Source organism: Mesorhizobium sp. M7A.F.Ca.US.008.03.1.1 (assembly GCF_003997495.1).
Lineage (GTDB): Bacteria > Pseudomonadota > Alphaproteobacteria > Rhizobiales > Rhizobiaceae > Mesorhizobium.
In genome coordinates, this window is record NZ_RZRU01000016.1 from 1 (window position 1) to 57671 (window position 57671).

Below are 57671 nucleotides of genomic sequence, written 5' to 3' on the forward strand. Positions count from 1 at the left end.
TTGATGTCGTCTTCCATGAAGATGACGCCCGCACCCGAAAGGACAACGCCCCACAAAACCTGGCTATCATCCGAAGGCTTGCGCAAAACATCTTGGCTGCCCATCCGCTCGACAAACCAATCGCAAGCAAAATGCGAAGGGCAAACTGGAGCAAAGACTTCTTCCATGACCTCTTTACTCATATGCGATAGCCCTGCCCTTGAGGGGGAGATGTCCGGCAGGACAGAGGGGGGCCTCGTAGAGCGCAGCCTCAACACGCGAAGGGGACCATCCGCATGACCTCCTCCGCCCCGCATCTCCACCACGCTTCGACCCGCACCGACCTCGTCGACTGGGGCGTCCAGCCCGATGCGCTGGACGGCGCTTCGCACTCGACCGGCAAACTCGTGCACAAAGGCCCGAACAACCAGCCGGAATCCGGCATCTGGGTCTGCACGCCGGGCCGCTGGCGCCTCAGCATCCCGCGCGACGAATTGTGCCATTTCGTCGCCGGCCGCGCGACCTACCGGTCGGATGTCGGCGAGGTGATAGAAGCCTCCGCCGGGACCGTGGTCATGTTCCCCGCCGGCTGGACAGGCGAATGCACCGTGGATGAGACCATGCGCAACGTCTACATGCTGGCGTGACCACGGAGCTTGATGACATGCAGACACCGCACTGGCCAAGGGGCTCGGCCGTGGAACTGGAGGACTGGGGTGCGGGCAGCAACACGCTCGCCGGTTCGCCGCGCGCCTCGGGCAAGATCCTGTCGCAGAACCCGGACGGATCGAGCGAATGCGGCCTGTGGTCGTGCACGCCGGGCACGCGCAAGGTCACCTTTGCCGCCGACGAATTCTGCCACTTCCTGTCGGGACGCGGCAGCTATGTCCATGACGACGGCGAAGAGATTCCGGTCGAGGCCGGCACGCTGGTATTCTTCCCCGCGGCTGGGCCGGCATCTCCATCATCGTCGAAACGCTGACCAAGGCCTTCATGTGCCGCTGAGCACTCTTTTCAAGGAAATCGATATGACAACGCCGATCATGAAATCCCCGCTCGCCATTACCGACCTCGTCGACTGGGGCGTCATCCCGATCATGATCGAGGGCGTGTCCCACACCTCGGGCAAGCTGCTGCACAAGGGGCCGGAAGGCCGCTCCGAATGCGGCCTGTGGGTCTGCACCCCAGGCAAATGGCACTGCCATGTCACCCGCGACGAGTTCTGCCACTTCCTCGAAGGGCGCTGCACCTATGTGCATGAATCCGGCGAGGTCATCGAGATCGAACCGGATACGGCTGCCTTCTTCCCGCAGGACTGGAAGGGCGTCTGCACCGTCCATGAGACGATCAAGAAGGTCTACATGATCCGCTGAGCGGATCCGAGAGGATGACCATGGATTTCTCCCCTGACCGGACGGCTTTCTTCATCAATCCGGACTACCGGCCGATGACTGGCGTCAACAAACCGGTGATCGATCCGGCGACGCTCGAAACCGTCGGCACGATCGCATCTGCCAGCGATGGCGAGATCGACGCCGCGCTCACCGCGGCGACCAGGGCGCAGGCCGCCTGGAAAAAGCTCGACGCCAAGAGCCGGGCCAAGCATCTGCATGCCGTCGCCAACGCCATCGAGGCGGCCGACTTCACCCGCTGTGCCGAGCTGATGGTGCGCGAGATGGGCAAGCCCTACCCCGAAGCCATCGGCGAGATCGCCAATTGCGCGCCGATCTTCCGCTACTATGCCGAGATGGCGCGCGACGATGCCGGCAAGATCGCCGGCACGACGCAGGCCGGTTCGTTCCAGTACGCCCGCTACGAACCCTACGGCGTCTCCGTCCACATCATGCCCTACAATTTTCCGATCCTGCTGATGTGCTGGACGGTCGCCGCATCACTCGCCGCCGGCAATGCCTGCATCATCAAGCCGGCCGAGGCGACGACGCTGTCGACGCTGGACTACATGACCGTGTTCCGCTCGCTGCCGGAAGGCCTGGTCTCCTGCCTGCCCGGCGCGGCCGCCACCGCACAGGCGTTGATCGCGTCCGAGCGCACCCATGCGGTTGCCTTCACCGGCTCGGTCACAGCAGGCAAGGCCGTGGCCGTGGCCTGCGCCGAACGCATGAAACCGTGCGTCATCGAGGCCGGCGGCAGCGATCCGCTGATCATCAGTGAGCACGCGCCGCTCGACATCGCGGCGGCCGGCAGCGTCACCGCCGCCTTCCACCTCACCGGCCAGGTCTGCACCTCGGCCGAGCGCTTCTTCGTCGTCGACGCCGTGCACGACCGCTTCGTCGCGCTTTTCGCCGAAAGGACACGCGCGTTGCGCATCGGCAATGGCATGGACAAGACCGAGATCGGCCCGCTGGTCAGCGAAGCGGCACGGGCCAAGGTCATGCGCCTGGTCGACGATGCGATCGCGCACGGCGCCAAGGTGGTGACTGGCGGACGCATCCCGCCGGCACACAACACCGGCTGGTTCTACGAACCGACGATCCTGACCGGGGTCACCCCAGACATGGCGATCGTGCGCGAAGAGTGCTTTGGGCCCGTCGCCGCCATCTGCCGGGTCAGGGATTTCGACGAGGCGATCCGGCTTGCCAATGACAGCCCGTTCGGGCTCGGCGCTTCGGTCTTCACATCAGATCTGGCCGAAGCCCACGAGGCGGCTGAACGGCTCGAGGCTGGCATGGTCTGGGTCAACAACCCGCTGATCGACAATGACGCCCTGCCCTTCGGCGGCTGGAAGGCGTCAGGCCTCGGCCGCGAACTCGGTCGCCAGGGGCTCGACGCCTTCCGCCGCTCCAAGATGGTGATCATCGACCACAAGCCGGCCATCCAGGACTGGTGGTACCCCTATCCCGACAGCTGGTTTCGCGAGACCGGCGGCCGCAAGCACGTCTGAGTGCCTCGCTATCTGTGATAGCCAGCCCGATCATGGCCAGGAAACGGCAATGCCGCCAGGCGAGACCGGCGGCATTTGTTGGCTACCGCCGTTTCGGCGACGGTTTCGCTACGGGGTCGGTTGCATCGCGGCAGCTGTCTGGTCGATTTTGCCGGCAAGGACGCCCTGGGCCCAGGCCGTGACCTCGGCGTCGACGGGTTTGTTGGCCATATCCGTCAGCGCCGCGTCGAGCGATGCATCATCGGTGCCAACCTCTGCCGCGGCAGCCGCCTCATTGGCGGCGGTGACTGCGGTCTGCTGGGCAGCGACCTCGGCCTGCAGAGCCGATATCTGCCCAGGCAAGGCCGCCTGCTGTTCGGGCGTCATGGCCGCAATCTGATCGGGCGTCAGCGACGTCAGCGCGCTCAACTGCGAATTCAGCGCATCCAGTTGAGCCTGAGCGGCGTCAGCCGCGGCCTGGGCGACCTTGGCTTTGGCGGACTGCGTCACGAAAGCCTGGATGGCAGCGAACTTCTTGCTCTTGGAGTTCATGTAAGCGTTGATGTTGCGCTGCAGCGAGTTCAGCCGGCCAAGCTTGGCGTGGATGTTCTTCTCCTTGGGCACGGACGAGACTTTTGTGGTCTTGTCGACCGTTGTCTCCGTTTCCGCCTTGGCTACCTGCCCATGGGCCGATGACGATTTGCCGTGCGAAGCGCCGCTTTTGCCGTTGCCGCCACCGTGGCCATTGCCGCCACCGTTCCCGCCAGCATTGCCACCGCCGTTGCCATTACCACCGCCATTGCCGTGCCCGTTGCCGCCGGCTTCGGCAAGCGCCGGAGAGGCCAGAAGGGCCAATGCGGCAAGCGCAGCGAACAGAGTTTTTCGGTTTGCCATGGTAATCTCCTCGAGGAATTGCCACCCATCGCCCGACCGCTAGGGGAGCGTCGTATGAGAAATCGCTAATTGTACAGGACAAACTTTAGATAAATGCCGTATCATTACGTGATCTGGCAAGTTGATATTCCATAACTATTTGATATGTTTTACAAATCGACGCTCTTGGACCACCGTGGTACTGAAGTCCCATGCTGGCCGGACGATGGTCCTACCTGCCGACCTGCGGCAGCCCCAACGGCAAGCGTTACGCCCGCAAGGGCAGAGGAGGGGAGATCGAGGAAGCATTTGGCTTCTCCCTGGCCCGCTGCTGGCCCGGGCTACAATTCAAGGCGGCGGCCGAGCGTGTTCACGCCGACAACAAGGCGCTCAGGCTTATGCGCGAGCGGATTACCTTGGACCGCCTGACATCCAAGCTGATAGAGGCGGCCCTTGACGAGGATGTCCTGGGTAACTGGGAGGCCTATGGGAGCGTTTCCGCGGCGTTGTGGAGGCAATTCCGCGGCGAGCCTGCATTGCCGAGCTCGAACTAATCATAGCCGATCTTGCCGCACTGCATGACGAAGTGGATAAGCTGCTGGAACTCCGTATGAAATCCACTAATCCGAGCGGCAATGACGCTCAAAGCGAGCGGCAGCAATCTAATTCAAACACCGACTCTATTGGATTGGAATCAAGAGGGATGATTTCTGCCGATTTTTCTGCCATCGCTTTCCTCCTCGATCCATCCACAATACAACAGGAAGTCTCTGCTCACACCCGCGCGGCGATATTCGCCACCCATCTAGTTCCGGAATCGCGATCAGAACGCATGAACAGCATCCATAGAAGCAATATAAATTGAAAATTGCGGCCAAACCCAGGATGGTTCGAAGCCGGCGGGCCCCTCACGGTCACAAGGCGAGAATTTTAAGAGACGTTCAAGAATGACCCAGCACGCAGAAAACGCTCGAATTCTCATGTACAGCCACGACACGTTCGGGCTCGGCCACTTGCAGCGCTGCCGGACTATCGCGCATTCGCTAGTCGAGGATTTCCGTGGGCTTCAGGTGCTTATCATTTCGGGTGCGACTATCGCTGGCGCCTTCGACTACCGCGCCCGTGTCGACTTCGTGAAGATCCCCAGCGTCATCAAGTTGCGCAACGGCGAATACACCTCGTTGGAAAAGGACATCGATCTGCATGAGACGCTAAGGATGCGTCAGTCTATCATCCGCCACACAGCCGAGACCTTCCGGCCGGATATCTTCATCGTCGACAAGGAACCGCTCGGCCTGCGCGGTGAGATTGAGGACACGCTGTCCTACCTCAAGACGCGGGGCACCACGCTGGTGCTTGGCCTGCGCGAGGTGATGGATGCACCGCATCTGCTCGAAGCAGAGTGGGCGCGCAGGGATGTGATGCGCAAGATAGGCCTGTTCTACGACAAGGTCTGGGCCTATGGCCCGCCGGATTTCTACGATCCGTTGACCGGCTTGGATGTGCCGCCCGCTGTCAGGGCAAAAATGAGATTCGTCGGTTTCCTGCAGCGGAGCCTGCAGCGGAACGAGTTGCCCGGCCACCGGCCAGAGGGCGACTATATCCTGGTTACCACCGGTGGCGGCGGCGACGGCGCCGAATTGATTCACGACGTCATCGATGCTTATCAGCAGGATCCGAAATTGCAGCACAAGGCGCTGATCGTGCTTGGGCCTTACATGCCGGCGCGCAAGCGCAACAAATTGCTGAAGAAGGAGGCCACGATCCCCTACATCAAGATTATCGAGTTCGACAACCGCATGGAAGACTTGATTGCCGGCGCCAAGGCGGTAGTGGCGATGGGCGGTTACAATACTTATTGCGAGATACTATCTTTCGACAAGCCGGCGCTCATCGTGCCGCGCATCGAACCCCGCCAGGAACAACTGATCCGCGCCCGGCGCGCGGCCGAACTGGGCCTCGTCGAAATGCTTTTGCCGGAGGAAGCCAAGGACTCCCAGCGGTTTGCCGATGCACTGGTGGCGCTGCCGAACCGGCCTCGTCCATCCCAGAGTAATCCGCATCTGACCCTGGAAGGTCTCCCTCACATTTCAGAAATCGTCGCGGAACTGCTCGACCGGCGGGCCCGTCCTCACCTTTCGGTCATTGAAGGCATGAACTGAGTTGCAACATCGCAAGATCGTCGTGGTTCTGAAGGGTTATCCGCGGCTGTCGGAAACCTTCATCGCGCAGGAACTGCTCGGACTGGAGCGTGCGGGGTTCGATCTGATACTCGTCGCGCTCAGGCGGCCGACCGACGCAAAACGCCACCCCGTGCATGTCGAGATCAAGGCGCCCGTCCATTATCTGCCGGAATATCTGCATGAAGAACCGCTGCGCGTAGTTCGCTCGCTTTTTGCTTGTTTGCTGCGGCCGGGCTTCTGGCGTGCACTGGGATCGCTGGCCCTCGATATCCCGCGCGACTTTACGCGCAATCGCGCGCGCCGTTTCGGGCAAGCGCTCGTGCTAGCGGCCGAATGGCCCGAAGACGCGGTATGGTTGCATGCGCATTTCGCGCACACGCCGGCATCGGTGACGCGCTATGCCAGCCAGCTTCTTGGTCTACCCTGGAGCTGCTCGGCCCATGCCAAAGACATCTGGACTTCGGCGGACTGGGATCTGGCCAGCAAGCTTTCCTCGGCGCGCTGGACGGTAACTTGCACGAAAACCGGCTTCGACCGTCTGAAGAAACTCGCCGACGACAACTCGTCCGTGCATTTGAGCTATCATGGGCTCGATCTTGATCGGTTCGGCATTTTCGGCGAGGCGCGAAAACAGCATGACGGCTCGGAGCCGGGCGGACCGGTCATCGTTCTGAGTGTCGGGCGCGCCGTCGAAAAGAAAGGCTACGATATCTTGCTGAAAGCCCTTGCCATCTTGCCTGGCGACTTGGCATGGCGTTTCGAGCATATCGGCAGCGGCGAGGAACTGGAACCGCTGAAGGCGCTGGCGCAAAAGCTCGGACTGGATGGTCGCATCTCTTGGAAAGGCGCGCTTGCACAGGAGGAGGTGCTTGAGCACTACCGCCGTGCCGATATCTTCGCCCTGGCCTGCAGGATCACTGCAAATGGCGACCGGGACGGTCTTCCGAATGTTCTGGTGGAGGCGGCCAGCCAGCGGCTTGCCTGCGTGTCGACCGATATTTCCGGCGTGCCGGAGCTTTTATCGCCGGATGAAACCGGGCTGCTGGTTCCGACGGAAAACCCAATTGCCCTGGCACAAGCGCTGGAGCGCCTGATCCGTGATCCCGTGCTGCGTGCCCGCCTCGGCGACACCGCAGAGGCGCGCGTGCGCGGCAATTTCGATCATTTGGCAAGCATTGGACATCTCAAGGAGCTGTTCGAACGGGAGTGGCGGGCCGCCGAATGAAGCGGCTGCGCGCTTTCTTCTATGTCCAGCACCTGCTCGGCATCGGCCATCTCGCGCGCTCCAGCCGCGTCGCGACGGCTCTGGTCGATGACGGGTTTGACGTAACCGTCGTCACTGGCGGAGCGCCGGTCGCGGGGTTTCCGGGATTGGGGGCAATATCTGTAACCCTGCCACCTGTCACCTCCGGTGATGAAGGATTTTCGGGACTTGTCGAGTTGCAGGGCAAGCCCATCGACGATGATTTCAAGAAACGACGTTCAGAGATGCTGCTGCAGGCATTCCGGGATTGCAGGCCTGATATCGTCATTGTCGAGGCGTTTCCATTTGGACGCCGGCAGATGCGTTTCGAACTCTTGCCGCTGATCGAGGCCGTCGACGCGGCGTCGCCCAGACCGCTGCTGGTGACGTCCGTCCGTGATATCCTTCAGGAGCGCGTCAAGCCGGGCCGAAACGAGGAGACGGTCGATCTCGTTAACAGGCATTTTGACCTTGTCATGGTCCACGGCGATCCAGCTTTCGCAACCATCGACAAGACATTTCCACTGGCGGGGGCGATCAGGGCCGAGGTTGCGTACACGGGACTCGTTGCCGCGCCACCAGCGCCCGCGGCATCCGAGCGTTTCGACGTTGTGGTGTCGGTTGGCGGCGGGGCCGCCGGAAAGAGCCTTGTCCGGTCCACCATCGCATCTGCGTGGAATGCCGACAACGCCTGGAAATGGTGTCTGATCACCGGCCCAAACTTGCCGAAGGGCGAGTTTGACGCGATTTCACGCGATGCCACGCCGGGCCTGTCCATCTTCCGGTTTCGCGAGGATTTCGCCAGCTTGCTTACCGGAGCCCGCCTGTCGGTCTCGCAGGCGGGTTACAACACGGTCTGCGATGTCCTGCGCGCGGGTTGCCGCTCCCTGCTCGTCCCCTTTGCAGCCGGCGGGGAAACAGAACAAACGGTTCGCGCCCTGATGCTCGAGGAACTGGGTTTGGCGACGGTTCTGAGGGAAAACGACCTGACGCCTGGAGGTCTAGCACAAGCGATCGAACAGGCGCTTGCGGGACCGACGCCAGCCGCGCATCGTCTCGATCTGGATGGCGCGCGTCGCTCGGCGCAAGTCCTGCGCGAGCGGTATCGAACCTGGTCCTCAAAATCCTAGCGCAGGTCGCATCTCGGTTGGATTCGCGCAATGCGTCAAACAGTTCCAATCAGCATGAAGCGCGTATATTTTTTTGTCGGCAGTTCGCCGGAAAACCTGATCTCCCGTAGTGCCGCCATTGCTTCGAAGGCTGCCAGTGAAACCACGCAATTGATGTGCGTAGGCTCGCTGAAATAATCGTTCGATTGCAGCAGAACATTCGCGCCCCGTGGAACCAGAGCAAGCCAGGCGCGCAGGTCGGCTATGTGTTCGCAGCTCGTATTGATCACCAGGTCGGGCCGCCCGGCCGCATAGTCGAGTGCGTACATATCTTCCGTCAGCGCCTGGAAGCGGTCGCCGGCTTCCCGGTTGAGGGTCCGGGCGACCGGCCCGACTTCCGGATCGACATCGATGCTGTCGATCGCCGCAATGTCGAAACGGGCGTCGTTGAAAAGCATTGCCGGCAATACGCCGTACCATCCACCCAACACCCATATACGCCCGAACCGGCCGCCGCAGCTTTCAAACAGCTCGTCGAGCGCCCACATCTTGCAAGCGACCTGCTTGTGGTTGAAAGCGTTGGCGATATCGGCCGTCGGATGCTTGGCGATGACGCGCGCGAGCCCGGCGACGAGAGGGTGGTCGATATAGGCGGCAATTCCCCGGGCGAGGTCCAAGGCTTGTTCGTGCCCGCCGGCATTGCGTGCTTGTGTGACATCCATCATATTCCTCTTCTATGTTGGGATTTCGGGCCACACAACGCAATATTGCCTCACGCGAGCCTGTTCGGCTTGCGGATGAGACGATGCCGCCAGCCGTTTCGCCGTTGCACGGTGGCGAAGGGGGCCAATTGCGTCTGTCCCGGCCAGCGGCGTCCATCCGCGAAGATATTGCCGATACATCGTTTGCCAGCAGGTGCTTTCACCGCCTGCATCCTCCAAACTGACAGTCGCATATGGAACCCAGCCTAGCCCGCTATATCTGGACGCACACCCGGAAGCAGCAGATCTGGATATTGATGATCGTCCTGCTTTCGATGATCCCATATTTCATGTCCTTCGACCTGCCGAAGCTGATCGTCAACGGCCCGATCCAGGGCAAGGGGTTCGAGCAACCCGGCGCGACCCTGCCCTTCATGAGATTGCACTATAACCTGCCGTTCATTGGCGAGGTCCAGTTCTTCTCCGGTTTTCAACTTGACCGCAAGGAGACGCTGCTTGCCCTGAGCTTCGTGTTCCTGCTGCTGGTCGTCATCAACGGCCTGTTCAAACTCTACATCAACACCTACAAGGGCCGCCTCGGCGAACGCATGCTGCGGCGTATCCGCTTCGATCTGATCGATCGTGTGCTGCGTTTTCCGCCGATTTACTTCAAGCGGGTGAAATCCGCCGAAGTGGCGACCATGGTGAAGGACGAGGTGGAGCCGCTGGGCGGCTTCATCGGCGATGCATTTCTGCAGCCGGTGCTGCTCGGCGGCCAGGCGCTGACAGCTATGCTGTTCATCATGGTCCAGAACGTCTGGCTCGGAATGATAGCGGTCGTGATCGTGGTGATCCAGATCGTGCTCATCCCGCGAATGCGGCGGCGGCTGCTCGTGCTCGGGCGCCAACGGCAATTGACGGCGCGCGCGCTTTCGGGCCGGGTTGGCGAAATCGTCGACGGCATCGGCGCGGTTCACGTCCACGACACGTCAAACTACGAGCGCGCCGACATAGCTGCCCGGCTCGGGCTCATCTTCAAGATCCGCTTCGATCTTTACCAATGGAAATTCATGGTAAAGTTCCTCAATAATTTTCTCGCGCAGCTCACACCCTTTCTGTTCTACATGATCGGCGGGTATCTCGTCATCGGGGGCCGGCTGGACGTCGGCCAGCTCGTGGCCGTGATCGGCGCCTACAAGGACCTGCCCGGACCGATGAAGGAACTGATCGACTGGGATCAGGATCGGCAGGATGTCCAGGTCAAATATCAGCAGGTCGTTGAACAGTTCACCGTCGAGGATATCATTGCGCCGGGGATTGCGGCACTGACGATCAACGATCCCGGTCCGATGACAAACCCGCTGTCGGCGGTCGGTCTGTCCATCGCAGACGATGGCGGTGCAATGCTCCTCAACCGTATCTCCATGCAGGTCAAGCCGACTGAGACGGTGGCGCTGGTCAGCACCCCAACAGGTGGAGCGGAGGCGCTAGCAGAAGCCTTCGCGCGGCTGAACTGGCCGGAAAGCGGAAAGGTCGCTTCGGGCGCCGATGACCTGCTTGAACTCCCCGAAGCAGTGACCGGCCGGCGCATGTCCTACGCCTCGTCGGATGTTTTCCTCTTCCACGCAAGCCTGCGCGATAACTTGCTCTACGGGTTGAAGCATGCACCGCTGACACCGGTGACTTATGACGGCGCCGCGGCAGAGCAGCAGCGCTGGAACATCGACGAGGCGCGCCGGTCGGGCAATCCGGATTTCGATATCCACAGCGACTGGATCGACTATGCTTCCGCCGGTGCTACCGGCCCGCACGACCTCTTTGAAGCGGTGCGCCGGGTGCTCGACGCGGTTCTTCTGTCGCGCGACATTCTGGATCTTGGCTTGCGCTCTTCGGCCGACCTCACGCGTCACACGAAGCTTGCCGGGCGGATCGTCGAACTGCGTGCAGCGCTGCGAACCCGGCTGGAACAGGAAGGGCTGCGCGAACTGGTGGTTCCTTTCGAGCCGGGCGCTTACAACACGGAAGCGACGATCGGTCAGAACCTGCTTTTCGGTGCTGCCGCCGGCCCCGAACTGGCCGACAAGGCTCTGGCGGCCAATCCCTTTTTTGCTTCCGTGCTGAAGCAAGCCGGCCTTGACCGCACGCTCTACGAAATGGGCATGGAGATCGCCGAACAGGCGATCGAGCTGTTTGCCGACCTGCCGCCCGATCACCAGTTCTTCCAGCAGCTCGCCTTCATGAGCGCCGAGGAGATCCCCGCCTACGAGACCTTGCTGCAGCGGCTCAAGAACCGTCCCTTCGAGGCGGTTTCGGAGGCCGACCGCGCCATGATCATCACCTTGAGCTTTGCCTATATCGAGCCCCGGCACCGCTTCGGCCTGCTGACCGACGAGTTGATGAGCAAGATCGTCGCCGCACGCAACCAGTTCTATGAAAAGCTGCCGCCCGAGCTGCAAAACGCGATCGAACGGTATGATCCTGCCAAATACATCGCCGCGGCCACCGTCATGGACAATGTCCTGTTCGGGCGTGTTGGCAACAACCATCCCGACGCGCCGGACCGCATACGCTCCATCGTCTATGAAATTCTTGACGAACTGGGGCTTTATGCCGAGCTTCTGGATGTCGGCCTGGACTTCAACGTCGGCGCCAGCGGCAGGCGGCTCACCGGTGGACAGCGACAGAAGCTCGATGTTGCCCGGGCCCTGCTCAAGCGTCCCGATTTTCTCATTCTCAACCGGCCGCTGTCGGCGCTCGACCAGCGCATTCAGGACAAGGTGCTGCGAAACGTGCTCGAGGAAGCCAGACGCGACGGCCATTCGCCGGCGATTGTGTGGGTCGTGACGAGTCCGGCAATGGCGATGATGTTCGATCGCGTTATCGTCTTTGACTCGGGTCAACTGGTGGAAGACGGTACACACGAGACACTTTTGGCAGAGAACGGTATCTTCAAGGAACTTCTGTCATAGTCTGGCAGACGCGAATTTAGGAAGGTTTGCGACAATGCTGCTCAAGGATGAAGTTGGAATGCTGCAACGCGTTCCCTTGTTCTCTGGCATCGAGCCGGCAAAGCTCAAGCTGCTTGCGTTCACATCCGATCGCGTGAACTACAGCGCCGGCCAGATTCTTTTCCGGCAGGGCGACGAGGCAGACGCCGCCTATGTCATCCTTTCAGGCAGGGCGGATATTTTGGTCGATTCCGACAGCGGGCAGATAAAAGTTGCCGAACTGCTGCCAAATTCGATCGTCGGCGAGATCGCCATATTGTGCAACAGCTCCCGCACTGCCACCGTCAGAGCGGCAAGCGATCTGGAGGTCTTGAGAATCCGCAAGGATCATTTCCTAAGGCTTATGAAGGAGTTCCCGGAAATGACCATCGAGATATTGCGGGTTCTTGCCGATCGGCTAAGCCATACGACCGCGGATCTGATCGACGCACGAACCGCCTAGAGCTACGATGGGCGAAAAGTAGCATGGACGACGGTTTTTTCCTGGTCAGATTTTGGGGCGTGCGCGGCAGCATCGCGGTATCCGGGCCAGAATTCGCTCGCTATGGCGGCAACACAACCTGCATCGAGATGCGATGCGGCAAGCATACGCTTCTGTTCGACGCGGGTTCTGGCCTGCGGCCTGCCGGCAGGGCGCTTCAGGCGTCGGATGTGACCGATTTCGACCTGCTTTTCACCCATTGTCATTACGATCACATCATCGGGCTGCCGGCTTTTGCGCCGATCTTTGACCCAAGCGTCAAGTTTACGCTTTGGTCCGGGCATCTTGCAGGACGCATGACGACCCGGCAGATGATCGATGAGTTCATACGGCCGCCCTGGTTTCCGGTGAAAATGGACGTCTGCAAGGCAAAGCTCGACTGCCGCGATTTCGTGTCCGGAGACGTGCTTCGGCCGCGCGAGGGGGTGGTGGTTCGGACCGGAAGTCTCACCCATCCGGGTGGTTGCATAGGCTATCGGGTCGAATGGGGCGGCCGCGTCGTGGCGGTGATCACCGACACCGAGCACGAGCCGGACAAACTCGATCAGTCGGTGCTCGGCCTGATCGAAGATGCCGACCTCGTCATCTACGATTGCACCTACACCGAGAAGGAAATGGAACGGCGCCGCGGTAATGGCCACTCGACATGGCAACAGGGCGTCAAGCTCTGTGAGGCGGCCGGTGCGCGGGGGCTCGCGCTGTTTCACCACGATCCGACACGCACCGACGAGCAACTGGACGAGATGGAGAAACTGGCCAAGGACAGGTTTGCCGGCGCTTTTGCCGCGTGGGATGGCCAGACGCTCAAATTTCCGGTCTCATTGCACAAAAAGCGCTGAGCTATTTTTCCATTCCCCCGGGAAAGCGCTACGTGTGTCCTGGAATTGCTCTAGCGGCGCTGCGCACGATCAATGAATGTCCTGATCGGAAGCCATGCGCAGGCTTCAGTCTGTGCGGTGACTGTGAACAGCCGTTCGAGGAAAAGCCAGGCCGATTCATCGTGTAGGAGATGGTGGGTGAGCAGGCCGACCGGCTCGCCCCCGTCGAATGCGTGCTGCAATTGCGCAATGATAGCCTGAACCAACAGGCCATGATCGTGGCAACCGCGGCTGCTACGCCAATCCATGATGTCGACATTGCTGTTGATGACGGCCAATGGAGCCGGCTTCGGCGGACCATAGACGGACAATGCCGCAAATCCTATCGACCCAAGGTCGGATACAACGCCGGCGTCGATCCTGTTCCAGGGCGGCACCAGCATCGGAACGGCACGTGCGCCGTGCAGGCCGGTAACGTGCGACAGCCCGCGAGCCAGATCATCGAGCACCGCCTCGCGTGGCCGATGCGCGCCGAGCTCCTGCCTTTTCTGGTCCGCGGGCGCATGATTTCGGTGCGCCCAGCCATGGACAGCGACCGTGGCCTGCGGGGCCTCGTCAAGCCGTGCGACAAGCTTCCCGTCGGTACGGGCCGGAATGACGGCCAGAGTGACCGGCACCGCGAATTCACCGGTGAGGTCGAGCAGCCGATCAAGTGCCTGCGTCGGATCCACGGCGTCATCGTCACGCAGCCAGAACTCTGCCTTGCGGCCCGCCCGTTGGCGGCGCGCCAGTTCTTCCACCAAGGGCTGCCAGATGAGATCGGATGTCATGAGACTCGAATCTTCGCAAAAAGTGTGGCCAGACGCGCAGCTGCGCCACCGAGGGAACGTTCGTCGAGGACGAAACGTCTGGCTTCCACGGCCATGATGGTTCTTTCGTCGTTACGGGCCAGAAGCCTTTCAATGGCGGAAGCAAACGCCGCCACATCGCCCGGCGGGGTGAGAAACCCGGTCTGGCCATCGCGCACGACCTCCGGCACGCCGGCGATGCCCTGAGCCACCACCGGAAGGCCGGCGGCCTGTGCTTCAAGATAGGCAACGCCATAGGCCTCGCCGTAGCCCGGCCAGACGTAAATTCCGCCAGTGTAGAGGATGTCCGGCACGGCGGCTGGTTCAATCGCGCCGAGCCATTCGATACGGTGGGCGGGCAAGCCGGCGAATTGCGCTTCGACCTCGTCATGGGCAGGCCCGTCGCCGACGACCGACATGGTCCAGGGCAGATGGCAGATCGAACCGAGCGCTTGCGCCAGCATGCGATAGCTTTCGACTTTGTCGCCCGGGCGCATCATGGCGACGGTAACGAGGCGCGTCGGACAACCTCGTGCCGGCATTTCCTTGAATGCCGATGTGTCGATGAAGGGCGAAAGCATACCGAAAGCTGCGTCGGGAGCAGCGTCCGTCAGTCCCTGGCGATCCCTTTGCGTGAAGCAGATGTTCAGCGCTGCCTCTTCGATGGCTCGCACCACCAACGCTTGGCTATCGGCCCACAGGCCGGCATTGCGCCGCCTGGAATAGGAGGCTTCCGCTGTCACATAGGGAACAGCAAAGGCCGACGCCAGCTCCGGCCCGATCAAGTCGGGCGCCTTGTAATAGGGATGGTAGGTGAACCAGAGATCGGGTTTGCCGTCACGATCCCAAAGCTTGGCAAGCCGCGCGGCTTCCTCTGCGGCCTCGATCTTTAGTGCCGCGAAACTTTTCGACTCCGGCTGGCGTAGATAGAAGCGCAACTCAGATGCCAGCTCGACGCTATGCCCTCCGTGCTCCAGCGCTTTCACAAGCATCCGTGCCATCTGGCGGTCGCCGGAGACAACGGGATGATTGGGTGACTTCAGCGGCGCGTAGAAGGCAATTCGCATCGCGCGACCTATCATCGGAAAGCCTGCGCAAGTCAATTTCGAAGCGCGATCGACTTCACCTTCAAGCCGTGGAATGTGCTATCTGATGGTCATGGAAACAGCTACCGCGCCCGACCCGTTTGTCGCTTCTTTGCCGGTCTTCGCAAAGTTCGAAAGCGTTGCCGACATCGATAACTATCGGCCCCTCCCCGATGGCTGGGCTCTGGCCACCGCCGACATCGTCGGCTCGACCAAGGCGATCGAGGCAGGGCGCTATAAAACCGTCAACATGGCCGGCGCCAGCGTTATTTCGGCTCTGCTCAACGCGCTGGGTCGGCAAGATTTTCCCTTTGTCTTCGGCGGCGACGGCGCGCTCGTGGCGTTTCCCGGCTCGGCGCTGGAGATCGCCCGCAACGCGCTGGCGGCCGTCCAAAGATGGGTGGCGGACGAACTGGACCTGACCTTGCGTGCCGCGATCGTGCCGATAAAGGACATAAGAGCGCATGGCCTCGACGTTCGCGTGGCGAGGTTCCGGGCTTCCGAAGCGGCGTTCTATGCCATGTTCGCCGGCGGTGGCGGCAGTTGGGCGGAAGCTGAGATGAAAGCGGGGCGCTACCGCATCGATCCTGCGCCGGCCGGCGCGCGGCCGGATCTGACCGGCCTTTCCTGCCGTTGGAACCCGATCGAGGCCCGGCATGGCGAAATCGTCTCGATCATAGCCATACCGGGGGCGTCGCGCGACTTGCGCGGGTTTCAGTTTCTGGCTTCCGACATCATCGCCCTCGCCGGCAGGCAGGAGCGCGATGGCCACCCGGTGCCGGTGGACGGGCCGGACTACAGTTTTCTGCCCGCCGGCCTCGATGTCGAGGCGCGGGCGTTGGCCCCGGCAGGATGGCGGTGGCGGTCGAAGCTGTGGATCGTGTTCCTGATGACGCTTACGGCTGTAACCGATCGATTTGGATGGACGATTGGCCGTTTCGATCCGAAGGTCTACAAACGCGAGGTGGCCAGCAATTCGGATTTCCGAAAGTTCGACGACGGCTTGAAGATGACCATCGACGTTGACGCGGATGTGCTGCATCGGATCGAAGACCGGCTGAAGCAGGCGGAAGCGGCGTCCATCTGCAAGTATGGCCTCCACCGCCAGAAGTCGGCCTTGATGACATGCCTCGTCATCTCGCCGCTACAGCGTGATCACGTTCATTTCATCGATGGCGCCGCCGGCGGCTATGCGATGGCTGCGGCAAGCCTGAAGGCGAAGGCGCCGGTCTGATGACGGCTTGCGGGAAGAAATTTTCCGCAATATGCGCTTGCCCATGGTTCTTGGCACCCGGTGAGCCTCGGCATGGGAGCGGATGGCCTGTCCGAATTCACGGGTAGATTTTTAGACGCCTCACGATCGACATATGACCGTCTTCTGAACCGGATTTCGACGCGCGCCGCGCAAGTCGGCGTGATCGGACCGAGCTATGTCGGGTTGCCGCTGTCGGTCGCGATCGCACGCGCCGGCTTCCCGGTTTCCGGCTTCGACATCGAAGCCCGGAAGGTCGAGAGGCTGAACAACGGCCAATCCTACTTGAGGCAGCGACGTCGACAGCCTTGCCGGCCGGGCAGTTCCGCACCAGCGCGGATCTGCCGAACTAGCCGTCTGCGATGCCATCATAATCTGCGTTCCGACACCGCTAAGGAAACACCGGGAGCCGGAGAGGATCCCCGAAGGATTCGATGCTGTCGTCGTGGCCTACCACGACGTGATCGACTATCAGGCGATCGCTTATCACGCTCCTCTGATCGTAGACACACGCAATGTTTTTGGCCGCCTCGGGCTGGCCCCGAGATACGGTGGTGAAGGCCTGACGGTAACTGAGACGGCGAATTCTTTGCCCGATGTCAGGATCGGGATTGCACTCCGCCGGCAGCCTCGCCACATGATGCTGCAGGTGATAGATGCAGTTTACGCCTGCTTCATTCCTGCAAGGACAGTCATTCGGGAAATTCTTCGCCGGCTTTTGTCGCCGAAGCCGGCTTCACTGACTTCGATTGTGTGGCGGATCAAAGGAGATGGCTCGTCTTCGACGGGTTCGAGATAGCATGAGCACAGCGCAAGCAGAAATTTCCACCACTCTCATGGATAAGGTTGCCGACTGGCTGACGCAATCGGCGCTGGCGGGCAACGACCTGGAAACATTGGTAAAGGGCTTTTGTGAACGGCTGGCTGCCGCCGGCCTGCCACTGAAGCGGGTGCATTTGAGCTTTTCGATGCTTCATCCGCTTTATGACGCGCTTGGCTTTACCTGGCTTCGCGGCCAGGGCCTGGAAGTGGAAGGCTTCCGCAGTGAGAACGGCGTTCATTCCGACAGGTTCCTGACCAGCCCATACTACCATCTGCTCAGCAACAAGCTCGACCACCTGCGGCGCCGGCTCGACCTGTCGGTGCGGTCGGAGTTTCCTGTTTTCGATGACCTCGGGCGTATGGGCGTCACCGATTACATGGCTTTCGTGCATCCCTTCAACGGCGATACCAGTCAGGGCATGATGGGGTCCTGGTCGACCGACAGTGCTTCAGGCTTCAGCGACAGCATGATTTCGGCGTTATTGCGAATCCAGAACTATCTCGCTATCGCAACCAAGATGGCAGTGCTCACCAAGCTCGCCGACAACATGATGACCACCTATCTTGGCGGCGACGCAGGCAGGCGCGTGCTGGACGGCCAGATCAAGCGCGGCGAGGGTGACACAATCCGGGCCGCACTGGTCATGGGCGATATGCGCGGATCGACAAGGCTTGCCGAAACCTCCGGTCGCGAAATCTACATCGATACGCTGAACCAGTTTTTCGATGCCATTGCCGCACCTTTCAATCGCAAAGGCGGGCAGATCATGAGTTTCCTGGGGGATGGCTTCATTGCCGTCTACCCCTGCGAAAGGCACCGCTCGCAGTCCGAGATCGCCTGCCAAGCTGCTCTTGCGGCAGCGCACAAGGCCAGCGCGCGCATGATGGAACTCAATTTGCGCAGAAAGGAGCAGGGGTTGGGCGACATAAAATTTGGTATCGGCCTGCATGTCGGCAATGTGATGTTCGGCAATGTCGGGCTTACCGACCGGCTCACATTCTCTGTCTTCGGCTCGGCTGTAAACGAGGTCCAGCGTCTCCAGACCCTGACCAAGAAGTATCCGCACAGCGTTCTCGCCAGCAAGGACTTCGCCAGCTATTGCGGCGCCAACAGCTGGCTGACGCTCGGCACGGAGGAACTGGCGGGCAGCAAGCAGAAGCTGACGGTGCTTTCACCCGATCTGTCGGGTGCTCTCGCGCTCGATGAAGACGCTGCACCGATTCACGACCGGATATCGGATGCCGAGCAGGTCATGTTGCTTCATCGCGATGCCGCGCGGCTGTCGGCGGGCGACCGGAGGAAGCTCCAATAACCGCCACGATTATCCGAACGCCTTGGTAAGTCCGGTCGGCGGTTCCGCCGGGGAATTCGTTTAGAATCCAAGTTGCTCTAGGCTGGCAATGCGCTAGTCTCGCTTTTTGGGTCTGCCGCCCGGCAGACTGCCAGAGTGGGGCTGGTGTGAGAATGAATTCGGGCGTTGATCTGCTGCGAATCGAGGATCTTGGCATCTCTTTTGCCATTGTCGGGGGACCGTTGCATGCCGTCAGGCGTGCAAATCTTCGCGTCCTGCCCGGCAAGGTTACCGCGCTTGTGGGCGAGTCCGGTTCGGGGAAATCGGTTCTCAGCCAAGCAGTGATGGGCATTTTGCCGAGGACAGCCCATGTCCGCGGCCGTATCCTGTTTTCCGATCCTGAAAAGCCCGGCACGACGCAGGATATCCTGCAGATGCCGCGTGACGGGCCCGAAATCCGGGCGTTGAGAGGCAGCCGCATCGGCAAGATCTTTCAGGAGCCGATGACATCGCTGTCGCCGCTGCACACGATCGGCAACCAGGTCAGCGAATCCCTGCAGATTCACATGCCCATGGCTCGGGCGGAGCGCAAGGCGCGGACCGAGGAAATGCTCGGCCTTGTCGGCTTTCCCAATCCCAAGCGCGCCTATGACATGTATCCATTTGAACTTTCGGGAGGATTGCGCCAACGCGCCATGATCGCCATGGCGCTTATCTGCCGGCCCGCGCTGTTGATCGCCGACGAGCCGACGACGGCGTTGGACGTGACCATCCAGGCGCAAATCCTGCAATTGCTGCGCGGGCTTCAGACCAAGCTGAACATGGCGATGCTGCTGATCACGCACGACCTCGGCGTTGTCGCCAATGTCGCCGACGAGGTGGTGGTCATGTACCATGGCGAGATCATGGAAGCGGGACCTGTGGAGGCGATATTCCGCCGGCCAGGGCACCCTTACCTGAAGGGTCTGATGGCAGCCGTTCCGCATTTCGACCTGAAGCCTGGCGAAAGGCTGAAGGCGCTCCGCGAGGTGCCGGTGAATGTCGAGAACCTGCTCGGCAAGCAGACGGCGCCGGCATCGAAGGGGTCGGACGACGTCCTGCTGTCGGTCAGGGATCTGAAAAAGGTCTACACCACCCGCAAGTCCGGATGGTTCGGCGGGAGCCATCAAACCTCTGTTCGCGCCGTGGACGGGGTGAGCTTCGACATCAGGCGGGGTGAGTGCCTGGGTCTGGTCGGGGAAAGCGGCTGCGGCAAAACCACCGTCAGCAAGATCCTCATGCGGGCCGTCACCCCTAGCGGCGGCTCCGTGGTCTTCAACGGCCGGGAAGGCCCGATCAACGTCCTGGCAGCCGAGGGAGAAGCCCTGCGGTTGCTGCGCGCGAAAATCCAGATGGTCTTCCAGGATCCGGTATCGTCGCTCTCACCTCGCATGACCGTGGAGAACATCTTGAGCGAGCCGCTGGAAATCCATCAGCGTGGCAATGCCGCGTCCCGGCTCGCCACGGTCAAGAGTCTGATGCAGGCAATCGGGCTCGATCCGCGCTTCATCAAGCGTTATCCGCACAGTTTCTCCGGCGGGCAGCGTCAGCGTATCGGCATCGCGCGCGCGTTGGCGCTGGGGCCTGAACTCCTAATCTGCGACGAGCCGGTTTCGGCGCTCGATGTCTCTGTCCAGGCGCAGATCTTGAACCTTCTGAAGGACCTGCAAAAGGAACTGGGCCTGACCTACCTGTTCATATCCCACAATTTGGCAGTGGTGGACTACATGGCGGATCGCATCGCGGTGATGTGCGGCGGGCGTATCGTCGAGCTTGCGCCGCGCGAAATTCTGCTCAGGAAACCGATCCACCCCTACACGCGCTCACTGCTCGCCGCGGTACCCTTCCCCGATCTCGACCGGCCGATGGATTTCAAGACGCTGAAGCTTGGCGGCGCTTCCGACACCAGCGCATGGGGACCGCAATTCCGCGAAGAAGGCGACGAGGATATGCTGTCGCCGCTCGATCTTGGCGGCGGGCACCTCGTGCTGGCCCGACGTTCGGCCGATGTTAGCGAGTTACGTCATTGATCAGCCGTCGCACCGTCCTTGGTCTGATGGCTTCGGCACTCCTGCCGGGCACGTCGCGCGCTGGCGATCTGGAGCCGGAATTTCTTCGGCCGCAGCTGACGGCCAGGGCGCTGCCGGCACTCGCCGAGCGTCTGCCCAAGATCCCGCGCGCCTTGAATCTCGCCACGATGGGCCGGCAGCCGGGCCAGTATGGCGGCACCCTGCGTACGATCATCGGCAGCCAGAAAGATATCCGGATGATGACGATTTACGGATATTCTCGCCTGGTCGGCTACGACGAAAAGCTTAGCTTGCAGGCCGACATTCTCGAAAGTTTCGACGTCGCGGATGATCGCATCTTCACGTTCAAGATACGGGAAGGACACAAATGGTCCGACGGCAGCCTGCTGACGCCGGAGGATTTTCGCTATTGTTGGGAAGATGTCTGGCTGAACGATGAGCTTTCGCAAGGCGGGCTCGCTCCGGCCCTGATGGCGGACGGCAAGCCGCCACGCTTCGAGATTATCGATCCGTTGACGGTGCGCTACAGTTGGGATGCGCCCAATCCCGACTTCCTGCCCAAGCTCGCTGCCGCTGCGCCGCTATCGCTCGTTCTGCCGGCCGCCTATCTCAAGCAGTTCCACAAGAAATACCAGGATCCATTCCGGCTCGCCGGCCTGATGAAGGAGAACCGGGCGCAGAAATGGACGCTCCTGCATATCCGCATGTCGCGGCAGTATCGCCCGGAGAACCCGGATCTGCCGACGCTCGATCCCTGGCAGAACCGGACAAAGCCGCCGGCCGAGCAGTTCATCTTCGAGCGCAACCCGTTCTTTCATCGAACAGACGAGAATGGCCGGCAACTGCCCTATGTCGACCGGATCATCATGAATGTCAGCTCGTCGGCGATCATCTCCGCCAAGACCGGTGCGGGCGAGAGCGATCTGCAATGCATGGGAATTGACTTCAGCGATTACTCCTTCCTGAAGGACGCGGAGAAGCGCTACCCGGTGAAGATGCATTTGTGGAAACGCACACAGGGTTCGCGGCTGGCGTTGCTGCCCAATCTGAATTGTGCCGACCCGGTGTGGCGTGGCCTTTTGCGTGACGTGCGCGTGCGCCGCGCCCTTTCGCTCGCTGTGGACAGGCGCGAGATCAATATGGCCGTGTTCTACGGATTGGCGCAGGAAAGTGCCGATACGGTCTTGCCGGAGAGCCCGCTCTACCGGCCGGAATTCGCGAAAGCTTGGGTCGCCCATGATCCCGACCAGGCCAATGCCCTGCTCGACCAAGCCGGGCTTCAGGCGCGTGGCGATGACGGCCTGCGGATGCTTCCCGATGGACGCCCGGCACAGATCATCGTGGAAACGGCCGGCGAAAGCACGCTGGAAACCGACGCGCTCGAACTCATCACCGATCACTGGCGCCAGATCGGCATCGCCCTGTTCATCCGGACTTCGCAGCGCGACATCTTCCGTAGCCGCGCGCTTGGCGGCCAGATCATGATGTCGATGTGGTCGGGCATCGACAATGGCGTGCCGACCGCCGACATGAACCCGTACCAGCTGGCTCCCACCATCGATGACCAACTGCAATGGCCGCTCTGGGGCGCTCACTATCTGTCCCATGGCAAGATGGGTGAGGCGCCCGATCTTCCTGAAGTGGTCGAGTTGATGGCTTTGCTCAAACGCTGGAACGGATCGACCGAAACCACGGAGCGCGCCGAAATCTGGAATTCGATGCTGTCGATCTACACCGACCAGGTGTTTTCAATCGGCACGGTGAACGGAACGCATCAGCCGATTCTGGTGTCCTCACGGCTGCGCAATCTGCCTGACAAGGCGCTCTTCGGCTACGATCCGACTGCCTATTTCGGTGTCTACATGCCGGATACATTCTGGCTTGGAGAGTCCTGAGCGTGCTTCGATATATTGTCTGGCGCATTACTGTGATGGTTCCAACGCTGCTGGTGATATCAGCGCTGGTGTTCACGATCATCGAACTTCCCCCCGGCGACTATTTCGACAGCTATGTCGCTGAGCTTCGGGCACAGGGCGAAGGGGTGGATTCCGATCGCATCGAGATGATGCGCAAGGAATATGGTTTCGACAAGCCGCCGATCATTCGCTACTTCTATTGGGTCGGCGGGATGCTGCACGGCGATTTCGGCTATTCCTTCGAGTATGAGTTGCCGGTTCGCGACGTCGTCGGGGACCGAATGTGGCTGACTGTGCTGGTTTCCTTCGTCACGATCATCTTCACTTGGCTCATCGCCTTTCCGATCGGCATGTACTCCGCGACGCATCAATACAGTTGGGGCGATTACGGCCTGACCTTTTTTGGCCTCCTAGGCCTTGCCATTCCGAACTTCATGCTGGCGCTGATCCTGATGTATTTCGCCAACATCTGGTTCGGCACGTCCATCGGCCATCTCATGGACCCGCAATATCTCAGCGAGCCGATGAGCTGGGCCAAGGCGAAGTCGATACTCTCCCATCTCTGGATCCCGGTCTTGATCATCGGCACCGGCGGCACGGCAAGCATGATCCGGCGGCTGCGGGCCAATCTGCTCGATGAGCTACACAAGCAATATGTGGTGACCGCGCGCGCCAAAGGTCTTCATCCGTTCAGGGCGCTGGTCAAATATCCGCTGCGCATGGCGCTCAATTTCTTCATTTCCGACATCGGCTCCATCCTGCCGGCCATCATCTCCGGCGCCGAAATCACCGCGATCGTGCTGTCTTTGGAAACGACCGGGCCGATGCTGATCAAGGCGTTGCAAAGCCAGGACATGTATCTGGCGGGGTCGTTCCTGATGTTCCTCGCCTTCCTGACGGTTATCGGTGTCCTGATTTCCGACCTGGCGCTGGCGCTGCTGGATCCACGAATTCGTTTGCAGGGCGGCAGCACCAAATGAAGACGGATTCGCCGCTCCCCGCTCCGAGTGCTCCACTAGAACACTATGTTTCCAGCGCGCCCTTTGACCTGCAGTCGGTCGAGGCGATGACGGTGGAGCAGTCGAAGGTCTTTCAGGCGTCGCAGTTGCGGCTGATGTGGTGGAAATTCCGCATGCACCGGCTCGCCCTTGTATCTGGCATATTCCTGGTAGTGCTTTATTTCGGGATATTGATCTGCGAGTTCCTGGCGCCCTACAACCTGCACACGCGCAACATGGACTACATCTATTCGCCGCCGCAGCAGGTGCACCTGTTCCACAACGGCCAGTTCGTCGGGCCGTTCGTCTATGGCCGCCAGATGACGCTGGACATGGAGACGCTCAAGCGGAACTACATCGACAACCAGGACGATGTTCAGCGGCTCCGTTTCTTCTGCAAGGCCGACAGTTACCGGTTCTGGGGCCTGATCGAAGGTGACAGGCATTTTGTCTGCGCTGCCGAAACCGGCCAGCTCTTCCTGGCGGGCACCGACCGGCTGGGGCGCGACGTGCTCTCGCGCATGATCTATGGCGCACGCATTTCACTGACAATCGGCCTCGTCGGCATCAGTTTCAGCTTCCTGCTCGGCATCGTCATCGGCGGACTGGCCGGTTATCATGGCGGTATCTTCGACCTGATCGTTCAACGAATAATCGAAGTTCTGCAATCCATTCCCAGCATTCCGCTATGGTTGGCCCTGGCGGCGATCATGCCGATAACCTGGAGTCCGATCCTGATCTATTTCGGCATCACCATCATCCTCGGAGTGCTCGACTGGACCGGACTGGCGCGGGCCGTGCGTTCAAAGCTTCTGGCCTTGCGCGAGGAAGATTACGTTCTCGCCGCGCAGTTGATGGGCGCCGGAAGCAGCCGCATCATTAGGCGGCATCTCATTCCCGGCTTCATGTCGCATCTGATCGCGACGGCGACGCTCTCGATTCCTGGCATGATCCTGGGCGAGACGGCGCTGAGCTTCCTCGGGCTCGGCCTGAGGGCGCCGATAACCAGTTGGGGCATCCTGCTCACCGAGGCGCGCAGCGTCAGCGTGATCGCGTTCTATCCATGGCTTCTCTTGCCGATGCTCCCCGTCATTCTCGTCATCATGGCGTTCAACTTCCTCGGAGACGGCTTGCGGGACGCCGCAGACCCCTATAAGTGAGGTCGCTATTTTGCCGCGCGCCGTGCCGCCTATTCCACCCGGTAAGATCCTTGCCGGCCGCTTGTACAGTTGTTGCAGTGTTCATCGTCCGCCTCTATATGTTCCGACACGTGATCGAGTTTGGCACTACACCTTCGGGATTCACCCGTGAACAGTTCTTGTCGGAGGGCATTGCCGATCTTGAGCTGGTTCAGGACACACAAAGCATATGAGTCGCCTTGAGAATTTCATCAGCAGGATGACCGCACAGCGCGACATTCTCGACCAAGTCTGCGTCGAGGTGGCGAAGATGGAGGGGCTTGTGCTCGAGCTCGGCCTCGGCAACGGACGGACGTTCCACCATCTGCGCGAGCGCCTGCCCGGGCGCCGGATTGTGGTGTTCGACCGCGAAGTCGGCGCACATGCCAGCTCAATTCCCGAAGCCGAAAACCTCGTGCTCGGCGAAATACGCGAGACGGCCCGCAAGTTCATTGGCATCGAAGCCGCCCTTGTTCATGCCGACATCGGCACCGGCTATGACGATCGCGATGCAGTGACTGCTACCTGGCTTCCCGATCTGATTGCGAGCCTGCTTCGCGTCGGCGGCTTCGCGGTCAGTGGCACGCCGCTCGATCACCCGCTGCTGCAACGCCTCCCGGCGCCGACTTCAGAGCCCGCCGATCGTTATTTCCTCTGCAAGCGCGTGTGAGCGGTCGAGAGCGCCTCATCTTTTTCACGCAAACGCTGCTCTACCGCAATTCCAAGGGAAAGTGCTACGCGCTTTTCCCGAAAAACCGTTTACACCTTTCCTGGAATTGCTCTGGACGGCCCAATTTGCTCAGGGGATTGTATACACCGCTATCTCCCGCTCGATGCCGCGCAGCGAGACTTCGTGAGGCACGGGCGTCAGAGCGTTCCTGCGCAACAGATCGGCGGTGAGATTGTCGTCGACCACCGCACGGGTGGCGAAGATAGCCTGTGCGTTGGCCAGGTTCTGGACCCGTGAAGCAATGTTGACCGTCTGGCCGAAATAGTCCTGTCGCTCGTTCATGGACACGGCGATGCAGGGGCCGGCATGAACACCGATCTTGAGCAGCAAATCCTCGCGCCCGCTTCTGTCATTGAGCGCACGCATGGCATCACGCATCCTGAGGGCCGCAGCCATCGCGCGATCAGGCGTCGCGAATGTCGCCATCACCGCATCACCGATAGTCTTCACCACCGCGCCTGCCTCCGCCGCGACGATCTCGTGCAGAACCTGGAAATGCACGCGCACGAGATCGAAGGCTGAAAGGTCGCCCACCCGCTCGTAAAGCGCGGTCGATCCGCGCAGGTCGGTGAACAGGAAGGTGAGGCTGGTGATCTTCAGGCGCTGGTTGATGTCGAGCGTATCCGTACGATAGAGGTCGCGGAACGTCTGGTTGGTGAGCAGGCGCTTGGCGGTCAGAAAAGGCCGGCGTTTGCCCAGGAGATTATGCAATGCCTCGCCGGCGATGAAGACCGCCGGCAGCACGCGGGTGTCGGTCCTGTTTTCCAGCGAAATACGCAGCGGACCGGGTTGCATTTCCAGTGTCTGGTTCTGGACATGGTCGCGGTCGAAAGCCAACGACAGGCTTCGCCGCTCTTTTGTTGGTTCGCCCTTCGCGTCGATGAACTGCGCTGAATGGGTGACCGGCTCGAAGACGATGATGAATTCGGACGGAAGCTGTATGGGCAGAACGGCCTTTTCACCCGGCGCCAGCTCGATATCCGCCAGCGAGAACGCTTCTATGTCTTTCGCCAGATCCTCTTCCGGCAGATCGACGCCGGATCCCCAATAGATCTGGCGAAAGTATTCCACCAACGGCAGTTCGTGTGGATTGTGGGCGGCAATCCTGCGCACGCGGGAACTCACGGTGAATGTTACCTCGACCATTTCATCGAGGGTCGGCGAATAGCCTTCGGAACATAACGCGCAGGTGTATTCGTCCCTCTGCAGGGTTTTCAGCGTAGCGTTGGTGTCGAGCACGCCGCCACAGCCGGGGCACAGAACATTCCAGGAAATGTCGAAGATGCCCACCCGCGCCGCATGGAGGAAGGCGCTTATGGCGCGTTCCTCGTCGAGGGCGTGCTTGCTGGCGAAAGCCGGCACATTGATGCGGCAAAGTTCATGATCCTTGCCTTCCGCGATGGTCCGCCGGATCGCGTCGATTGCCTGAGGATCGACATCGGTCGATTGCCGCAAAAGCGAGAACAGATCCTGAGTTTCGGTCATCGTGCAGGCTCCGGAAAATGCGCCCCCGAGGTGGGTTGGCCGGAACCGGTCTTCGTTCCGGGCGCTCCATCTTACTTCGAAACCGATCGTACGGCCATTCGAATGGAAAAGCCCGCCGACGTGTCAATTCCGTCGGGATTTTCACCGATCATAAGCGGCACCATGGTGGGTCCATGGAGTATTCATACGCCGTCTCCCGGTACTTCAGCGCGCAATCGGCAACATAGATGCGGAGATGGCTGGATTTTCAGGCGACGTCCGGTGCATCGTGCCGGGCCGATTGCCTTCGCCGGGAAAGCCATGACCAGCACGACCTCGCCATTCCCAGAGAAAATCCAGCCGCAGCTCCGGGCCATTCGGCCAAGCGATGCGGAGGCGCTTTGCGCCATCTTCAACATGCCGGGCTTCCGCCGGGGCACGCTCAGGATGCCATTCGAGATGGTGGAGCAGGTAGAACGGCGTATCGCCAAGTCCGGCCAGGAAACCACCTGGATCGTTGCCGAGCTGGACGGCAAGGTCGTCGGCCATGGCAGCCTGGTCGTGCAGGGTTCGCCGCGCCGTTCGCATATCGGCGAGATCAATATCGGCCTTGACGATGGCTTCGTCAGCATGGGTATCGGCTCTGCCATACTTGGCGCGCTGCTTGACGTGGCCGACAACTGGCGCGCCCTGAAGCGGGTCGAATTGACCGTCTACGCCGACAACGAACCGGCCATTCGCCTCTACGCAAGCCACGGCTTCGAGGTCGAAGGCCGGCATGTGAAGGCCGGCTTTACCGAAGGGCGGTATCACGACCTTCTGAGCATGGCCCGGCTGCGGTTCTGATGACCACGGTCTTTGATCCAACCTTTAAGCCCCCGGTGGAACTTCTGGCAGTGCTGTCACTGCTCTGTCCGGAAGTCGTGCGTGACGTCGAGCAGAACTGGAATGCGCCGGTTTCCGAATACGCCCGCCATCTGTGGCGGCCGGTAGCAAGACCCGCATCGGGTCCGGCGATCGCTGCCCGCTCGATCCTGCTTGATATCCTGCATCAGCGCCTTGGTTTGTCCATGCAGCCTGAAGAGGTCGGCAGGGCCCTCCAAGAATTCGACCACAGACCCGTGATTCAGTCCGGCCTGCACTGCCTGCTTCTGATGGACCGGATCACCTTCGATGCCCTCCTGTTTGCCTGGCTCGGCGCGGTCGAAAACGGGCTGTCGGCCTTCGTCGGCTTCATGGGAACGACGATGACCATGGAGACAGTTGGCCGGGAGGGGCCGGGATGGCTCGATGTCGGCGACGACAAGGTCAACCTGTTTGGCATGGGGCGCCACAAACTGTGCCGCAAAAGCGCCTGCGCGGCCGGTCCCGTCACCCTCAACAAGCGCGCGCTCGAAGCGGTGGGCGATGAAACGGATGCCAGCCGGTGGCTGGGCACACTACTTGCCAGCCAGGACAAGGTGTTTGGAACCGCCGCCGACGCGCTGACAGCCCTCAACGAGGATCTGGTCGCCAATTGGGATCGTTCCGGCATGGCCCTGCCGGTTTTCATCGATGAACGGCTCGCCGCTTCTGCCATGGCGCGGCATCTGGAATACGACGGCAGCCTTCTTTGCAAGCTGCTCATCGAACCCGCAAGACGCCAGCGTCTCGAACATGCCTTGCAAGAAGCCGCATCGGGCCCATTCGGCAGATTCCTGCCCAATGCCACGGCCTATTTCTGGGGCATCCGCGAGGAGCGCGTGCGCAAGCTCGTCCTCGAGAACGGGTACCTGATCGAGCCTGACAGGCAGCATGGTCTTTCCATCCCGTTCGACCGGCCGCATCTCAAGCAGGCGCTCCTGGATGGCGTGCTGCTGCCGGACTTGTTCCTGACGTTCCTCGTCCTGGCCATATTGCCGCGTGTACGAGTTGTGGGCGGCCTGAGACAGATTGGCTATGTAGCGCTTTTCCACTCGATCCTGCTGGCTGCGCTGGATGAAGACGCACCGGAAGAGCGCGATCTGGCTACGGAGCTGCAGGTCCGGGAAAATGCCTGGGGCATGCAGGTCATCGATGAAAAGAGCTCGGTCCGCGAGCAGCTTGCCGGCCTGCCGGCAGGGGCGCTCTTCCCGGACCTGCTTCGGCAATATCGCTTGCGGACATTTGCCGAGATGACCGACGACCTGAAACTTGTTCGCGAAAACGCCCGATGGCGCAAGATCGGCCGGGCCTTTAGCATCTGATCCGGCCGCATGGCCTCACCTGTCATTGCACTATACCGGCCTTGCGGAGCCCGTCGACCATGAGTTCGAAATCGGCAGGGTTCTTGTAAGGCAAGACTTTGCGACGGTATTCCAGCGAATAGTCAGGATTGACGCGAAGCAACTCCTCCCAAGCCGCCCGGGCATCGCGCAAACGGCCCAGATGACCGTAACTGGCGGCCAGAAGCGCGCGAGAGACGTCTGTGCCAGCGTTGCGAGCCAGCCGTTGCAGCAAGAGGTCAACCGCCTCTTCGTACCTTCCCAGTTGAAACGACGCCAAAGCCTGGAAGTGCAGAAGCACATCCGGAAAATACGGATTCAAGGTCTTTCCCCGGGCGAAACTCCCGAGGGCCTCCTCGGATCTGCCCGAATAGTACATCGCCTCGCCGAGGCAGACGTGCGCTTCGGCGAAGTTCGGATTGAGGACCAGTGCTCGCTCGACCTGGTCGATGGCCTCATCGTGCCGCCGTGTGTACAGCTTGGCTATCGCCAGCGCCCAGTGCGCCCAGGGATCGCTGTCATCCAGCGTTACCGCTCGCGTTGCGGACTCTTCGGCTTGCGCCATCGATTCCGTCGGCGACGCACCCCACCTGTTCAGGTAATCGAGTCCGTGCGTGAGGGCGAGGAAAGCGAAGGCGGAGGCAAACTTCGGGTCCAGCTCGGTGGCACGTTGCAGGAGATCGCGGGCGGCGACGTTCGTGTCCTTCGTCAGCCGATGCCACAGCTCCCGGCCGCGAAGGAAACAGTCATACGCCTCCGTGTTGCGCGGGTGCTCGGGCGCCAGCCGCTGACGGGCGTCCGCAGTCAGGTTGAGCGCCAGCGCGCCGACGATCTGCTGCGTCACGTCGTCCTGGACGGCGAATATGTCGGTCAGGTCGCGATCGAACCGCTCCGCCCAAAGATGGCCACCCGAAACTGCATCGATGAGCTGCGCAGTGATGCGCACCCTGTTGCCCGACTTGCGTACGCTGCCCTCAAGGACATGCCGCACGCCGAGCTTCGTGCCTACCTCCTGCACATGGACATTCTGGCCCTTGAAGGTGAACGACGAATTGCGCGCGATGACGAAGAGCTGCGACAGTTTGGATAGCGCCGTGATGATATCCTCAGAAATTCCGTCGGCGAAGTAGTCCTGTTCGGCGTCACCGCTCATGTTGGCGAAGGGGAGAACGGCGATCGACAGCTTCGGAGGCGCTGCCGTCGCCGGCCGGCTCGCCGCGGTTTCGGGGCTCGCGGCCGCCTTGGTCGCGGCGCTGCCGACTTGCAGCGAATAGATCCGGATCGGCTCGGCAATGTTCTTGAGTTGTGTGCTGCCGAGATCGCTGACTGAGAGGTCGAGCCTCGCCTTGACCTGGCGGTAGGCATCCTCGGACAGGCAGATGGCGCCGGGCGCGGCGACGCCCTCCAAACGCGAGGCGATGTTGACGCCGTCTCCCATCAGGTCGCCGTCGCTTTCTTCGACCACATCTCCCAGATGGATGCCGATCCTGAACTCGATGCGGCGGTCCTGCGGCACGCCGGCATTGCGCTCAACCATACCATTCTGAACCTCTATGGCGCAGCGCACGGCATCCACCACACTGCGGAACTCCACCAGCGCCCCATCGCCGGTGCGCTTGATCAACCGGCCGTTGTGCACTGCGATGATTGGATCGATCAGGTCGCTGCGCAGTGCCCGCAACCTCGCCAAAGTACGATCTTCGTCGACGCTCGCGAGGCGGCTGTATCCGACCACATCTGCAGCCAGGATTGCGGCTAGCTTACGATTCTCGCTCAAGGGCCCGTCTCCTCATCTCAACGATAGCAGGAAGACCGAGACAAGAGAGAACTTTTGCAACCGACAGCCACGCAGCAACCCGAATCCGCAGCGCGCTGCCACAGAACCCACATCGATCGCCCGATGCTCATTTGCGCTGCCGCTTGCCGATTGACGACTATCGGTTCATCCTTGGTGATACTCTGGCCCTGAAGTGCGCGGGAGATCACGCCGTCACGGCCCCTAGTGAGGTCTGGTCGATGGACTGCTCAGGCTGCGGTTTCAAGGTTGAGGGCGGTTACGCTTTTTGTCCGAGGTGTGGCAAGCGCCAGCCTGTGCCTTGCGCCAGTTGCGGCTACCTCTGCGCAGCTGATTTCGAGTTCTGTCCGAAATGTGGGGCAAGCGTCGGTACGCCCGCAAAAGCCGTCGAACGGCCTGCTCCGACACCAAGCCGGACCCTTGTGCCGCCTTCTCGAACTCCGTCGCTGCTTGCGAACATCGAAGGCGAAGATGGGCTGCATCCCGTCTCTGACGCCGATCGACGGACGGTAACGGTCTTGTTCGCCGACCTTTGCGGCTTCACGACACTGAGCGAGCAGTTCGACCCTGAGGTCATGCAAGCGCTGCAGAACGAACTGTTCAAAGAATTGACGGCGTCGGTGCGAAACTTCGGTGGTTTCGTCGACAAATTCATTGGCGATGCACTGCTCGCTTTGTTTGGTGCACCGGTCGCGCATGAGGACGATCCGGAACGTGCGCTTCGCGCCGCCCTCGACATGATCGGCCGGACGGCGCGGCTCGGCGAACGCGCCCCCCACTCCGGCTCGCCGCTGTTACTTCACATCGGCATAAATACGGGTCCGGTGGTCACTGGCGGATTGGGCATCGGCACCGCCAAATCCTATTCGGTCACTGGCGACACAGTGAATACGGCGCAACGCCTGCAATCGCTGGCCGCACCGGGTGAGGTGCTGGTAGGCGAGCTCACTCATAGGCTGACCCGGCATGCCTTCTCCTACGAGTCGCTGGGTGATGTCATGCTTCGCGGCAAGGCTGGCGCTGTGCTCGTCCATCGACTGGATGCAGCGCTTACGGCGCCGCGTGCAGCGCGTGGGCTCGAGGCGCTCGGCCTTAGCGCGCCGATGATAGGTCGTGCTGCGGAACTCAGTAGAATGCTGGCGGGCCTTGACCAAGCGTGCGGCGGCTCGGCCCAACTTGTCCGCCTCGTCGGAGAAGCCGGTATCGGGAAATCGCGGCTGGTCAAGGAGTTCGTCGCCCGTGTCGGCGACGAGGATCGTTTTCGCAATGTCGCCGTGCGACAGGCCACGTGCTCACCGCTGGGCGAACAATCATTCGGCGCCTTGGGTGCAGTGGTGCGCAGCGCTGCCGGGATGATGCAAAACGACAATGGAGACGAAATGCGGGGGAAGCTCGCAGGTTTGCTTGCCGATCTCGGCCTAGAGGGCGAGGAGGCGAAGCGGCTGATGCCTCTGCTCTACCATGTGCTTGGCCTTGGCGACCCCGATGCCACCTTGCAGCATGTCGAGCCCGAGCAGCTGCGGCGGCAAATTCTCTACGCAGTCCGCACAATCATCGAACGGCGGCTTGCCTTGTCGCCGTTGTTGATTGTCGTCGAAGACCTGCACTGGGCCGACGCTGTGTCTCTCGAGGCACTACGTTTCGTGATGGACAGGTTGGAACGCACGCGGTTGATGTTACTGGTCACGCATCGTCCGGCGCCGGACAACGATCAGCTTGACTCAAGTCGGGTCAGTCACACATCGCTCAGGCTTTCGCCGCTCAACAATGATGATGGACGCAGCCTACTGGCGGCGCTTTTCGGCGAGAGCTGGATAAATTTCGCAGGAGGGCTTCTCGACCAGATCCTCGAGCGCGCGGGCGGCAACCCCCTTTTTGTAGAGGAGATCGTTCGCGGCCTTATCGATCGCGGTGTGCTGATACGCGAGGGCCGGCGATGGCGAACCGTGGCAGGCGAAGTCGCAACAGGCATTCCCGCCACTATCCAGGCAATGTTGCTTGCGCGCGTCGACCGGCTGCCACAAGAGGTGCGCCGGTTGGCCCAGGAAGCTGCGGTAATCGGCCCCCGCTTCGATGCCACACTTCTGAAAACAGTGACGACCGGCCCCGGCCGCGTAGAGGCCGGCTGCGAACTGCTTTGTGATGGGGAAATCATCGAGGAAGTTGCCGGATCTGGCTCGGTCTCGTCGCAAAGCTACCGCTTTACGCAAACATTGCTGCAGGACGTGATCTACCAGAATCTGCTCCTGCAACGCCGGACCGAAATCCACGGGCGGATTGGTGCTGCCTTGGAGCAACTGTGCGGCGACAAGCCGGAACGGCTCGAGGATTTGACCGTGCTCGGTCATCACTTCGCACAGAGCGCCGAGCGGGAGAAGGGCGCGCGCTATCTGCAGGCGGCAGGCGATCGAGCTCGCATGATATATGCCAACGACGACGCCGTTCGTTTCTACGAGCGAGCACTGACTGCGTTGGGCGCGACCGGCCAAACACCGCTCAAACTGGCAATTGCAGAGCGCATTGCCGATTTGAGCGGCTCGGCGGGCCGCCGCGAGATCGCGCACCACCACTACGAGACGGTGTTGCAGGCATACCGCGAGTTGGCCAATTGCGTTGCGTCGGCGCGAGTTTTACGCAAGATCGGTCGGCTGCTCTGGGACGTCGGCAAGCGGGACAAGGCGGAATCCCGCTATGCTGAAGCGGCAGCGCTCCTCGATGGAGCGGATGCCCCGATCGAGCAGGCGCATCTCTGGCAAGAACGTGGCCGGCAGGCGTTCCGGAGCGGAGATCACGCTCTTGCGGCAAAATGGGCAGACGCGGCGCTGGAGTGCGTAAGCACTCTGACAACAGAGCATGTCTCCGAGGTAGGGCGTGATGCCACTCTTGTGACCGCCGAGGCCCTCAATACCAAGGCTGTCGCCCTGGCTCGCCTTGGGCGAAACCCTGAAGCCGTGCGCCAGGTTGAGCAAAGCATTGAATTGGCCGAAGCCGCCGGCCTGCTGGCCGCGGCCTGCCGCGGCTACACCAATCTCGGCGTGCTTTATACGACCATCGATCCGGCACAGGCAATGGAGGTCTGTCGGCGCGGTCTTGAAGTGGCGCGCCATATTGGTGATTTGGGTTTCCAGGCGCGCCTCCTGGCCAATCTGGCGGTCGCTTGTTGTACATTCACGGATCGCTGTCCAACGGAGGGCGTGCCCGCTGCCGAGAAGGCCATCGAGATCGACCGGGCACTCGACCAGCGCGAGCACCTGCCGGTGCCGTTGATTGTGCTTGGGCAGATCCACCAGTGCAACGGCCGTTCGGACCTGGCTGTTGGCTTGTTCCACGAAGCACTGGACGTAGCCCGCGAAACAGCCGAACCCCAACTGCTTTTTCCGTGCTATGATGGTCTTGCAACGCTTAATCTCGACCTCGACAATCTGGCCGAGGCCGAACGCTACTTTTCCCTGGCGCAGGGTATATGCGCCCAGCACGGGCTCGACCCGGAAGCGCTTGTGGTGCTGCCTTTTCTCGACTAGCCGGGTTGGAGGTTGGTAATGTCCGCGCCTAGTGACCTGGTACCCCTTCGACCGGGCGACCGTGCGCCGAACGTGATACTCGACGCCATTACCCAGGAAGGCAAGATCGCGCTTGACGACTTTCGCGGACAAAAACCGGTGCTGGTCGGCCTGTTTCGAGGTTTGCACTGTGCGTTTTGCCGGCGCCATATCGCCGCCCAGGCGCGGCTTGATCCGGAGCTGCGCGAAAGGGGCGTGGAGAGCCTGACGGTGGTCAACACGCCGATCGAACGGGCGCGTCTCTATTTCCGCTACCACCCGATGCCGAATCTGCTTGCGGCCTCCGACCCTGAACGCGCTTCACATCGTGCTTTTGGATTGCCCAATCTCGAATTCACCCAAAACGAGACGAACTGGCCGTACAAGGTCTCGATGGCAGCGGTAAAGGACATGCGGGTCGACATACCAAGCGAGCTGCCCGGTCCTATGGATCCTATTGCGGCCGGCGGAATCCTCGACAAGAAAGACCATTACGAAATGACCGAAGCCGACGAGCAGATGATGGCAACGGGACACGGACAGCTGGTCGGTCAGTTCCTGCTGGACCGGCAGGGGATTGTCCGCTGGAGCTTCACGGAGGTTCCAGAGGGTGGGCGATATATGTTTGGGGCGCCAAACCCGCAGGAGCTGATGTCAGCCGTGTCCCAAGTCGCCCAATGAGGCCACCGTTGGGTCAAACCTTCGCGTTGATTGGTTTGCGGCTTGAGATTGCAATGGGCTCAGGATCGGCACTGTCGTGCGGCAAATCATGCCGGGAGCCGCCACATTCGCACACGACCTGCACCCCGCAATTCCGTTTCCTCGAGTGGATCGCAAGCAAATTTTGGTCCGAGCAGTTGGCGCGTTGCATCGGAAATACGAATTTCATCGGGCTCCGCGGACGTTTGAATACGTGAGGCGAGATTAACCGTCTCGCCCCACAGGTCATAGGCGAACCTCCTTTTGCCTATGACGCCAGCGACGATCGGTCCCGAGTGAATTCCAATTCTCAGCCTTATCGGTTCTCCCGCGAAGCGTTCGCGCTTGACCGCCTTGCGCAGTTCAACTGCATAGAGCGTGAGGGCTCGTGCATGATCGGATCGCGCGATGGGCAGGCCAGCGACCACCATGACACAATCGCCGATTGTCTTGATCTTTTCGCAGCCATGTCGTTCCGAGAGCCGATCCGCCGCCTTGAAGAAGTAATTCAAGATAGCGAGCGTCGTCACTGCTCCAACACTGCGCGCTCTTTCCGTAAAACCGACGATGTCGGCAAAAAGCACACTCACCTCCGCGTGGCTGTCGGCAATTTTCTTTTGCGCTTTCAACCGCTCCGCGATCGACGCCGGAAGAATATTGAGGAGCAGGGTTTCGGCGCGCTGATATTCACGCGCCAATCCCTCCTGGCTCTTCCTCAACGCCTCGTTCGTCGACTGTAATTTCTCGTTGAGTTGACGCTCCCTCTCTTGCAGGAGCGTCATTTCATAAGCCTTCTGCTGAAGCCGCTGCTTGTTGTCGCGTTCGGCAGTGGCGTCAAGAAAGAGCAGCCACACGCAGTCGTCGTCAGCAAAAAGATGAAGGTCCGCGACACGCCCGCTGGGCAGTTCGACCATAGCCATATGATATGGAAGCTCCGGGCAAGGCAGCAAACCTTCCATGAATTCAAGCTGATCGGTAACAGGCTTGCCGATGCGAAGGGATGAGAGCCCGTAATGTTCAACGTTACCGCCCTGCGCCGCTATGCGAAGCTGGGCGTCGATTTTCACATATGCGATAGAGTGCTCGTCGTAGAAGAAATTGTAAATCCAGCTTCCGACTTCTCTTGGCAATCTATGCATGGTCTATTTGGTGACCATCGAAGCAAGTTGAAGAAACGCATCATCGACATGCTCGCCCGAAAGCGCGCTTGTTAGATAGATTTGCCATCCAAATTTCCTCAGTTCGTTAATCTCGCTATCCGGTATTACCCATTGATCGGCCAGATCGGATTTGTTGAACAGCAATACAAACGGCATAGCACCGAATTCGGCCTCGACCCGCTCGCGCAGCGTGAGCGCGGCGGTAAGAGTAGCGGCGCGGGTTCCATCGACGACAAGCACGAGCCCTGTCGCACCTCGCACATGGCTGACGCGGAATGAGCCGATGTCGTCTTCGCCAGCCAAATCCCACAAAATCAGATCCACTGTTTTGTCCGGGAGTGCGACACTCTTCTTGTCGATTTTCACTCCCACCGTGGTCAAGTAGGTTTCTGAAAAGATGCTTTTCACAAACCTGCGAACTAGGCTCGTCTTTCCGACAGAGAACCCGCCCAACATACAGATCTTTTTTTGCAACATCTTGGGCTCCGCCTAGTCCAGGTTTACCGTAACCGAAACCCGGCGATTGGTGGAGCTACCAGCTTGACTATTTTCAGGGACCGCTGGTTCAAAGGTGCCCGCGCCTCGAACCAGCAGCAGTTCCGGAGCGACGCCGCGCTTGTTGAGAAGCGCACGAACTGTCTCGGCGCGGGCGGCGCTGATCGAAGCGTTGGCCGTCTCACGGCCCGTGGTGTCCGAATGGCCGGTCAACATGAACCGCGCTGTTACGCCTGACTTGCGGGCATTTTGGGCGAATTCCTTTATTTGTTCCGCCAACCTGTCGAGAGCCGGCGTCTGCTCTGGTCCCGGCACAACTTTGCCGGAAGAGAAGAAAATATCGGTCGTCTGGATGGCTTCTCTCAAATGATTGAGTTCTGCGAGGTCCAACTCATGCAGCTGCGAGACATCCAGAACCACTCCGTCCGCCGAAAGTTGTTCAGCGGCGGTCTGCGCCCGGTTGACCCAGGTGGCAGGAGCCTCGCCCACGACAACGATGCGACCCTGGATGATCGAAAGCCGGACCGATTTCGGCGGGGTCAGCGACGCCGTCAGCCGCTTCACCACAAACTTCGGATCAAGGCTCTGATAGAACTGCCACTGTGAATGGACGCGGGCAGGATCAACCCCCGTTCCGGAAAGCAGAGCTTGCGGGTCGGCGGCAAGCGGGTCTCTCAGGCCGGAAATGTAGAAATGTCCACCCCTCGCCGATTGTTGGGCGACGATAATTCCCGGTTGAGCCTCAAGTCGCGACACATAAGACTGCCAGTGTTCCGCTGCGCGCGCTTCGGGGCTCACATCACGAACCTTGGAAAAGTCGAATTCCGGTCCGCCTGCCGAAAGCTGTCGGGCCGCTGCGCGCGCACGATCTATCCAGATGTCGGGAGCCTCGCCCTCGGCAACGATGCGATCATTGACGATCGAAAGTCGTACTGTATCCGGCGGATATAGGGACGCCGTCAGCCGCTTCAACACGAACTCCGGCTCAAGGCTCTGATAGAATTGCCACTTTGAATGAACCCGGACGGGATTGACCTGCGTTCCAGGTAACAGCGACTGCGGGTCGGCGCTAAGCGGGTCTCTCAGACCGGCAATATAGAATTGGCCATCGTGTATTTTTTGTTGTGCAACGATGATGCCCGGCTGGGCCTCCAGTCGCGACACGTAGGCCTGCCAACGCTCCGCCTCGAGCACATCGGGGCTTACGTCACGAACCTTGGAGATGTCGAATTCCGGTCCTCCTGCCGAAAGCAGTCGGGCCGCTGCGCGCGCCCGATCTATCCAGGTGTCGGGAGCCTCACCCTCGGCAACGATGCGATCGTTGTCGATCGATAGTCGTACTGAATCCGGCGGAGCCAGCGAGCCCTTCAGCCGCTTAAGCACGAACTCCGGTTCAAGGCTCTGATAGAATTGCCATTGCGAATGAACCTGGGCGGGATCGACCTCAGTTCCGGACAACAGCGATTGTGGGTCGGCGGCAAGCGGGTCTCTCAGGCCGGCAATATAGAATTGGCCATCGCGTACCTGTTGTTCGGCAACGATGATGCCCGGCTGGGCCTCCAGTCGCGACACGTAAGCCTGCCAGCGCGACACATAGGCCTGCCAGCGCTGCCCGGATTGCCACGAAAGAAAGAACCCGCCGCCTGCTAGACCCAAAAGCAGCAGGGCGGCAACCACCACCAGCCACGGAAATCCCTGGTGCGATTCCTCCTGCTTCAGCTCGACGCATGTCCGCAACTGCGCCTCTACGCCGGTCAGTTGCGAACTGTCGCCGTCAAACTCCGCTAAAGCCTCTGAGGATCCCTCATGAATGCGAAGCAACACATCGCGCACTATTTCATGCAATTCCTCTGGCGGATTTCCTCGGATCACCGAAACCAGGGTTGCAAACGGTCCAACTTCCGACCAGAGGCGAAGATCGCCAAAACGGATGGTGTCGAGGCTGCTCTGCTCTTTCTCGTTAAACGAGTCTTTTACAAAATCTTGAATTGCGCTAAGCATCGAAGAAATAAGTTGAGGATCTTCGCTGTTCGCATTATCCGCAGTTACATGGGCTATCAAAAGCCCGGAGTTGCGGTTAATGAGAAAGATATGTTCTATGCGGTAAACAAGGGAATGCTTCAGGACAACTTCGGAGAAGCTGGCGCCAGTTCTCCAAGCTTCGAATCTCCACTTGAGCCCATGCCAAGTAAATATATGTCTTAAAGTTTCATTCAGCGACTGAAAGGTCTGGTCGATCTTTTCCCCGATCGATTTGCGGATGGCCGGCAGAAACACCGGGTATAATATATCCGTCAGCGTGCGCGGGCTCGTCTGGATCGAGCGTTGCACAGCCCTTTCGACAGCCGGCGCAAGCGCCTCGCCGAGTTGGGCATGAGGCGCGCGTGCGGCGGCAATGGGAAGGACGTCGCCCACTGCTGCCGCAAGCTGCTGGGGTTCGTCAAGCAGATGCGTAACTCGTGAAAGCTCCGAAATTTCGCGGCTGACCAGCAACTGGCGCAGCGTTTCCATGCGAGGATCGGCGGCTGGGATTCCGTCGAAACGCGCGCGATAGTCCGGATCGACGTTCCGGGCAATTTCAATCAAAAGACGAGCCAGAGCCTCGCGATCAATTTCTGTATCGTTCGAGGCTGTTCTTTGCGGAAGACTGATTGGGTCGACGGTTGACGTCAAGGTCCCATCAACTCACTTTCCAGCTACGATCCGAGTTGCTCTTGCTGCCGACGGGATCCTGATTCAGACATTTCGCAACTTCTACAAACAGGCCAGCCAAAAGATTTCGGTCGGTCTTGACGTTGCTGAGATCGGCAAACATTTTCTCTATCAGCATCTGAACGCCTTCATTCTTCTGCTTGATTTCCTCACGCAGCAAATGATCGTTTCGATTTATCCGGTCCGAAACGTCGCGCTCAAGCGCGCTCAATTGATCCGACAACGCGCGCACCTGCTTTTCAAGTGCCTGGTTTTGCTCGCGAAGATTCCGGTCAATTTCCTTATCGGCATCGGCTCGTGAATCTTTTTCGTTCCGCAATTGCGCCGCAAGCGAATCGATCTGCTTCTTTGCATTTGACTCGTACATCTCAAGATTGCGCTTGGCTTCGGATTCGACATCCTTGAAGCGCTGCAACACCCGTTCTTCAAGCTTGGAAAAACGGCGGTCATAGTCCTGCATCTGGTTGCCGAACAGCAGATCACGTATCTTGTCGACACCTACGGGGTCGCCGGCGCCTCCGTTCTCGCGAGCCTGGGCCGCCATGAAGTTCAGCCCGCTTCCGTCTGCATTACCCATCAGATTTGCGTCCGCCTTGTTTGCGGAGGAAGCGGTACTCGAAGTACTCGAAGATTCCTTGGCCATCCTTATACCCCTCTATTTGAACGCCTGCCACCGTGCAGAAACCCATAAACAGGTGAAGATGCCAGCAAAATCTCCAACCCGCAAGCCGGAATCTGCTTGGCTCAAGCCAATTTGCGCGCTCCTTTTACACCTCTTGGACTGACAGCAAAGCACGAGTTCCGGTTGGTATCGATCTAGCACCTCTCTGTTGTAGCAAACATTTTGGCTAATCTAATTATCCTTTTGACGTAATCTACTACGTGGAAAAGTAATACGGCGCCATTATATTTCTATTGTATCTGGTCCAAGTAACGTATTGTCATTAGAGATGGCTAAAATAACTGTTCCAGCGGGCAGCATATTGTCTCTATCCCGACTATATACTGCCACCATCAGCTTCGTGGCGAGCTCATCAGTAGAAGGAGAACCTTCTTTCGCACGAACAACCGCCGTTCGAGAATGCAGCCCGGAATCGAGGTGTTTCGGTCGATAAGAGGGAGCAATAGGCCCCCAAAAGCTGCAGTCATTCAAACCAAAGCTTCAGTGGGCTTGCTTTGTTGCGCCCTCGATTGCAAAGGACGTCGGTTTGCACTAGCTAGGTGCCACGGACCGGCAGCTTGTGGTCATGGTGCCGATTCCAGGGATCGACATGAGTATACGGCATGCTAGGCTTTGACATGCATCTGCGACAGCTGGCGCCCGAACACGGCCCCACGGATGCGCGCCAAGCTTCCAACATTGCTAGCACGACAGGAGCAGGATCGCACTCCAGCCAATGGTGGCGCGACGGCTCGGAAGAGTTCACAGAAGACTGTTTGGACGCAGAATGCTCGATGACCGTTTCCTTTGGCAGGAAATCGCCGGCTATGTCTCGGGACTTTTGTACCTTCGAACCAAGCGTGGGTAAGACGGCATGGCGCATAATCCATTGGTTTCAATTGTGGTTCCTGCGCACAACGCGGAGGTCACGCTGGCGCGCGCACTCGATTGCCTTCTCGATCAGGAAATCGTGGATTGGGAGGCGATCATCGTTGACGACGCCTCCACGGACCGCACCCCCGCGATCATTGCTGGTTATGTGGAACAAGATGCCCGATTTCGGACGTTGAGTTCTTGCACGCATAGCCCCGCTAGCGCGCGCAATAGCGGGATTTCTACGGCCCGCGGCCACTGGCTCATGTTTCTGGATGCGGAAGATTGGGTAGACGCCAGCTTCCTCGCGAAAATGTTAGCCGCACTGGAGGCCGCGCCCCATTCAGTGGCCGCCTATTGCGGTTCTCAGCGCGTGATGCCCGATGGCGAACTTATCCCGTTGAGCATCTCGTCAGAGGTTGCGATCCAGCCCTTCGAAACATTTGCCCGCCGGTGTGCCATCGCCGCTCGCGCGCTGCTGGTCGACCGGGAGACAATCGTCGAGTTGGGCGGTTTCGATGTGTCGCTGCGCACGTGCGAGGACTGGGATCTGTGGCAGCGTCTCGCCCGTCTCGGCAGAAATTGGGTAATGGTCGACGAGCCGCTCGCCTTCTACCGGACTAGCCCCAACTCGCTCACCCGCGATTCATCTCAGATGCTGGCCGACGCGGAAATCGTGATCGCCCGTGGCTTCTCTGCCGACTCCAGAGTCAAACACCCGGCGTCTATCCACGCCAACGGAGCGAATTCGGCGGATGGCCGCACCGCTTCCGAAGCACTGGCGTGGTTCGCATTGTGGAACGCCGCGTCGGGTTGCGGAGGCGGCTCGGGCTCGATCAACCCGCAGTCCCTGCGCGCGCTTCCGGCCGGACGCAAGTGGGCGAGTGAGATCGCCAAGGTAGCCGTCAATGGCCTTGCGGTGGGAAGCCTGTCTGTGCCGGCGCAACTGGCTGCCGGGTGGGGAAGGTTCGGCGGCGCCATCACCGAGTTGATTACCGAACTCGGCAAGGTATGGGACAATCCCGCAGCGGCTCGCCGCATCCAGTATCAGCTTGAGCAAATGCTTCTCGAGGCCGACGATCTTGGCGCGCCGCGCAGGCTGGCGCGAACACTTGGAATCCGCGTCGACGCTCGAAATCCGACCTCGACCGAACTGCCGGAAGGAATCGACCAAATCTATGCCTACCTGGTGATGGATGGCCACATCGAGGCCGTCGTACAATTCGGCGTGCTCGGGACAGTGACAAGGGATCATTGGATTGAACTGATCCGGGATTTCGCACCGCAAAAGGAGGCTGGCGCCAATATTCCGAACACGCTTGCAGCCCGGGCATTGTCAGGCACAGCCGAACGCGGGCCTGATCCGGACAGCCACTTCGGCAAACTCGCGCGATCGGCTGCGCAAGCGCGGGAGTTGGTTCGGTCGAGCGCCGAGCCTGCGGTGCCTTCCGCCGCGCCGCGCCGTGCACGGGTCAGGCACGACGAGAATCGCACGTCGTTCTGGAATGGCTATTTCGCGACCGAGGATCCCTGGAACTACGGTTCGTCCTATGAGCAGGAAAAATATGAGCGGCAGCTCGAAATTCTGCCTGCCGGTCCCATCAGACGGGCGCTTGAGCTCGCCTGCGCGGAGGGCCACTTCACGCGCCAGTTGGCGCCGCGAGTGGGCCATTTGACCGCAACCGACATCTCCGCCATAGCCGTTGGACGGGCGCGCGCGCGATGCAGCGATCAGCCGAACATTGAATTCGGCCTGTTGGATTTCTCCGCCGACACGCTGCCGGGTGAGATGGATCTGATCTTCTGTTCGGAAGTGCTCTACTATCTGGATGATCTCGCCGAGTTGCGGCGCATTGCCAGGAAATTCGCCGAGGCGTTGGCGCCTGGCGGCAGCTTCATCAGCGCACACGCATTCGTGCTGCGTGACAATGTTGAAAGGACGGGCTTCGACTGGAACACATTCGGTGCACAAACGATATCAGAGACGCTGGCAGCGACCGAAGGTCTCGTCCTCGAGCAGTCAATCCAGACCGAGCTCTATCGCATAGACCGCTTCCGCCGCCTGTCACCGGACGATGTCGTGACCGAACCGAGCATTGATCATGTGCCGATCCATGCGCCCATCGGACTCGGGGTCGCCCGAAATATCGTCTGGGGCGGGGCGCGGGCCTTGCGCCGCGACGTCGCGCGCAGCGAGCGGCGGCCACGTGTCCCTGTCCTCATGTATCATAGTGTCGCCGATGAAGGTCCGCCCGCGCTCGCCCGTTTTCGGCTAACGCCCGCCGCATTCGGCAGCCAGATGGCATGGCTGCGCGCCAATGGCTTTCACGCGATCACGTCCGAGCACCTGGAATGGTCCATTGCCAACTGTCAGCCTTTCGCTGGACGCCCAGTGCTCATCACCTTCGATGACGGCTTCCAGAACTTTGCCGATCGGGCCTGGCCGACGTTGCGCGCGAACGACCTGACCGCGGAAGTGTTCCTGGTGACTGACCTAGTGGGTGAAAGCGCGCAGTGGGATGCCGAAAACGGTCCGCCGACGCAGCTTATGGATGCCGGGACGGTGCGGCGGCTTGCCGCCGAAGGTGCGTTCTTCGGAAGCCATCTCGCGACGCATCGCGCGATCGATGGTCTGTCGAGCTCTGACTTGGCCGCCGAACTGCTGCGCTCTCGTATGTTCATCGAACGTTGGACCGGTCGACCAACCTCGGCGTTCGCGGCACCCTTCTCTGTCACCGACCGACGGCTCGGCAGATTGGCCAAGGAGTCCGGCTATCGAATCGGCTTCGGCAGCAGACACGGGCCGGCGGACCTTAATTGCGATCCCATCGACCTTCCGCGCATCGAGATTCGCGGGGATCGCTCGCTCGACCACTTTGTCGCCACCGTCGAGGCCATGCTCGATTAACGGTGATCTTTGTCACTGTCATTCGATGAGACGCTTCGCACGCGCCCAGACTGCGGCGGTCGCCCGATGTCACCCCGAGATCGGGATGACCTGCCCATCGGATGACCTGCCCCCGGCGGCTGAGTAACACTGCCAAAATGCCCGGCGCGCCAGCATCTTCAAGCGCGGCATGCGCGGCGCCTATCAGCCTTGCGCAAAAAAGCATCTGCACCGCGACCTCTCCGAATGTGACTTCCGCCATAATTCACGCGCAGCCCCTGGCATGAACGACGATGCACGGGCCGGTCGCAGCCTTGATGGTATCGCGGCAAGCGCCTCGCCGCAGGTACTTAACACTGAAGCGACGCCGCTTAAGCCGACCATAATAGGGCCTTTCGTAGGGTTCGGAGCGACCACCTGTGCAGGCTAATGCATGTCGCCCAAAAGTGACCTCGGTTTTGGGAGAACGACATGCATAAAAACAAAGATCTAAAGCGGGTCGCCTGAATCCGTTCAGACGCGACACACTTTAGCTGTATTCGATAGCCGCTTTTCCCGTGCAGATGGATTTCAGATTACGAGCAAACAAGTAAACGTCTCCGAAGTAATTCGGATACATTTCAACAAGCTTTTCTTTCTTATCCACCTCGACCAAGACAGCCTTCACCTCAATGCCCCTTAGCTCGATTTTTTGCTCTATCTCTTTCAATTTTTGTGCGCCTAATATAAGCGCCCAGAACGGCTCGATGGAAAGTTTATGATCTTTTCCATATTGAAGCAAATAGTATCGGTTCTTTTCCGCTTGATGCACGAAGTTTTCTGGGCAGTTGGTAGTATTATTGATTTTTTCTAGTATGCCGGTCGCATCTATACGCTTGTTGATATCCCGCAATTCTCGGACCCGGTCATTGTGATTCGGAACACTTATATGAACGGGGCACTGCTCAACGTACGCGAATTCCGCCGACATAAGCTGGAAAAGGCGCAGCCAATCCTGGTCGCCCTTTCCGTGCTTCAAATCCTGGCCCCGAAATAGCCCGACAGCCTCAACAGCAGTTGCCCATGAGTGCTGAAGCTTGGTACGAACTTGCAGCTCGATGCGTCGTCCGTCGAAAGCCTCGGTGTCGGCATCTCTGGGTCGGTATTGGAAAACAATATGGTGACTTCGATACCCGTCCGGCTTCGGCTCATCGATATAGTTAAACTCCCTAGAGTGGATCTCATGGGGAAACTTGTCTCGCATCGATGCGAGAAGCGAGCGAACACCTTTGATATCGGCCATGATCGCTCGGCAACCGCCGATGTCGTTCATGGTGTCCAAATTGGTGGTGGACTCTCGAAGCTTCCGACGAATGGATGCCATGCGCTTCGGCCGGGATGCCATGTCGCCCTTCAGTCTTAGGGCTCTTATGTGATGACCGACAGAGAACCGAACGCTGCGCATCGGCAGAAAGTGCGAGTCGCGCCAACTATTGGCGATTGAGAAAATTTCGAGTGCGTCCACATACTGGCCGACAGTGATGTCTCGTCCGAACTGAATAGGTTTTGCCAGCCGGTCGCCTGCTTTGCGAACGGCTTTCATGCTGTAGGCTAGGCGCGGGTACTCAGTCATTGGAGCCAAGAGTCAAGATAGGCCGCCTCATTCTGGACTGGCGGAACTAATGCAGGGGAATCAGATCCCATTAGTCGTATCCGTTTGTGTACGCGAAGTACCATAGCGCGCGACAGATACCGTCTCGGCCATATGTGCCTAGATCGCGCCCTGGCCATAACGCGGACGTAAATGCCGTCACGGTCAGCCAGCTTATAGTTCTTTTCAGTGCTTTAAGGGCGACGCCGACAACATAGCAATTGCCTCCTGAAAGATACCTCAGGACAATTGAAGGTTGTGTCGCAAATCCGGAGATTGGTCGCGAATGGTGATAGCCAGGACCCTGATCACGAGGCTCCCAAAAAATCGAAGAGCATTCATGCCGCAACAAACTTGCTGAAAATTTGCGACGGAACCCACAGCTTTCCTACTCGGTTGTGCCAGCTTTCTTTCTGCGCCTATTGGTGTGCGACTGCGCGACGGCCATTTTCAACTCGGGTGTGATCTCCAATGGTGCATCCTCTGCCCCATGTGAGTCCTGCAGCCCCTGAACGTGGACGGTTGGGAATGGGAGTTCGATGCCCTGCTCTTTGAAGGCCTGGCGGAGGCGTAAATAGAATCTGCCTTTCATGCTGAAGGCGCCACCCGGTCTGGTTGTGACCTTGACCCTCAATACGATGCCGTACTCGCCGAACTCCTGTACGCCCTGCATCTTGATTGGTTCGAGCACCCAGTGTTTGAACTCGGGATCTTCCGCCAGTTCGAGGCCGATTCGCTTGATCAGCTTACGGGCGAAGTCGATGTCGGTGTCATAGCCGACAGTGATGTTGAATTTGTCGGTGACCCAGTCACGGCTCTGGTTCTGGACGGCCCCAAGTTCACCGAAAGGTATTGTGAACAGCGGTCCACGATGGTGGCGCAGCTTCACCGAGCGCAGCGAAAAGCTCTCCACCGTACCCCTGTAGCTGCCCGAGCAAATGTATTCGCCGACACGAAAGGCGTCATCGAGCAGAAAAAACACGCCTGAAATAACGTCCTTGACGACGGTTTGTGCGCCAAAGCCCACGGCGACACCGACGACGCCAGCGCCGGCGATCAGCGGGCCGATCTGGATACCGATTGAGGCGAGCATCATCAGCACCGCCATCACGACGATCATTGCGAGCAGAATGTTCTGGATAATCGGCAAAAGCGTGCGCAACCGCGCCTGTTGTGGGTCGATGGTCAGGATTTCCTCCTCTCCCATTGCTGCGTGCGGCATCTCGATGCCCAGCTTTCGTTCGATCAAAGCCTTGATGATCGACCAGCCGAAATCGGCAGCAAGCGCAATGACCACGACATTGATCAATCCGCGCAGTATGAGCGTAGCGGTCTTATCGCTGTCCCGCATGGATTGCATGTCCAGACCCAGGACACGCGCGAGAAGATAAGCCGCCGCCAGGATAAAAATCATCCGGATTCCCCGGTCGATGGCTGCGATCGTCACCGCTGCGATCGTAGGCCGGCCAGCATCTTCCGAACCCGGCCGCAGGACGAAATTGACCCCGCGCTCGGTCAATACGATTGCCATGGGCAGGAAGAATGCGGCGAAGGTAAACCAGAAGATAATGTAAAGGCCTGCGATGCGCTCCAGGAACAGAACGACGAAATAAGCAGTCAACAACCATGTCTTTGCCGTGTGACCGCTGTGGCTCGCACCGTCTCGCCTTGCTTTTGGCCGACGCCAAATGGCCAGCAGGAAGAGCAACAGCAGCACGAAATCGGCGCCGACCGTCAGGGCCATCATTCCGTCCTGGTCGATGCCGAGACCGGGCAAGAGGATGAACGCGGCGCCGAAGAAGGCGAAGACCCCAAGGATCCGGGGTAGCCAATAGGACCAATGGTCGGCCGTTTCGTTGGTGATCGGCAAAGCACGAACCTCGACGGCGTTCTCGACGTTCATGAAGGAAGGGACGAGCGTGGCCATGACGTACAGGCGCACCCCCCATGTAAAGACCGCAGCGATCAGAAATGTCAGCACAATTTCGCGGATAAGCATTGGCCAATCGAATAACATGAACGCGCCGGCGCTACCCAGGCCGAACGAGACGATCATCATGCTGGAATAAAGCGTGCGACCGCCAATTTTCTTGGCCCGCCCAATGGGCGTATCTTTCGGCTGTGCGATGACCCAAAGACGAAATGGACGGGTGAGCTTGTACGTTGCCCAGGTGAGCGCCAGGCCAGCGGCGATGAAGATCGCAACCAGCACCAATATGCTTGCAGGGCCTTTGTTGGACATATCGTCCATAGTATTGGCCCGGACGCGCGCAAACTGGCCCGGCAGCGAGGGCAAGGTTCGAACGATCTTTTCAATATGATGTTTGATCCGATCGAGTGTCGAGGAGGCCATCGTGTTCATCTGGCCTGGCGCAGCCGCGGCGCCGCCCGACGTGTCGGCCGGCGGAGCGCCCGCCCCGGCAGGTGTCCCCGTTGATCCGGCGTCCTGATTTCGTTGTTCGGCCACCCAAGCCTTCACCGACGGATCGTCGAGAAGCTCAAACAGCTGTTTGACCCTTTCAGGTGCGGCGGCCGCCGGCATTTGCGCCTGTGCATGACCAGCCAACAAAAGGGCGATCACAAAGACGAGCGGCCTGGCAATCAGGACAAACATCGCCGCCAGGTCTCCGAGATGTCGTGCCGGGCGCGCCAGAGTCTTGGCTCCCAATCGTCGATTCAAGATTGGCATCGTGGGGTAACCTTCCGGTCAAATCGTCGAGCAAAGACAGCTAGATCCGTAGTTGCACCCACCTTGAAGAAACCGATGTAGCGGTGCAAGACATCATCGTTCCGCCAGCCAATCCCTCCGCATATTCGCCTTTCCCAAGCCTGAGTAGATCCCCGGATACAAAGGCCGATTGACCATGCACTGGAATCCCAGCACGGTCCATATCGGGTGGGCTTCATCTCAACGGTGCCACGATACAAAGACCGATCGTTACTGGCTTCCGGACAACTTAATTCGCTATCGACATAGTCATTGGCATCGTTTTGGCGAGCAGATTTCTTATGCCTAATAGCGGGTGAAAGAAAATGGAGAGGATTATATTTTCAACGACGCCCTTTGGGTGGCGGCCGATGTCGCTTGCCATGCTGGCAGCGCAAAACGATTCACGTTCCCGAGGGCAGGGTGACGATCGAAACATGGTCTCAGCCGATGCTTTCACCGCCGTCGATCACCAGCGCCTGGCCGGTCATGAAGGATGAGCGGTCGGAGACGAGGAACAGGATCGCTTCGGCGATCTCATCGGCGCTGGCCCAGCGGCCCATCGGGATCTTGGTGCGGACATAGGTTTCGATCGCCTCGCGTCCGCCCATCTGGGCGATGAACGGTTCGTTGAACGGCGTATCGACCCAGCCCGGACAGAGCGCGTTGACGCGGACATTGTGACGGGCATAGTCGAGCGACATCTGCCGTGTCATTGCCACCGCCGCATGTTTGGAGGTTGCGTAGGCAATCATCTCGCGGTCGTAGAACACGCCGGAATTGGAGGCGGTGTTGAGGATGACGCCGCCGCCTCGTGCGACCATCGATGGCATGACCAGCCTGGCCGCCAGGAACTGCGCCCGCACATTGACCCGCCACGATGCATCCATGCCGCCGACCTCGACTTCGGTCAGCGTGCCGCCAACCTGGATGCCGGCATGATTGTGCAGGATGTCGATGCGCCCATGCCTGTCGAGCGTGCCGGCAATGAGGTGCTCGACCGCCGCGTCGTCAGCGACATCGGTGGCGATCGCGTCGGTCTTCCCGCCCGCCGCCCGGATGTCAGAAGCCGTTGCTTCGCCAGCAGCCTGATCCCTGTCGGCGATGACGACCACCGCGCCTTCCCTGGCCATGATCATCGCGCCGGCACGCCCGATGCCGGAGCCGGCGCCTGTCACCACGGCGATGCGGTCTTTGAGGATCATGATGCGGCTTTCAGTTCGATGGTTTGCGTTGGCGCAATTGCCATTGGGCGAGCACCACAAGCAGCACGGAGGCGACGAGCACGATCGTCGCGATGGCATTGATTTCCGGCGTCACGCCACGCCGGATCGACGCGAAGACATAGATCGGCAGCGTCGTCTGCGCGCCGGCGACGAAAAAGGCGATGATGAAATCGTCGAAAGAGAAGGTGAAGGCGAGCAGGAAGCCTGCGACAACCGCCGGCATGATCTGCGGCAGCACGATCGAGCGGAACGTCGTCAACGGCGTGGCGTAGAGATCGCTCGACGCCTCGACCAGATTGCGGTCGAGGCTGCCGAGCCGGGTGCCGACGATCATCGTCACCAGCGCCATCGAGAACAGCCCGTGCGCCGCGACGATCGAGCCGTAGCCGAGCGCCAGGCGCGGCGGCTGGTCGTCGGGCCAGATCGAGGCGAGGAACGGATTGACGACGCCAAAGAGCTGAACGAGCGCGACCAGTGTCGAAATGCCGATGACGACACCCGGAACGACGATCGCGGCGCCCAGAAGCGCGTCGAAGACCGCGCGTTTTCTGATGCCGACGCGCGCCAGGCCGAGTGCTGCCGCCGTGCCGCACAACGCCGCCAGCAAGGCGCTGGTGGTGGCGATGAACAGGCTGTTCTTCAGCGCTTCGACCAGGAATGGGTTCGCCAGTGCCTTGCCGTACCATTGCACCGAAAAGCCGGTGAACTCGCTGGCATGGTGGCCGGCGTTGAAGGAGAACAGCACGACCAGCGCGATCGGCAGATAGAGAAAGGCGAACACCGCAATGACGAAGGCGCGCATCAGATCAGATCCACCCGGCGCGCGCCCGAAACCCGGGTCGAGATGCGGTTGGCGGCAATCAGCACCACCACCGATACCAGCACCAGCGTGATCGCGATGGCCGATCCGAACGGCCAGTTGCGCGACTGCAGGAACAGGTCGACCAGCCCATTGCCGATGAAGAACACCTTGCCGCCGCCGAGCAGCGTCGGGATCAGATATTCGCCAAGCAGCAGGATCATGACCAGCGAGAAGCCGGTCATCACGCCCGGCAGCGACAGTTTCAGCGTCACGCCGAGGAAGGTCGAGAGCGGCGTCGCGCCGAGATCGGCGGAGGCCTCCAGCAACCTGCGATCAAGCCGCTCGAGGCTGACATAGATCGGCAGGATCATCAGCGGCAGATACCCATAGACGATGCCGAGCAACACGGCGCCCGGCGTGTTGATCAGCCTGATATCCTCGAACCCGATATAAGCAAGCAATGCCGGGATGCCGCGCCCGCCCAGCACATACATCCAGGCATAGGTCCGCATCAGAAGGCTGGTCCAGAACGGGATGACGACCAACGCAAGCAGGATCAGCCGCCAGCGCTGCGGTGCGCGCAGAGCAAGATAATAGGCAACCGGGTAGGCGACGAGCAGGCAGGCAAGCGCTCCCACCGGCGCCAGCACCATCGTGTTCCAGAAGGCGGTCGCCCGCGCCGGAAGATTGGCATATTGCGCGAAAGTGAAGGCGGCCTGGTAGCCGCCTTCCGGCGCTCGTTCGCCGACGCTGAACACCGCGATGGCGATGAATGGCAGCACCAGAAACACCACCAGCCACGCAGTCGCCGGACCGAGCAGCATGGCGGTCAGAAGATTCCTGCGTAGACGGCTGCCGTGCATGGAGAGATTTGCCCCGTGCCGGCGGGTATGAACCCGCCGGTCAAGTTATCTGAATCGAATTTGAGGCCGTCGCTCAGGCCGACTTGAAGCGCGCCATCAGCTCGGCACGACCGGGATCGGTCAGCGTTGCCGCCGCGCCGAATTCCAGCGGAGTCAACAGGTCGGCTGCCGGATAGAGGATCGGATTGTCGAGCACCTCCTTCGGCAGCAGCTTGTTGACCCGCGCATCGGTAGACGGCGCACCATTGGCCAAATGCTCCTTCACCGCCACCTGCGGGTTCATCAGGTAATTGAGCAGGGCGTAGCCGGCCGGCTTGTTCGGCGCGTCCTTCGGAATGGCGTAGAAGTCGGTCCATATCTCGCCGCCTTCCTTGCCCAGCACATAGGCGATCTCGGGAATATCGCGATGCAGCTGCGCGCCATCGTTCGTCCAGCACATCGTCATCCACGCGTCGCCGGCGCGCATCCCCGGCTGGTAGTCGGAGGAGACCGCGAACAGATGCGGCTTGACCTTCAGCAGCAGTTCCTCCGCCTTGGCCAGTTCGTCTGGCTTGAGCGAGTTGAACGAGTAGCCGTAATATTTCAGCGCATTGCCGATCGTGGTCAGCTGGTAGTCGTGCACCATGGTGCGGCTGTCGCCTTCCGCCATGGCAGTGTCCCAGAACTCCTTCCAGCTCGTCATCGGCTTGGTCAGCTTCTTGGTGTTGACGGCAAAGCCGGTGGTGCCCCAGTTCTTCGGCACCGCATAGGTCACCCCCTCGATCGTGCCTTCCCCGGTGAAGCGCGGATCCTCCTGCGAGCCGTCGAAATTCGGCAGCCTCGCCATCTCCAGCGGCTCGATGATGCCGAGCTTCTTGTAAGTCGAGATCGTGTAGTTGGTCGGCACGAAAAGGCTCCAGCCCGAGGCGCCGGCTTGCAATTTGGCCAGCATCTCCTCGTTGGAGCCGAAGACGTTGACCTCGACGGCAACGCCGGTGTCCTTCTTGAAATTCTCGAAGGTCGCCGGGTCATGATAGTTCGGCCAGGTGGCGATCGACATGCGGTCGCCAAGGCTTTCGGCGGCAAAGGCTGATGTCGGCATGATGCCGATCTCGCGCGCCATCACTGCCGTGGCAATGCCAAGGCCGGTGAGGCCGAGGAAGTCGCGGCGGCCGATCGAGCCGCGCTTCAGACGCATCAGCTGGTCGACGAAATTCTCGGGGCTTATCGGCAGTCCGTCACGATATGATTTCGACATGTTTTTCTACCCTCTGGTTGGCCCCGTTGTTCTTGGTCTCCGCAAACGCCAGCGGCGTTCCGGAGGCAAAGCCGATGGCGACGGGTTCACCCGGCTTGAAGAGATTGCCGTGGCCGATCAGATGATCGGCCTTGGCCAGCAGCGTTCCGATCCCCTGGACCTCGATCGCGTATTCCGCCGTCGAGCCGAGAAAGATCCGGTTGCGGACGATGCCCTTGAATGGGCCGCTTGTCCGAGCGCCGAGACTGAGCGATTCAGGACGCAGGCTGACCGAGACGGCCTCGCCTTGCCGCAAGGCGGTCCGCTTGCGCGCCGCAATGACGGTACCGTCTGCAAGCGCCACCTCCACCAGATCGCCCGAATGCCCGGCGACGGTACCGCTCAAGAGATTGGTCTTGCCGACGAAGTCGGCGACAAACAGGTCGGCCGGTTCGTCATAGATCTCGCTCGGCTGCCCGAGCTGGACGATGCGGCCGCCATTCATGACGCAGACGAAATCGCTCATCGACAGCGCTTCCTCCTGGTCGTGGGTGACCAGCACGAAGGTGATGCCGATCTCGCGCTGCAGGTTCTGCAGCTCGATCTGCATGTCGGTGCGCAGCTTCTTGTCGAGCGCCGCCAGCGGCTCATCGAGCAAGAGCACCGCCGGCTTGTTGACCAGGGCTCGCGCCAGCGCCACACGCTGCTGCTGGCCGCCCGACAGTTCGTGGATCTTGCGCCGGCCATAGCCGGCGAGCCGCACCATTTCGAGCGCCTCGCCCGCTCGTGAGGCGATCTCGCGCGCCGACAGCCTTGGCCGCGCCTGGCGCAGCCCGTAGGCGACATTGTCCTCGACATCGAGATGCGGAAACAGCGCATATTGCTGGAACACCATGTTGACCGGCCGCCGGTAGGGCGGCGTGCCGGCCATGTCCTGGCCGCGAATGAACACCTGGCCTTCGCTCGGCTGCTCGAAGCCGCCGATCATGCGCAGGCAGGTCGTCTTGCCGCAGCCGGATGGTCCCAGCAGCGCGACAAAGGCGGAGGGCGGGACAGCGAGATCGATGCCGCTGACCGCGGTCACCGCGCCATAGCGCTTGGTGACGCCGCGAAACTCGATGTCGGGCACTGCGGTCAAGGCTGATGGCTCCAGCAACAGGGCAATATCGGGACGCTACCAGAGCCAATGGCGGCTAGTATATACCTCTCAGGTGGTATATCTGGTCTATTTTCTCGTTTAAGGGGGTATGGATTGTCCCGCAGCGACGAATACAGCCAACTCGCCACGCTCGTCGCGGCGACGCGGGAGACCAGCGGCGACCTCTTTGGCAAGGCGCTGGTCGATTGGCTGCGGCTCCATGTCGGCTTCGACCACTGCGTGATCTTCGGCTATCGCGGCGCCTCGCGCCCGCCGCTGCTGTTCGAAACCTTCTCGCCGGCCGAAAGCCACGTCTTCGTTGCGCTATACCAGGAAGGCCCGTATCTGCTCGACCCGTTCCACCACGCGGCGGTCGAGCGCAAGGAAGGGTTCTGGCGCATGCGGGAACTGGCGCCGGACCGCTTCTATGCCAGCGAGTATTTTCGCTCCTACTACAGCCAGACCAGGCTGGCCGAGGAGGTCGGCTTCTTCGTGCCGCTGCCGGGCAAGGATGCGCTCGTGCTGTCGCTGATGCGGCTGCGCGCTTCAGGCCCATTCGGCACCGCCGATGCCAGATTGCTGCGCGACATGGCTCCGGCGGTGATCGGCTTCGCCAGGTTGCGCTGGCCCACCCTTCCGGCCGACGAGACGGCGGAATCGAAGCAGGACGAGACGGCCGCCGTGGTCAACGAGTTCGACCGCGCCCATATCTGGCAGAGCCTGTCGCTGACGCCGCGCGAAAAGCATGTCGTCGACCTGGTGCTGCAGGGGCATTCTACGGAATCGATCGCCCGGGCGATGCGCATCGTGCCAGGCACCGTGAAGGTCCATCGCCGCAACATCTACCGCAAGCTCAAGATCAAGTCGCAGGCCGGCCTGTTCGCACGCTTCGTCGAGATCATCGACGCACGGATCCGGTAAGTCTTCTTAGCCCCCAGCTTCCCACGATGCGGTCTCGGCCATCCGCTTCAGCAACAGCGCCGGCTTGAACACGTCCTTGCCGGTGCGCTGATGCCAGTATTCGAGCCGCTCGATGATCCTGGCCGGGCCTTCAAGGCCAGCCCAGAACAGCGGTCCGCCCTTGCCGATGGGAAAGCCGTAGCCATTGACCCAGACGACATCGATGTCGGACGCACGGGCCGCTATGCCTTCCTCCAGGATCTTGGCGCCCTCGTTGATCAGGGGGTAAAGCGTGCGCTCGATGATTTCTTCCGCGCTGATCTCGCGCGGCGCGATACCCTTCTCGGCGGCCTTGTCGCGGATCAGCGCTTCAACCTCGGGATCCGGCACTGGCGAGCGCGCGCCAGCCTCGTAGAGATAAAAACCCCGGCCGGTCTTCTGGCCGAAACGTCCTTGTTCGCACAGCGTGTCGGCAATCACGGCCGACAGGCCACGCGCCTTGCGGTTTCGCCAGCCAATGTCGAGACCGGCGAGATCGCTCATCTGGAACGGCCCCATCGGCCAGCCGAAATCGGTGAATACCTGGTCGATCTGGCGCGGGGTTGCGCCTTCCACAAGAAGCGCTTCCGATTCCGAGCCGCGCGCGGCCAGCATGCGGTTGCCGACGAAGCCATGGCATACGCCGACGACGACGGCCACCTTGCCGATCCGCCGAGCCAGGTCGACAACGGTCGCCAGCGCATCGGGCGCGGTCTTGTCGGCCCGCACGATCTCCAAGAGCTTCATGACATTGGCCGGCGAGAAGAAATGCAGGCCGAGCACATCCTGCGGCCGCGAGGTCGAGGCGGCGATTTCGTTGATGTCGAGATAGGAGGTGTTGGTGGCCAGGATCGCGCCCGGCTTGGCCACGGCTTCAAGCTTGCCGAAAACCTCCTTCTTGACCGCCATGTCCTCGAACACCGCCTCGACGATCAGGTCGCAATCGGCGAGATCGGCATAGTCGGTGGAGCCCTTGAACTGGGCGAGCCGCTGTCGCTTCGCGTCGTCGCTGAGCGATCCGCGCGTGACGGACACCGAGTAGTTCCTGTCGATCGTCGCCAAGCCGCGCTGCAATGCCTCATGGCTAGTTTCCAGCAAGGTTACGGAATAACCGCCATTGGCGAAAGCCATGGCGATGCCGCCGCCCATCGTACCGGCGCCGATGATGCCGACACGGGCGATCCTGCGCTTGACGATGTCCTTTCCGGGAAGCTTTGCCGCCTCACGTTCGGCGAAGAACAGATGGCGCTGCGCCCGTGACTGGTCGCTGGCTACCAGCTTGACGAACAGCGCACGCTCCGCCGCCAGCGCCTCGTCGAAGGGCAGCGTGACGGCATTGCGCACCGACTGCGCGCAGGCGATCGGCGCCTCGAGCCCGCGCGCCTTTTTGGCGAGGCCCGTTGCCTCGGCGTCGAAAGCCGCGAGGTCGGTCTCCTTGAGCCCCTCATTGCGATCACGCACCGGCGTGAAGGGACCACCCTTGCGGGCTATTTCCCTGGCGAAGTTCACGGCATGCGTGGTCAGATCGCCATCGAAGACGGCATCGACGAGGCCGGCGGCATGCGCCTCGGTCGCGCCGATCGGCGAACCGGAAACGATCATCTTCAACGCCTTCACCGCGCCGACAAGGCGCGGCAGCCGCACCGTGCCGCCACCGCCCGGCAGCAGGCCAAGCTTGACCTCGGGCAGGCCGAGCTTGGCGCCGGCGTCGGCAACGCGGAAATGGCAGCCCAGCGCCAGCTCCAGCCCGCCGCCGAGCGCGGTGCCGTGGATGGCGGCGACCGTCGGCTTGGCGATGGTCTCCAGCACAGCCACGATGGAGCGCAACTCCGGCTGCTGCATCGGCTTGCCGAATTCGGTGATGTCGGCGCCGGCAACAAAGGTCCGGCCGGTGCATGCAATGACGATGGCGGCAACCGACGCATCATCCCGCAGCTCGACCAGCGCCTGCATCAGCGGCTCGCGGACATGAAAACTCAGCGCGTTGACCGGCGGGTTGTCGATGATGACGACGGCGACGTCGCCGTCGCGGCTGACCTTCACAAAATCGGACACGCAAACCTCCCAGCACTATTCAGCAGCCATGGCGCGAACGGGATTTACAGCGCCATGACGCGAATGGGAACCAGCGGACGGCCTGGCACAATGATTACCGGGTTTGAAGTGTCTGGCGCCAACGGCTTCCGCCGTCATCATCTCCGAAGTAGCGATCCTTCGCACCCCCCTCTGTCCTGCCGGACATCTCCCCCGCAAGGGGGGAGATCGGACGTCACGACGGCCTTCGTCAATTTTCAGGGTTGGAAGGCGGGCGAAACGGCGAAGCTGCCAATCTCCCTCCTTGCGGGGGAGATGGCCGGCAGGCCAGAGGGGGGTGCTGTCCCGCCAGCGTCGCCATCCTACATTGCAAGCTGCACAGCTACGTAGTCAGCGCAGTGCCTTCTGTCCGCCCGCCGCCGTGATCACCCCGACAATGATCAGCCCCGTCAGCAGCAATCGCACGCCGGCGCTGACGCCGAAGGTGTTGAGCATGGTCAGCAGCAGCACCAGAAACAGCGCCGCGCCCCACACGCCCGGCACGTTGGCCTTGCCGCCGGCGACCGACGTGCCGCCGATGACAACGACGGCGATCGAAGCCAGCAGATACTCATTGCCGATATCGACATTGGCGCCACGGAAATAGCCGGCGAGCAGCGCGCCGTCGATGCCGCCGAGTGCGCCCGACAGGGTGTAGGTGAGGAAGCGGATGCGGCCGACATTGACGCCGGCCAGCCACGCGGCGCGGATGTTCTGGCCGATCGCCAGCACCGAGCGGCCAAAGATCATGCGCTGCAGGGCAATGGCCGCACCGATGGTGAACAGCACGGTGAGGATCGCCAGCACCGGAATGCCCAGCACCTGCCAGTTGGCGAAATCGGCGAAGCCCGGCGGCGGCTTGATCTGCAGCCCGCGGCCATAGCTGATGTCGATCGACTGGATGATGAAGCTGGCCGAAAGCGTGGCGATGATCGGCGGAATGCGCAGCGCCCAGATCAGCAGATAGTTGACGGCGCCGACCGCAGCGCCACAGGCAAGCGCCGCCAGCAGCCCGACCACGATCATCGAGTCGTTGCCGTCCATCACCTTCATCGCGACAGCGCTGGCAAGGCCGATATTGGC

Annotated in this window: 46 protein-coding genes and 2 pseudogenes (1 of these 48 running past the window's edge); 29 read left to right on the top strand and 19 right to left on the bottom strand. The window is 60.6% G+C overall.

Annotated elements, in window-relative coordinates; all coding sequences use genetic code 11:
• The 5 genes and pseudogenes from EOA16_RS33275 to EOA16_RS21155 all read left to right on the top strand — a co-directional run.
• Nucleotides 1-191: pseudogene (locus EOA16_RS33275) on the top strand (ISAs1 family transposase); the annotation flags it as partial.
• An 84-nt stretch (nucleotides 192-275) separates the two neighbouring features.
• The gene (locus tag EOA16_RS21140) at nucleotides 276-626 is read left to right on the top strand and encodes a cupin domain-containing protein (RefSeq protein WP_127260008.1); all 351 of its coding nucleotides are present in this window, start codon (nucleotides 276-278) and stop codon (nucleotides 624-626) included.
• A 17-nt stretch (nucleotides 627-643) separates the two neighbouring features.
• Nucleotides 644-961, top strand: a complete 318-nt coding sequence (locus tag EOA16_RS21145) for a cupin domain-containing protein (protein ID WP_245455989.1) — start codon at nucleotides 644-646, stop codon at nucleotides 959-961.
• Between the two features lie 46 nt (nucleotides 962-1007).
• The gene (locus EOA16_RS21150) at nucleotides 1008-1352 is read left to right on the top strand and encodes a cupin domain-containing protein (protein ID WP_127260009.1); all 345 of its coding nucleotides are present in this window, start codon (nucleotides 1008-1010) and stop codon (nucleotides 1350-1352) included.
• Between the two features lie 20 nt (nucleotides 1353-1372).
• Complete coding sequence (locus tag EOA16_RS21155) at nucleotides 1373-2881, top strand: aldehyde dehydrogenase family protein (protein ID WP_127260010.1); 1509 nt, start codon at nucleotides 1373-1375, stop codon at nucleotides 2879-2881.
• Nucleotides 2882-2989: 108 nt separating this feature from the next.
• Here the strand turns inward: EOA16_RS21155 and EOA16_RS21160 are convergent, their stop codons facing one another.
• Nucleotides 2990-3754: a hypothetical protein gene (locus EOA16_RS21160; protein WP_127260011.1), complete on the bottom strand. Its 765-nt coding sequence runs from the start codon at nucleotides 3752-3754 to the stop codon at nucleotides 2990-2992.
• Between the two features lie 191 nt (nucleotides 3755-3945).
• Here EOA16_RS21160 and EOA16_RS33280 point away from each other — a divergent pair, with 191 nt between their 5' ends.
• From EOA16_RS33280 to EOA16_RS21180, 5 genes are all read left to right on the top strand, one after another.
• On the top strand, nucleotides 3946-4287 hold the full coding sequence (locus EOA16_RS33280; protein WP_245455990.1) for a helix-turn-helix domain-containing protein: 342 nt from the start codon (nucleotides 3946-3948) through the stop codon (nucleotides 4285-4287).
• A 32-nt stretch (nucleotides 4288-4319) separates the two neighbouring features.
• Nucleotides 4320-4598 carry a hypothetical protein gene (locus EOA16_RS33285; protein ID WP_245455991.1) on the top strand — a complete coding sequence of 93 codons (279 nt, stop codon included), beginning with the start codon at nucleotides 4320-4322 and terminating at the stop codon, nucleotides 4596-4598.
• A gap of 82 nt (nucleotides 4599-4680) precedes the next feature.
• Complete coding sequence (locus EOA16_RS21170; protein WP_127260012.1) at nucleotides 4681-5895, top strand: glycosyltransferase family protein; 1215 nt, start codon at nucleotides 4681-4683, stop codon at nucleotides 5893-5895.
• Nucleotide 5896: 1 nt separating this feature from the next.
• Nucleotides 5897-7141 (top strand): glycosyltransferase, encoded by a 1245-nt coding sequence (locus EOA16_RS21175; protein ID WP_127260013.1) that lies wholly within the window; start codon nucleotides 5897-5899, stop codon nucleotides 7139-7141.
• A complete protein-coding gene (locus EOA16_RS21180) occupies nucleotides 7138-8289 on the top strand; it encodes a glycosyltransferase family protein (protein ID WP_127260014.1) in 1152 nt (383 codons plus the stop codon). The genes EOA16_RS21175 and EOA16_RS21180 overlap by 4 nt, the downstream gene beginning before the upstream one ends.
• 35 nt (nucleotides 8290-8324) lie before the next feature.
• On the opposite strand, the gene EOA16_RS21185 is transcribed toward EOA16_RS21180, so the two are convergent.
• On the bottom strand, nucleotides 8325-8990 hold the full coding sequence (locus EOA16_RS21185) for a class I SAM-dependent methyltransferase (protein ID WP_127260129.1): 666 nt from the start codon (nucleotides 8988-8990) through the stop codon (nucleotides 8325-8327).
• 233 nt (nucleotides 8991-9223) lie between these two features.
• Here EOA16_RS21185 and EOA16_RS21190 point away from each other — a divergent pair, with 233 nt between their 5' ends.
• From EOA16_RS21190 to EOA16_RS21200, 3 genes are read left to right on the top strand one after another with little or no spacing between them, the layout of a single operon-like run.
• Nucleotides 9224-11938, top strand: coding sequence for an ABC transporter ATP-binding protein (locus EOA16_RS21190; RefSeq protein ID WP_127260015.1), 2715 nt, complete (start codon nucleotides 9224-9226; stop codon nucleotides 11936-11938).
• A 34-nt stretch (nucleotides 11939-11972) separates the two neighbouring features.
• Nucleotides 11973-12419 (top strand): cyclic nucleotide-binding domain-containing protein, encoded by a 447-nt coding sequence (locus EOA16_RS21195; protein WP_127260016.1) that lies wholly within the window; start codon nucleotides 11973-11975, stop codon nucleotides 12417-12419.
• A 23-nt stretch (nucleotides 12420-12442) separates the two neighbouring features.
• Complete coding sequence (locus EOA16_RS21200) at nucleotides 12443-13297, top strand: MBL fold metallo-hydrolase (RefSeq protein WP_127260017.1); 855 nt, start codon at nucleotides 12443-12445, stop codon at nucleotides 13295-13297.
• Nucleotides 13298-13347: 50 nt separating this feature from the next.
• Here EOA16_RS21200 and EOA16_RS21205 read toward each other — a convergent pair whose 3' ends face one another.
• Together EOA16_RS21205 and EOA16_RS21210 are read right to left on the bottom strand one after the other, a co-directional pair.
• Nucleotides 13348-14106, bottom strand: a complete 759-nt coding sequence (locus EOA16_RS21205; protein WP_127260018.1) for a polysaccharide deacetylase family protein — start codon at nucleotides 14104-14106, stop codon at nucleotides 13348-13350.
• On the bottom strand, nucleotides 14103-15191 hold the full coding sequence (locus EOA16_RS21210; RefSeq protein WP_127260130.1) for a glycosyltransferase family 4 protein: 1089 nt from the start codon (nucleotides 15189-15191) through the stop codon (nucleotides 14103-14105). Before EOA16_RS21210 ends, EOA16_RS21205 begins: the two co-directional genes overlap by 4 nt.
• A gap of 91 nt (nucleotides 15192-15282) precedes the next feature.
• Between EOA16_RS21210 and EOA16_RS21215 the strand changes: the two genes are divergently transcribed.
• The 9 genes from EOA16_RS21215 to EOA16_RS21250 all read left to right on the top strand — a co-directional run bounded on the left by EOA16_RS21215 (nucleotide 15283) and on the right by EOA16_RS21250 (nucleotide 25406).
• The gene (locus tag EOA16_RS21215) at nucleotides 15283-16443 is read left to right on the top strand and encodes a DUF3095 domain-containing protein (protein ID WP_127260131.1); all 1161 of its coding nucleotides are present in this window, start codon (nucleotides 15283-15285) and stop codon (nucleotides 16441-16443) included.
• 72 nt (nucleotides 16444-16515) lie between these two features.
• Nucleotides 16516-17019, top strand: a complete 504-nt coding sequence (locus EOA16_RS21220) for a hypothetical protein (protein WP_245455992.1) — start codon at nucleotides 16516-16518, stop codon at nucleotides 17017-17019.
• On the top strand, nucleotides 16907-17260 hold the full coding sequence (locus tag EOA16_RS32740; RefSeq protein ID WP_164754344.1) for a hypothetical protein: 354 nt from the start codon (nucleotides 16907-16909) through the stop codon (nucleotides 17258-17260). Before EOA16_RS21220 ends, EOA16_RS32740 begins: the two co-directional genes overlap by 113 nt.
• Before the next feature lies 1 nt (nucleotide 17261).
• Complete coding sequence (locus EOA16_RS21225; RefSeq protein ID WP_127260019.1) at nucleotides 17262-18596, top strand: adenylate/guanylate cyclase domain-containing protein; 1335 nt, start codon at nucleotides 17262-17264, stop codon at nucleotides 18594-18596.
• A gap of 152 nt (nucleotides 18597-18748) precedes the next feature.
• Nucleotides 18749-20644 (top strand): ABC transporter ATP-binding protein, encoded by a 1896-nt coding sequence (locus EOA16_RS21230; protein WP_127260020.1) that lies wholly within the window; start codon nucleotides 18749-18751, stop codon nucleotides 20642-20644.
• A complete protein-coding gene (locus tag EOA16_RS21235; RefSeq protein ID WP_127260021.1) occupies nucleotides 20641-22539 on the top strand; it encodes an ABC transporter substrate-binding protein in 1899 nt (632 codons plus the stop codon). The genes EOA16_RS21230 and EOA16_RS21235 overlap by 4 nt, the downstream gene beginning before the upstream one ends.
• Nucleotides 22540-22541: 2 nt before the next feature.
• Nucleotides 22542-23540 carry an ABC transporter permease gene (locus EOA16_RS21240; protein WP_023809555.1) on the top strand — a complete coding sequence of 333 codons (999 nt, stop codon included), beginning with the start codon at nucleotides 22542-22544 and terminating at the stop codon, nucleotides 23538-23540.
• The gene (locus EOA16_RS21245; RefSeq protein WP_127260022.1) at nucleotides 23537-24718 is read left to right on the top strand and encodes an ABC transporter permease; all 1182 of its coding nucleotides are present in this window, start codon (nucleotides 23537-23539) and stop codon (nucleotides 24716-24718) included. The genes EOA16_RS21240 and EOA16_RS21245 overlap by 4 nt, the downstream gene beginning before the upstream one ends.
• 208 nt (nucleotides 24719-24926) lie before the next feature.
• Nucleotides 24927-25406: a class I SAM-dependent methyltransferase gene (locus tag EOA16_RS21250; protein WP_023809557.1), complete on the top strand. Its 480-nt coding sequence runs from the start codon at nucleotides 24927-24929 to the stop codon at nucleotides 25404-25406.
• Nucleotides 25407-25535: 129 nt separating this feature from the next.
• Here the strand turns inward: EOA16_RS21250 and EOA16_RS21255 are convergent, their stop codons facing one another.
• Complete coding sequence (locus EOA16_RS21255; protein WP_127260023.1) at nucleotides 25536-26951, bottom strand: adenylate/guanylate cyclase domain-containing protein; 1416 nt, start codon at nucleotides 26949-26951, stop codon at nucleotides 25536-25538.
• Nucleotides 26952-27053: 102 nt separating this feature from the next.
• Here EOA16_RS21255 and EOA16_RS21260 point away from each other — a divergent pair, with 102 nt between their 5' ends.
• Entirely contained in the window at nucleotides 27054-27776 is a 723-nt protein-coding gene (locus EOA16_RS21260) for a GNAT family N-acetyltransferase (RefSeq protein WP_245455993.1), read from the top strand.
• A 35-nt stretch (nucleotides 27777-27811) separates the two neighbouring features.
• Complete coding sequence (locus EOA16_RS21265) at nucleotides 27812-29155, top strand: hypothetical protein (RefSeq protein WP_245455994.1); 1344 nt, start codon at nucleotides 27812-27814, stop codon at nucleotides 29153-29155.
• A 22-nt stretch (nucleotides 29156-29177) separates the two neighbouring features.
• On the opposite strand, the gene EOA16_RS21270 is transcribed toward EOA16_RS21265, so the two are convergent.
• The gene (locus EOA16_RS21270) at nucleotides 29178-30950 is read right to left on the bottom strand and encodes an adenylate/guanylate cyclase domain-containing protein (RefSeq protein WP_127260025.1); all 1773 of its coding nucleotides are present in this window, start codon (nucleotides 30948-30950) and stop codon (nucleotides 29178-29180) included.
• A gap of 239 nt (nucleotides 30951-31189) precedes the next feature.
• Between EOA16_RS21270 and EOA16_RS21275 the strand changes: the two genes are divergently transcribed.
• The gene (locus tag EOA16_RS21275; protein WP_164754353.1) at nucleotides 31190-34489 is read left to right on the top strand and encodes an adenylate/guanylate cyclase domain-containing protein; all 3300 of its coding nucleotides are present in this window, start codon (nucleotides 31190-31192) and stop codon (nucleotides 34487-34489) included.
• 18 nt (nucleotides 34490-34507) lie between these two features.
• Nucleotides 34508-35188, top strand: a complete 681-nt coding sequence (locus EOA16_RS21280; protein ID WP_127260026.1) for a peroxiredoxin-like family protein — start codon at nucleotides 34508-34510, stop codon at nucleotides 35186-35188.
• 86 nt (nucleotides 35189-35274) lie between these two features.
• On the opposite strand, the gene EOA16_RS21285 is transcribed toward EOA16_RS21280, so the two are convergent.
• From EOA16_RS21285 to EOA16_RS21300, 4 genes are read right to left on the bottom strand one after another with little or no spacing between them, the layout of a single operon-like run.
• Nucleotides 35275-36345, bottom strand: coding sequence for an adenylate/guanylate cyclase domain-containing protein (locus EOA16_RS21285; protein WP_127260027.1), 1071 nt, complete (start codon nucleotides 36343-36345; stop codon nucleotides 35275-35277).
• 3 nt (nucleotides 36346-36348) lie between these two features.
• A complete protein-coding gene (locus EOA16_RS21290) occupies nucleotides 36349-36843 on the bottom strand; it encodes a Rab family GTPase (RefSeq protein WP_127260028.1) in 495 nt (164 codons plus the stop codon).
• Between the two features lie 12 nt (nucleotides 36844-36855).
• Nucleotides 36856-39534: an OmpA family protein gene (locus EOA16_RS21295; protein ID WP_127260029.1), complete on the bottom strand. Its 2679-nt coding sequence runs from the start codon at nucleotides 39532-39534 to the stop codon at nucleotides 36856-36858.
• A 7-nt stretch (nucleotides 39535-39541) separates the two neighbouring features.
• The gene (locus EOA16_RS21300; RefSeq protein ID WP_127260030.1) at nucleotides 39542-40216 is read right to left on the bottom strand and encodes a hypothetical protein; all 675 of its coding nucleotides are present in this window, start codon (nucleotides 40214-40216) and stop codon (nucleotides 39542-39544) included.
• Between the two features lie 892 nt (nucleotides 40217-41108).
• Between EOA16_RS21300 and EOA16_RS21310 the strand changes: the two genes are divergently transcribed.
• Nucleotides 41109-44015: a trifunctional glycosyltransferase/class I SAM-dependent methyltransferase/polysaccharide deacetylase gene (locus EOA16_RS21310; protein ID WP_127260031.1), complete on the top strand. Its 2907-nt coding sequence runs from the start codon at nucleotides 41109-41111 to the stop codon at nucleotides 44013-44015.
• A gap of 151 nt (nucleotides 44016-44166) precedes the next feature.
• Nucleotides 44167-44424: pseudogene (locus tag EOA16_RS33290) on the top strand (hypothetical protein); the annotation flags it as partial.
• 99 nt (nucleotides 44425-44523) lie between these two features.
• On the opposite strand, the gene EOA16_RS21325 reads toward EOA16_RS33290, so the two are convergent.
• From EOA16_RS21325 to EOA16_RS21355, 7 genes are all read right to left on the bottom strand, one after another.
• Nucleotides 44524-45576: a RelA/SpoT domain-containing protein gene (locus EOA16_RS21325; protein ID WP_164754346.1), complete on the bottom strand. Its 1053-nt coding sequence runs from the start codon at nucleotides 45574-45576 to the stop codon at nucleotides 44524-44526.
• Nucleotides 45577-46012: 436 nt separating this feature from the next.
• Nucleotides 46013-48238: a mechanosensitive ion channel family protein gene (locus EOA16_RS21330; protein ID WP_127260033.1), complete on the bottom strand. Its 2226-nt coding sequence runs from the start codon at nucleotides 48236-48238 to the stop codon at nucleotides 46013-46015.
• A 536-nt stretch (nucleotides 48239-48774) separates the two neighbouring features.
• Nucleotides 48775-49536, bottom strand: a complete 762-nt coding sequence (locus EOA16_RS21335) for a glucose 1-dehydrogenase (RefSeq protein ID WP_127260034.1) — start codon at nucleotides 49534-49536, stop codon at nucleotides 48775-48777.
• A 10-nt stretch (nucleotides 49537-49546) separates the two neighbouring features.
• Nucleotides 49547-50359 carry an ABC transporter permease gene (locus EOA16_RS21340; RefSeq protein WP_127260035.1) on the bottom strand — a complete coding sequence of 271 codons (813 nt, stop codon included), beginning with the start codon at nucleotides 50357-50359 and terminating at the stop codon, nucleotides 49547-49549.
• Entirely contained in the window at nucleotides 50359-51222 is an 864-nt protein-coding gene (locus EOA16_RS21345; protein ID WP_127260036.1) for an ABC transporter permease, read from the bottom strand. The genes EOA16_RS21340 and EOA16_RS21345 overlap by 1 nt, the downstream gene beginning before the upstream one ends.
• 73 nt (nucleotides 51223-51295) lie before the next feature.
• Nucleotides 51296-52459, bottom strand: coding sequence for a spermidine/putrescine ABC transporter substrate-binding protein (locus EOA16_RS21350; protein ID WP_127260037.1), 1164 nt, complete (start codon nucleotides 52457-52459; stop codon nucleotides 51296-51298).
• The gene (locus tag EOA16_RS21355; RefSeq protein WP_127260038.1) at nucleotides 52440-53576 is read right to left on the bottom strand and encodes an ABC transporter ATP-binding protein; all 1137 of its coding nucleotides are present in this window, start codon (nucleotides 53574-53576) and stop codon (nucleotides 52440-52442) included. Before EOA16_RS21355 ends, EOA16_RS21350 begins: the two co-directional genes overlap by 20 nt.
• Nucleotides 53577-53690: 114 nt before the next feature.
• Here EOA16_RS21355 and EOA16_RS21360 point away from each other — a divergent pair, with 114 nt between their 5' ends.
• Complete coding sequence (locus EOA16_RS21360; RefSeq protein ID WP_127260039.1) at nucleotides 53691-54497, top strand: LuxR C-terminal-related transcriptional regulator; 807 nt, start codon at nucleotides 53691-53693, stop codon at nucleotides 54495-54497.
• Between the two features lie 6 nt (nucleotides 54498-54503).
• On the opposite strand, the gene EOA16_RS21365 is transcribed toward EOA16_RS21360, so the two are convergent.
• Together EOA16_RS21365 and EOA16_RS21375 are read right to left on the bottom strand one after the other, a co-directional pair.
• Entirely contained in the window at nucleotides 54504-56570 is a 2067-nt protein-coding gene (locus EOA16_RS21365; protein WP_127260040.1) for a 3-hydroxyacyl-CoA dehydrogenase NAD-binding domain-containing protein, read from the bottom strand.
• Nucleotides 56571-56939: 369 nt separating this feature from the next.
• Nucleotides 56940-57671, bottom strand: partial view of an ABC transporter permease gene (locus EOA16_RS21375; protein WP_127260041.1) — the 3' portion only. 216 nt of this gene lie beyond the right edge of the window; only the last 732 of its 948 coding nucleotides appear in the window; its start codon lies beyond the right edge, outside the window; its stop codon occupies nucleotides 56940-56942.

What these genes read in the sequence shown, in the direction of transcription:
- EOA16_RS21160 (WP_127260011.1), bottom strand. Translation starts at nt 3,754, where the DNA reads ATGGCAAACCGAAAAACTCTGTTCGCTGCGCTTGCCGCATTGGCCCTT.
- EOA16_RS21220 (WP_245455992.1), top strand. Translation starts at nt 16,516, where the DNA reads ATGGGAGCGGATGGCCTGTCCGAATTCACGGGTAGATTTTTAGACGCC.
- EOA16_RS21350 (WP_127260037.1), bottom strand. Translation starts at nt 52,459, where the DNA reads ATGTCGAAATCATATCGTGACGGACTGCCGATAAGCCCCGAGAATTTC.
- EOA16_RS21325 (WP_164754346.1), bottom strand. Translation starts at nt 45,576, where the DNA reads ATGAAAGCCGTTCGCAAAGCAGGCGACCGGCTGGCAAAACCTATTCAG.
- EOA16_RS21225 (WP_127260019.1), top strand. Translation starts at nt 17,262, where the DNA reads ATGAGCACAGCGCAAGCAGAAATTTCCACCACTCTCATGGATAAGGTT.
- EOA16_RS21140 (WP_127260008.1), top strand. Translation starts at nt 276, where the DNA reads ATGACCTCCTCCGCCCCGCATCTCCACCACGCTTCGACCCGCACCGAC.
- EOA16_RS21195 (WP_127260016.1), top strand. Translation starts at nt 11,973, where the DNA reads ATGCTGCTCAAGGATGAAGTTGGAATGCTGCAACGCGTTCCCTTGTTC.
- EOA16_RS21285 (WP_127260027.1), bottom strand. Translation starts at nt 36,345, where the DNA reads ATGCATAGATTGCCAAGAGAAGTCGGAAGCTGGATTTACAATTTCTTC.
- EOA16_RS21300 (WP_127260030.1), bottom strand. Translation starts at nt 40,216, where the DNA reads ATGGCCAAGGAATCTTCGAGTACTTCGAGTACCGCTTCCTCCGCAAAC.
- EOA16_RS21340 (WP_127260035.1), bottom strand. Translation starts at nt 50,359, where the DNA reads ATGCGCGCCTTCGTCATTGCGGTGTTCGCCTTTCTCTATCTGCCGATC.
- EOA16_RS21200 (WP_127260017.1), top strand. Translation starts at nt 12,443, where the DNA reads ATGGACGACGGTTTTTTCCTGGTCAGATTTTGGGGCGTGCGCGGCAGC.
- EOA16_RS21155 (WP_127260010.1), top strand. Translation starts at nt 1,373, where the DNA reads ATGGATTTCTCCCCTGACCGGACGGCTTTCTTCATCAATCCGGACTAC.
- EOA16_RS21205 (WP_127260018.1), bottom strand. Translation starts at nt 14,106, where the DNA reads ATGACATCCGATCTCATCTGGCAGCCCTTGGTGGAAGAACTGGCGCGC.
- EOA16_RS21280 (WP_127260026.1), top strand. Translation starts at nt 34,508, where the DNA reads ATGTCCGCGCCTAGTGACCTGGTACCCCTTCGACCGGGCGACCGTGCG.
- EOA16_RS21255 (WP_127260023.1), bottom strand. Translation starts at nt 26,951, where the DNA reads ATGACCGAAACTCAGGATCTGTTCTCGCTTTTGCGGCAATCGACCGAT.
- EOA16_RS21345 (WP_127260036.1), bottom strand. Translation starts at nt 51,222, where the DNA reads ATGCACGGCAGCCGTCTACGCAGGAATCTTCTGACCGCCATGCTGCTC.
- EOA16_RS33280 (WP_245455990.1), top strand. Translation starts at nt 3,946, where the DNA reads ATGCTGGCCGGACGATGGTCCTACCTGCCGACCTGCGGCAGCCCCAAC.
- EOA16_RS21180 (WP_127260014.1), top strand. Translation starts at nt 7,138, where the DNA reads ATGAAGCGGCTGCGCGCTTTCTTCTATGTCCAGCACCTGCTCGGCATC.
- EOA16_RS21230 (WP_127260020.1), top strand. Translation starts at nt 18,749, where the DNA reads ATGAATTCGGGCGTTGATCTGCTGCGAATCGAGGATCTTGGCATCTCT.
- EOA16_RS21210 (WP_127260130.1), bottom strand. Translation starts at nt 15,191, where the DNA reads ATGCGAATTGCCTTCTACGCGCCGCTGAAGTCACCCAATCATCCCGTT.
- EOA16_RS21275 (WP_164754353.1), top strand. Translation starts at nt 31,190, where the DNA reads ATGGACTGCTCAGGCTGCGGTTTCAAGGTTGAGGGCGGTTACGCTTTT.
- EOA16_RS21260 (WP_245455993.1), top strand. Translation starts at nt 27,054, where the DNA reads ATGGAAAAGCCCGCCGACGTGTCAATTCCGTCGGGATTTTCACCGATC.
- EOA16_RS21215 (WP_127260131.1), top strand. Translation starts at nt 15,283, where the DNA reads ATGGAAACAGCTACCGCGCCCGACCCGTTTGTCGCTTCTTTGCCGGTC.
- EOA16_RS21310 (WP_127260031.1), top strand. Translation starts at nt 41,109, where the DNA reads ATGGCGCATAATCCATTGGTTTCAATTGTGGTTCCTGCGCACAACGCG.
- EOA16_RS21145 (WP_245455989.1), top strand. Translation starts at nt 644, where the DNA reads ATGCAGACACCGCACTGGCCAAGGGGCTCGGCCGTGGAACTGGAGGAC.
- EOA16_RS21190 (WP_127260015.1), top strand. Translation starts at nt 9,224, where the DNA reads ATGGAACCCAGCCTAGCCCGCTATATCTGGACGCACACCCGGAAGCAG.
- EOA16_RS21335 (WP_127260034.1), bottom strand. Translation starts at nt 49,536, where the DNA reads ATGATCCTCAAAGACCGCATCGCCGTGGTGACAGGCGCCGGCTCCGGC.
- EOA16_RS21290 (WP_127260028.1), bottom strand. Translation starts at nt 36,843, where the DNA reads ATGTTGCAAAAAAAGATCTGTATGTTGGGCGGGTTCTCTGTCGGAAAG.
- EOA16_RS21330 (WP_127260033.1), bottom strand. Translation starts at nt 48,238, where the DNA reads ATGTTTGTCCTGATTGCCAGGCCGCTCGTCTTTGTGATCGCCCTTTTG.
- EOA16_RS21185 (WP_127260129.1), bottom strand. Translation starts at nt 8,990, where the DNA reads ATGGATGTCACACAAGCACGCAATGCCGGCGGGCACGAACAAGCCTTG.
- EOA16_RS21250 (WP_023809557.1), top strand. Translation starts at nt 24,927, where the DNA reads ATGAGTCGCCTTGAGAATTTCATCAGCAGGATGACCGCACAGCGCGAC.
- EOA16_RS21170 (WP_127260012.1), top strand. Translation starts at nt 4,681, where the DNA reads ATGACCCAGCACGCAGAAAACGCTCGAATTCTCATGTACAGCCACGAC.
- EOA16_RS21245 (WP_127260022.1), top strand. Translation starts at nt 23,537, where the DNA reads ATGAAGACGGATTCGCCGCTCCCCGCTCCGAGTGCTCCACTAGAACAC.
- EOA16_RS21150 (WP_127260009.1), top strand. Translation starts at nt 1,008, where the DNA reads ATGACAACGCCGATCATGAAATCCCCGCTCGCCATTACCGACCTCGTC.